At 44.5% G+C, this 57671-nt stretch carries 48 protein-coding genes and 3 pseudogenes (1 of these 51 running past the window's edge); 20 read left to right on the plus strand and 31 right to left on the minus strand.

The window, feature by feature from the left end:
* Window positions 1–274: 274 nt before the first annotated feature.
* Window positions 275–1102, minus strand: a complete 828-nt coding sequence (locus ACED46_RS08300; RefSeq protein WP_371721236.1) for a MalM family protein — start codon at window positions 1100–1102, stop codon at window positions 275–277.
* Window positions 1103–1267: 165 nt separating this feature from the next.
* The gene (gene lamB / locus ACED46_RS08305) at window positions 1268–2488 is read right to left on the minus strand and encodes a maltoporin LamB (protein WP_017058853.1); all 1221 of its coding nucleotides are present in this window, start codon (window positions 2486–2488) and stop codon (window positions 1268–1270) included.
* Window positions 2489–2921: 433 nt separating this feature from the next.
* On the opposite strand from lamB, the gene glgX reads away from it, so the two are divergent.
* From glgX to ACED46_RS08320, 3 genes are all read left to right on the plus strand, one after another.
* Window positions 2922–4907, plus strand: a complete 1986-nt coding sequence (glgX, locus tag ACED46_RS08310; RefSeq protein ID WP_104216189.1) for a glycogen debranching protein GlgX — start codon at window positions 2922–2924, stop codon at window positions 4905–4907.
* A gap of 240 nt (window positions 4908–5147) precedes the next feature.
* Entirely contained in the window at window positions 5148–6890 is a 1743-nt protein-coding gene (locus ACED46_RS08315; protein ID WP_371721237.1) for a diguanylate cyclase domain-containing protein, read from the plus strand.
* 151 nt (window positions 6891–7041) lie between these two features.
* Window positions 7042–7770: a tRNA (adenine(22)-N(1))-methyltransferase TrmK gene (locus ACED46_RS08320; protein ID WP_371721238.1), complete on the plus strand. Its 729-nt coding sequence runs from the start codon at window positions 7042–7044 to the stop codon at window positions 7768–7770.
* Between the two features lie 105 nt (window positions 7771–7875).
* On the opposite strand, the gene ACED46_RS08325 is transcribed toward ACED46_RS08320, so the two are convergent.
* Window positions 7876–8820 (minus strand): acyltransferase, encoded by a 945-nt coding sequence (locus ACED46_RS08325; protein WP_017063993.1) that lies wholly within the window; start codon window positions 8818–8820, stop codon window positions 7876–7878.
* Window positions 8821–9151: 331 nt separating this feature from the next.
* On the opposite strand from ACED46_RS08325, the pseudogene ACED46_RS08330 reads away from it, so the two are divergent.
* Both ACED46_RS08330 and ACED46_RS08335 read left to right on the plus strand, forming a co-directional pair.
* Window positions 9152–9951: pseudogene (locus ACED46_RS08330) on the plus strand (ferredoxin--NADP reductase).
* A 347-nt stretch (window positions 9952–10298) separates the two neighbouring features.
* The gene (locus ACED46_RS08335; RefSeq protein WP_065583768.1) at window positions 10299–11291 is read left to right on the plus strand and encodes a 2-hydroxyacid dehydrogenase; all 993 of its coding nucleotides are present in this window, start codon (window positions 10299–10301) and stop codon (window positions 11289–11291) included.
* Window positions 11292–11411: 120 nt separating this feature from the next.
* Here ACED46_RS08335 and ACED46_RS08340 read toward each other — a convergent pair whose 3' ends face one another.
* The 8 genes and pseudogenes from ACED46_RS08340 to ltnD form a co-directional block, all read right to left on the minus strand.
* Window positions 11412–12284, minus strand: coding sequence for a patatin family protein (locus ACED46_RS08340; RefSeq protein WP_065583767.1), 873 nt, complete (start codon window positions 12282–12284; stop codon window positions 11412–11414).
* Between the two features lie 217 nt (window positions 12285–12501).
* Complete coding sequence (locus ACED46_RS08345) at window positions 12502–13953, minus strand: catalase (protein ID WP_371721239.1); 1452 nt, start codon at window positions 13951–13953, stop codon at window positions 12502–12504.
* A gap of 199 nt (window positions 13954–14152) precedes the next feature.
* Window positions 14153–15333, minus strand: a pseudogene (locus tag ACED46_RS08350) (glycerate kinase).
* 113 nt (window positions 15334–15446) lie between these two features.
* On the minus strand, window positions 15447–16901 hold the full coding sequence (locus ACED46_RS08355; RefSeq protein WP_371721240.1) for a GntP family permease: 1455 nt from the start codon (window positions 16899–16901) through the stop codon (window positions 15447–15449).
* 178 nt (window positions 16902–17079) lie between these two features.
* Complete coding sequence (gene otnI / locus ACED46_RS08360; protein WP_371721241.1) at window positions 17080–17856, minus strand: 2-oxo-tetronate isomerase; 777 nt, start codon at window positions 17854–17856, stop codon at window positions 17080–17082.
* The gene (locus ACED46_RS08365) at window positions 17856–18503 is read right to left on the minus strand and encodes an aldolase (RefSeq protein ID WP_171349682.1); all 648 of its coding nucleotides are present in this window, start codon (window positions 18501–18503) and stop codon (window positions 17856–17858) included. Before ACED46_RS08365 ends, otnI begins: the two co-directional genes overlap by 1 nt.
* 11 nt (window positions 18504–18514) lie before the next feature.
* On the minus strand, window positions 18515–19771 hold the full coding sequence (gene otnK / locus ACED46_RS08370) for a 3-oxo-tetronate kinase (protein ID WP_136977419.1): 1257 nt from the start codon (window positions 19769–19771) through the stop codon (window positions 18515–18517).
* A gap of 2 nt (window positions 19772–19773) precedes the next feature.
* Window positions 19774–20687, minus strand: a pseudogene (gene ltnD / locus ACED46_RS08375) (L-threonate dehydrogenase).
* A gap of 280 nt (window positions 20688–20967) precedes the next feature.
* On the opposite strand from ltnD, the gene ACED46_RS08380 reads away from it, so the two are divergent.
* Window positions 20968–21726 (plus strand): DeoR/GlpR family DNA-binding transcription regulator, encoded by a 759-nt coding sequence (locus ACED46_RS08380; protein ID WP_017072299.1) that lies wholly within the window; start codon window positions 20968–20970, stop codon window positions 21724–21726.
* A gap of 180 nt (window positions 21727–21906) precedes the next feature.
* Complete coding sequence (locus ACED46_RS08385) at window positions 21907–22368, plus strand: hypothetical protein (protein ID WP_017064007.1); 462 nt, start codon at window positions 21907–21909, stop codon at window positions 22366–22368.
* A gap of 43 nt (window positions 22369–22411) precedes the next feature.
* On the opposite strand, the gene ACED46_RS08390 is transcribed toward ACED46_RS08385, so the two are convergent.
* The 4 genes from ACED46_RS08390 to ACED46_RS08405 all read right to left on the minus strand — a co-directional run bounded on the left by ACED46_RS08390 (window position 22412) and on the right by ACED46_RS08405 (window position 26912).
* Window positions 22412–24643, minus strand: coding sequence for a hypothetical protein (locus ACED46_RS08390; RefSeq protein ID WP_371721242.1), 2232 nt, complete (start codon window positions 24641–24643; stop codon window positions 22412–22414).
* A 431-nt stretch (window positions 24644–25074) separates the two neighbouring features.
* Complete coding sequence (locus ACED46_RS08395) at window positions 25075–25413, minus strand: hypothetical protein (RefSeq protein WP_017060926.1); 339 nt, start codon at window positions 25411–25413, stop codon at window positions 25075–25077.
* A 197-nt stretch (window positions 25414–25610) separates the two neighbouring features.
* The gene (locus ACED46_RS08400; RefSeq protein ID WP_371721243.1) at window positions 25611–26585 is read right to left on the minus strand and encodes a Gfo/Idh/MocA family protein; all 975 of its coding nucleotides are present in this window, start codon (window positions 26583–26585) and stop codon (window positions 25611–25613) included.
* Between the two features lie 3 nt (window positions 26586–26588).
* Complete coding sequence (locus tag ACED46_RS08405) at window positions 26589–26912, minus strand: putative quinol monooxygenase (RefSeq protein WP_371721244.1); 324 nt, start codon at window positions 26910–26912, stop codon at window positions 26589–26591.
* 106 nt (window positions 26913–27018) lie between these two features.
* Here ACED46_RS08405 and ACED46_RS08410 point away from each other — a divergent pair, with 106 nt between their 5' ends.
* Window positions 27019–27876, plus strand: coding sequence for a LysR substrate-binding domain-containing protein (locus ACED46_RS08410; RefSeq protein WP_371721245.1), 858 nt, complete (start codon window positions 27019–27021; stop codon window positions 27874–27876).
* Between the two features lie 28 nt (window positions 27877–27904).
* Here the strand turns inward: ACED46_RS08410 and ACED46_RS08415 are convergent, their stop codons facing one another.
* From ACED46_RS08415 to ACED46_RS08425, 3 genes are all read right to left on the minus strand, one after another.
* Window positions 27905–29098 carry a winged helix-turn-helix domain-containing protein gene (locus ACED46_RS08415; RefSeq protein ID WP_208775691.1) on the minus strand — a complete coding sequence of 398 codons (1194 nt, stop codon included), beginning with the start codon at window positions 29096–29098 and terminating at the stop codon, window positions 27905–27907.
* Window positions 29099–29132: 34 nt separating this feature from the next.
* Entirely contained in the window at window positions 29133–29780 is a 648-nt protein-coding gene (locus tag ACED46_RS08420) for a DsbA family oxidoreductase (RefSeq protein WP_371721246.1), read from the minus strand.
* 180 nt (window positions 29781–29960) lie between these two features.
* Window positions 29961–30758 (minus strand): Cof-type HAD-IIB family hydrolase, encoded by a 798-nt coding sequence (locus ACED46_RS08425; RefSeq protein ID WP_371721247.1) that lies wholly within the window; start codon window positions 30756–30758, stop codon window positions 29961–29963.
* 262 nt (window positions 30759–31020) lie between these two features.
* Here ACED46_RS08425 and ACED46_RS08430 point away from each other — a divergent pair, with 262 nt between their 5' ends.
* The 5 genes from ACED46_RS08430 (at window position 31021) to arsB (ending at window position 34981) form a co-directional block, all read left to right on the plus strand.
* Window positions 31021–32184 carry a glycosyltransferase family 2 protein gene (locus tag ACED46_RS08430; RefSeq protein WP_371721248.1) on the plus strand — a complete coding sequence of 388 codons (1164 nt, stop codon included), beginning with the start codon at window positions 31021–31023 and terminating at the stop codon, window positions 32182–32184.
* A complete protein-coding gene (locus ACED46_RS08435; RefSeq protein WP_371721249.1) occupies window positions 32181–32843 on the plus strand; it encodes an START domain-containing protein in 663 nt (220 codons plus the stop codon). Before ACED46_RS08430 ends, ACED46_RS08435 begins: the two co-directional genes overlap by 4 nt.
* Window positions 32844–32874: 31 nt before the next feature.
* Window positions 32875–33282 carry a glycine zipper family protein gene (locus ACED46_RS08440; RefSeq protein ID WP_029235181.1) on the plus strand — a complete coding sequence of 136 codons (408 nt, stop codon included), beginning with the start codon at window positions 32875–32877 and terminating at the stop codon, window positions 33280–33282.
* Between the two features lie 192 nt (window positions 33283–33474).
* Entirely contained in the window at window positions 33475–33816 is a 342-nt protein-coding gene (locus ACED46_RS08445; RefSeq protein ID WP_017064015.1) for a helix-turn-helix transcriptional regulator, read from the plus strand.
* A 109-nt stretch (window positions 33817–33925) separates the two neighbouring features.
* Window positions 33926–34981 (plus strand): ACR3 family arsenite efflux transporter, encoded by a 1056-nt coding sequence (gene arsB / locus ACED46_RS08450; RefSeq protein ID WP_102320692.1) that lies wholly within the window; start codon window positions 33926–33928, stop codon window positions 34979–34981.
* 89 nt (window positions 34982–35070) lie between these two features.
* Here the strand turns inward: arsB and ACED46_RS08455 are convergent, their stop codons facing one another.
* Window positions 35071–35961, minus strand: coding sequence for a LysR family transcriptional regulator (locus ACED46_RS08455; RefSeq protein WP_371721250.1), 891 nt, complete (start codon window positions 35959–35961; stop codon window positions 35071–35073).
* 118 nt (window positions 35962–36079) lie between these two features.
* Between ACED46_RS08455 and ACED46_RS08460 the strand changes: the two genes are divergently transcribed.
* From ACED46_RS08460 to glpD, 5 genes are all read left to right on the plus strand, one after another.
* Window positions 36080–36502, plus strand: coding sequence for a PACE efflux transporter (locus ACED46_RS08460; protein WP_371721251.1), 423 nt, complete (start codon window positions 36080–36082; stop codon window positions 36500–36502).
* Window positions 36503–36950: 448 nt separating this feature from the next.
* Entirely contained in the window at window positions 36951–37805 is an 855-nt protein-coding gene (locus ACED46_RS08465; protein WP_371721252.1) for an MIP/aquaporin family protein, read from the plus strand.
* 59 nt (window positions 37806–37864) lie between these two features.
* Entirely contained in the window at window positions 37865–39385 is a 1521-nt protein-coding gene (gene glpK / locus ACED46_RS08470) for a glycerol kinase GlpK (protein ID WP_017064019.1), read from the plus strand.
* 260 nt (window positions 39386–39645) lie between these two features.
* Window positions 39646–40440 carry a DeoR/GlpR family transcriptional regulator gene (locus ACED46_RS08475; RefSeq protein WP_004740378.1) on the plus strand — a complete coding sequence of 265 codons (795 nt, stop codon included), beginning with the start codon at window positions 39646–39648 and terminating at the stop codon, window positions 40438–40440.
* A 287-nt stretch (window positions 40441–40727) separates the two neighbouring features.
* A complete protein-coding gene (gene glpD / locus ACED46_RS08480) occupies window positions 40728–42287 on the plus strand; it encodes a glycerol-3-phosphate dehydrogenase (RefSeq protein ID WP_371721253.1) in 1560 nt (519 codons plus the stop codon).
* A gap of 253 nt (window positions 42288–42540) precedes the next feature.
* On the opposite strand, the gene ACED46_RS08485 is transcribed toward glpD, so the two are convergent.
* The 7 genes from ACED46_RS08485 to ACED46_RS08515 all read right to left on the minus strand — a co-directional run bounded on the left by ACED46_RS08485 (window position 42541) and on the right by ACED46_RS08515 (window position 48907).
* On the minus strand, window positions 42541–43437 hold the full coding sequence (locus tag ACED46_RS08485; protein WP_371721254.1) for a LysR family transcriptional regulator: 897 nt from the start codon (window positions 43435–43437) through the stop codon (window positions 42541–42543).
* Window positions 43438–43630: 193 nt separating this feature from the next.
* Entirely contained in the window at window positions 43631–43867 is a 237-nt protein-coding gene (locus tag ACED46_RS08490) for a YdcH family protein (RefSeq protein WP_017067743.1), read from the minus strand.
* A gap of 267 nt (window positions 43868–44134) precedes the next feature.
* Window positions 44135–45007 (minus strand): radical SAM protein, encoded by an 873-nt coding sequence (locus ACED46_RS08495; protein WP_371721255.1) that lies wholly within the window; start codon window positions 45005–45007, stop codon window positions 44135–44137.
* Window positions 45008–45206: 199 nt separating this feature from the next.
* Window positions 45207–45329, minus strand: coding sequence for a hypothetical protein (locus ACED46_RS08500; protein ID WP_258182976.1), 123 nt, complete (start codon window positions 45327–45329; stop codon window positions 45207–45209).
* 223 nt (window positions 45330–45552) lie between these two features.
* Window positions 45553–46248 carry an aspartate/glutamate racemase family protein gene (locus ACED46_RS08505; RefSeq protein WP_065583757.1) on the minus strand — a complete coding sequence of 232 codons (696 nt, stop codon included), beginning with the start codon at window positions 46246–46248 and terminating at the stop codon, window positions 45553–45555.
* 194 nt (window positions 46249–46442) lie between these two features.
* Window positions 46443–47426: an HAD family phosphatase gene (locus ACED46_RS08510; protein WP_029235499.1), complete on the minus strand. Its 984-nt coding sequence runs from the start codon at window positions 47424–47426 to the stop codon at window positions 46443–46445.
* 236 nt (window positions 47427–47662) lie between these two features.
* Entirely contained in the window at window positions 47663–48907 is a 1245-nt protein-coding gene (locus ACED46_RS08515; protein WP_371721256.1) for an NADH:flavin oxidoreductase/NADH oxidase family protein, read from the minus strand.
* 279 nt (window positions 48908–49186) lie between these two features.
* On the opposite strand from ACED46_RS08515, the gene nfsA reads away from it, so the two are divergent.
* Window positions 49187–49909, plus strand: a complete 723-nt coding sequence (gene nfsA, locus ACED46_RS08520; protein ID WP_017060948.1) for an oxygen-insensitive NADPH nitroreductase — start codon at window positions 49187–49189, stop codon at window positions 49907–49909.
* 128 nt (window positions 49910–50037) lie between these two features.
* Here the strand turns inward: nfsA and ACED46_RS08525 are convergent, their stop codons facing one another.
* Together ACED46_RS08525 and ACED46_RS08530 are read right to left on the minus strand one after the other, a co-directional pair.
* The gene (locus ACED46_RS08525; RefSeq protein ID WP_371721257.1) at window positions 50038–51570 is read right to left on the minus strand and encodes a phospholipase D family protein; all 1533 of its coding nucleotides are present in this window, start codon (window positions 51568–51570) and stop codon (window positions 50038–50040) included.
* Between the two features lie 445 nt (window positions 51571–52015).
* Complete coding sequence (locus tag ACED46_RS08530; RefSeq protein WP_065583754.1) at window positions 52016–52897, minus strand: LysR family transcriptional regulator; 882 nt, start codon at window positions 52895–52897, stop codon at window positions 52016–52018.
* Window positions 52898–53178: 281 nt separating this feature from the next.
* On the opposite strand from ACED46_RS08530, the gene ACED46_RS08535 reads away from it, so the two are divergent.
* Complete coding sequence (locus ACED46_RS08535; RefSeq protein WP_017062388.1) at window positions 53179–54366, plus strand: MFS transporter; 1188 nt, start codon at window positions 53179–53181, stop codon at window positions 54364–54366.
* A gap of 71 nt (window positions 54367–54437) precedes the next feature.
* On the opposite strand, the gene ACED46_RS08540 is transcribed toward ACED46_RS08535, so the two are convergent.
* The 3 genes from ACED46_RS08540 to ACED46_RS08550 all read right to left on the minus strand — a co-directional run.
* Window positions 54438–55001: a sugar O-acetyltransferase gene (locus ACED46_RS08540; RefSeq protein WP_371721258.1), complete on the minus strand. Its 564-nt coding sequence runs from the start codon at window positions 54999–55001 to the stop codon at window positions 54438–54440.
* A 202-nt stretch (window positions 55002–55203) separates the two neighbouring features.
* A complete protein-coding gene (locus ACED46_RS08545; RefSeq protein WP_017059467.1) occupies window positions 55204–56202 on the minus strand; it encodes a LacI family DNA-binding transcriptional regulator in 999 nt (332 codons plus the stop codon).
* A 99-nt stretch (window positions 56203–56301) separates the two neighbouring features.
* On the minus strand, window positions 56302–57671 hold the 3' portion of the coding sequence (locus ACED46_RS08550; protein ID WP_371721259.1) for a 6-phospho-beta-glucosidase. It continues 70 nt past the right edge of the window; only the last 1370 of its 1440 coding nucleotides appear in the window; its start codon lies off the right edge, out of view; its stop codon occupies window positions 56302–56304.

Raw genomic sequence — 57671 nt, forward strand, 5'->3', positions numbered from 1 at the left:
ACGATTAGTCAAATATGGCGTCGTTGAACCTCAAGCTGATTTGATCAACAACGCCGTTAGTCAATCAAAACCATAAACGACCAATAACGTCTATTTATATTAGCCATTAATTATTATGTGTAAGCCAGTGGTTATTTAAAACCCAAGTATTCAGTGAATATAAATGTTCCTTTTCACTTATCTCTTATCTCTTATCTCTTATCGCAAACAATAAAAAAGGCCCCTAACTAGGAGCCCTTATTTTCATATCATTCAGTATATACAAACCGTTTGATTACTTTTTATTGACAGCTTTTACAAAGGCTTCTTGTGCACCTTCAATACCAAGGGCTTTTGCTTCATCTAATAAGCTAAGTGCTTTGGGAATATTGTCTGCGTCTACTGCTGCTTGAATGGCATTATGGTAGTAAGTTTGTGTTTCTGGTTGAATAGTCTCAACCTTAGCTGCTGCCGCTGGTTTAGCGTTAGATTCACTGCTAGAGCCAAATGAGAAGAAGCCCACTCTATCAATAGTCACTTCAATCTTACCGACATTCGCGTTTGGAACGGGGATGTCTTCTACTTCTGGCAGGTAGTTACCGCGGCCTTCCGCATCTAAACGTGCAGGGTGAATGACATTAGTAAAACCACCAAGATCTTCTTGCTCTGTATAGATAACTAAGTAAACAGATTCAGCAGTTGTCGGTGGGTAAAAATCATTTTCTGCAACAAGACGGTTGCCCAAATGCAACCTAGGCTTCGCGTATTCGAAGCTCTCTTTGCCATAACGCTCTAACTCGCGACCGTTTTTATCGTAAATCACGGCATTCGGCACAAATGCTGTATCACCGATCATGCTGGTGATCTTAATAGAGTATTCACCGCGATCCGCTGGTAGCTCGATCGCTACTACAGGGCTGTTTATACCCTGATAGTTTAAAATTTGACTGTCTGGTGTTACATCGAAAATTGCCGAGCTTGGAAGCTTCATCGGGGCAAATTGAAGACCAGCAATAGAGTTAACTTGTTCAGCCTGTGCCACTTGCACTTGCTCGACTACTTGTGCAGATTGACAACCGGCCAACGCAACACAACCACTCAACATTAGAGCTTTAAAATACATAACCCTTCCTTCTTGTTATTTTTTTAAGAAATTTACTAACTTTAATTACCACAAAGAGAACTATTCACCTAGGGAACGATCAACTTAATCGTACATTCCTTAAAAAAATAGCCGACGCGAGCCGGCTATGAATTAGGACAGTTTAGGATTTGTTAAGCTAAGTGTTTACCACCAAGCTTCAGCTTGGATACCGAACACGTACTCAGTATCGTCGCCGTTGAATGCATCTTTGTTTTCAGTATCTAGGATGTAAGAACCGTAAACACGAATTTCAGGACGAGCCCAGAAGCTGTCACCCATAGCCCAAGCTTGAGCTACTGTGAACTTAGCGTTACCGAAATCTTCTTTAGCTAAACCGCTGTCTGAAATTTTCTCACCAGCATTGTAACCTGCTTCGAAGATAGTACGCATAGTGTCGTTCCACTTGAACATTGGACGAGCAACTACAGAGTACTGGTCGATATCAAAGTTTTTGTTTGTGTAAACGCCTGCAGCTTGACCACCGATGTCGCTACCAGATAGGTATGCTAGTTGGTGACCCATTTCCCAAGATTCGCCTAGGTTCATTACACCCCAGTTGATCAAACGGAAACCAGATGCATCGTTGAATGCTTCAGTACCACGAGCGTAGTATGTACCTGAACCCCAGAAGTTAGCCGCCTGAACACCGTAACCGTTAGTACCGTATTGAAGGATAGTTTGGTGGAAACCGTTATCCATACCTTGGTGAATGATCGCAGAAGCTAGTAGGCCATCATCCGCTTCTTCACTCTTATCATCAGAGTCAGTTGCAAAGTTGTACGCTAATGCTAGCTCTAGAGATGCATCTTGCCATAGGCCAATGTTCGCTAGACGAGCATCAAAAATGTAACCTGTAGACTCGTCGTGGTCACCGTCTTGAATCAGCGCAACAGAAAGCTTCTGGTCACCAATAGATAAGTTTTCAATACCACCACCGGTACCTGACGTGTTTAGGAAGTAAAAGTCAGTGATGTGGATATCTTTACGTTGGTAGTATGTTTTACCAGCCCAAAGCGTTGCTTCTTTGTCTGAAGCGATCACGCCTTTAGCTTTAACAGCAAATTGTGCAACGTTGAAATCACCGTCTTCCCAACCATTAGAACCGTTGTTGCCTTGAGCAATCATAGATTCTACGCGCCACGTTTGCTCGCCAGTTTTTAGTTCTTCAGCTAGACCAAACTCGTAGTAGTTGTCATTTTCGTTACCTAGACGACCAATACCGTTTTTATTTACTGATACGTCGCCGTTACCGTTACCGCTAATACCAGTACCAGCACGCATGTAGCCATTAAAATCTACAGCGAACGCAGAGCCAGCAGCTAATGTAGTTGCCACTGCAACAGCAATCAAACTTACTTTTTTCATTCTTAACTCCATTAAGGACGATTTATTTTAGGTTTTTATATTTTTGCTCTCTTGCGGCAACCAAAGGCAGTAATGGTAGTCGTAAGATAGAGAGGTTTAGGGTTTCCCCTGATTCGTTTCAACGGGGTCAATATTAAGAGGGGATGACAAGTTTGACTTCCTCCACCCCCAACTAAATTAAGGGGGACTAGAGGGGAGTAGAAAATATACAGAATGGTATTTTAAAGAGGTAGATCACTTAATCTAGGAGGAGTAGACAGCACGAAGATCTAATTATTCAACATAAGTGAGATCTAGCTCAAATATATAATTTGAACTTCATCGGTGAATTATTTTTTTACCGTAATTAATCTGTGAAGTTGCTTGACCTTACTGTGACAAAGCCTTTTACTAATAGTTCACTGATGTTGATAAACGAACAAGAAATCAAGCAATGACTAGAACGCTCGCTCGCCCTTATCCGCTAGGCGCAACGCTAGGTAACACTGGCTGCAACTTCTCTATTTATTCTCCTGACTGTAAATCTCTTTCACTCGCTCTTTTTGACGAGAACGACGAATTCACCACTTATAAATTGGAAAATGAATACGCTGATATCAGATATGTCTTTATTGATGGTATTAAAGCGGGGCAAAAATACGGCTTCATTGCCGAAACGGACAATGGCCCTATCCTGCTTTCAGACCCGTATGCCAAAGCAATAAGCGAACCGCTCGATTACGTCACGCCATATACCAATGAAAAAAGCTTTGCTATGGCGAAATGTGTCGTTGTTGATGACACCTTCGATTGGCAAGATGTAGAAAAGCCACGCATTAGCCGCGAAGATACCGTTCTTTTTGAAACGCATGTAAAAGGTCTATCTCAACTGCACCCAGAAGTGGCTGCCAATACTAAAGGACGCTACTTAGGGTTAGTGAGCCCTGAAATGCTTGCGTTCTACAAACAGCAAAATATCAACTCTCTACAGCTTTTGCCCATTGCCGCATGCATGCATGAACCACACCTATTAGACATGGGTAAAGTGAACTATTGGGGTTACAACCCATACTTGTTTATGGTGCCTGACCCTCGCTACGCAGAGAAAGATGCCGTAAACGAGTTAAAGACTGCGATTCGCGAACTGCACCGCAATGGCATCGAAGTCATTCTAGACGTGGTGTACAACCACACAGCAGAAGGTGGGGAAGGCGGAACCACCTTCAACCTAAAAGCACTCGATAGCCGCTACTACATTAAACATGGCTGCCATTACGCGAACTTCACTGGCTGTGGAAACACCGTCGACCTTACCCACCAGCCAGCACTCAACTTAGTAATGGATACGCTTCGTTACTGGGTAAGCGAATTCCAAGTCGACGGCTTCCGTTTTGACTTGGCAGCGACACTGGGGCGCGAAGGTGACAACTACAACCCTGAGGCTGCTTTCTTTAAAGCCGTAGCTCAAGACCCTGTACTTAAAGAAACTAAGTTAATCGCAGAGCCGTGGGATATTGGTCCTAATGGTTATCAAGTGGGTAATTTCCCGCTTGGTTGGAATGAATGCAATGACAAGCTGAGAGACATCACACGTAGCTTCTGGCGCGGTGATCAGGGTTACCTAAAAGAGTTTGCTACACGCCTAATGGGCTCTCGTGATATCTACAGTGCAGCGCACTGGCCTTACAAACTCACCGTCAACTACATCACTTACCATGATGGCTTCACCATGCAGGACCTTGTCTCGTACAAGCACAAGCACAATGAAGAAAATGGTGAGAATAACCGCGATGGGCATGGTGATAACCGTTCTGAAAACTACGGTGTTGAAGGTGAAACCGAAAACCTGTTAGTTATCGCAACACGTGAAAAGCAGAAACGCAACTTCATGGCGAGCCTGCTGTTTGCTTTTGGTATTCCTCATATTTTGACGGCCGATGTGTTATCTCATACTCAAAAAGGTAACAACAACGCTTACTGCCAAGATGGCGTGACCAGCTGGCTTAACTGGGAAGATTCAGAGCGCAAGACTTACTTCAAGACTTGGTTATCTGAAATGATCTCTGCTCGTCAGCAATACATGGTGCCGTTTATTAAGGCATTCAGTGGCGAAAAGCGTAACTCTAACCGCATCTTCTGGAGCCGTGTCGATGGCACACTTATGGAGCATGACGACTGGAACCGCTTAAGCTCAGTCGCTTTGCATTTAGGTATTGGTAAAGATGGCGACGAGTTAATTTATCTTATCAACCAAACCAATGCGCCAGCACGTTTCTCGTTACCGAATGACCGTGAACAAAACTGGGTAACCATCTGTGATACCAACTCGCGAAACGTTAAACCCGGTCATGCAGAAGGTGAAATGTTGTTGTCGCCAACTTCGATGGCAATTTTGCACTATTCGCCAGATCAGGCTGATTTGATTAAAGCAAAAGCTTAGTCAGCTTAATAAAACACCGAAAACCATAGAAGCCAGTTATATTTACAGCTGGCTTTTTTGTTAGCTGAATATCACAAAAATCATTCATCCATATGGAATCATTTGCATTGATGTGGTTAATGAAACTGTTTAGTATTGCCGTACTATAAAAATGAATCTATAACGTCTTTGGATATCATGGCTTTACCTAAAACATTAATTCGGCTTTTTAAACCATACATTATTTTATTAACTGGAGGGATGCTCTATCTTGCTATGACTCAGCTTGAAAAAGTAGAAACAGCAGCAACAGAACAATCATCATCAAACATTCGTATCGCAAGCTCTACCATTCGTTCCAACATCGAAGCCACATTCGGCAAACTCTATTTTTTAGAAACCAGTCTAGGCTTGCCTAAAACGGCTCCAATCGGTGATAAAAAATTCAGAGAATTGAGTGATAATATTCTAAGAAGAACACCAAATTTCTCCGATATCGTTCGATACCAACCTAACTCCCAACATTATGTCTCCACTCGTGGCCTTCCTCTTTCCAATGAACAAATCGCCACAATACAATGGCATTCAATAGACGGTGTTGTAGAAGATTTTTACATCTCTTCCGTTTACCAAAAAGCCGATGGACGATGGGTTTTCGCCGTTAAACACACTGCAGAAAAGCTCAACGAAGAAATCTGGATTGAGTTTGATTTAATGCATACCACGCAAGGTTTAAGAGATTTAAAAACGCTTAATAATGGCTATGTATTTGTTGTAGACAGAGCAACAGAGCGACTGGTATTCCACCCGGATCCACAGCGTATCGGTTCTAAATCCATCAGCTTCCATGCAGGGATCAGCCACCAACTATCTCAAGGTGAATTGGCGGGTAAACATGAATACTACTATCAAGATAACTTCAAAATATCGGTATTTGACGCAGACAACAGCTTAAATTGGGTGTTCATTGCGGGCACTGACCGCCATGACATCTTAACCAGCTCACATCAATTTACGTTGACGGGCTTATTACTGGGCTCACTCCTGCTATTGTGGATTGGTGCCAACTATCTGGCTTATCGTTTGAACGTGTCCTTGTCGCAACTGAATAAAGTCGATGACCTTGTAAGCTTTAAGCGAGAGTTAAAATCCATACTGGATAGTTTCACCTACCAAAAAGGCATTCAATTCTGTCTCTATCAGCTTGAGAACCACGCATTCAGTACCATCGACTATCACGGAAACAAATCCACGGTACATTGTGACAAAGCCCTTGCAGAGCGATTTACACCGGACACTATGGCTTACCGAAGTGGTAAGTACGCCGATCCACTGGCGTGTAAACTCAAAATACACCAACGCCATTACTGTATTCCTTTGCACTCTCGCAAGCAGTTGATCGCAGTGTTGTACGTAAACGCAAACTTACCGATCAGCCAGAGTATTCTGCGTATGATCCGTGATTACACTGAAGTCTCACTGTCCAACTTACTGCTTCAGCACCAGTTGAGTAGCAAGGACTTGATGACGCAATTAGACAACAAAAGTAGCTTTAATATTGCACTGGAAAACTACGCCAACCAGCCTGAAACCTATATAGCTCTACTGGATATCGATAATTTTGACCACGTGAACCGTGCTTATGGTGAAGCTGTGGGTGACAAGATGATCAAGCTGACAGCAGAAGCACTACGCTCGTACTTTCCGAAGCCTAAAGGACTATGCCTTGCTCGTATTGGAGGCAAAGAGTTCGCAGTATTATTTAAAGCAAACGACGGCAACGACGCCAAGTTCCAACTAGACCAGTGCCGAATTGGCGTAGCAGAGAAAACTATTGTGACGCCAGACATCAGCCTCTCTTTAGGTGTGAGTGTCGGTTTTTCACAAATAGAGGGAGAGCCAGATACAGCTCTAGCACTGGCGGAGCAAGCAAAGTTGATTGCTCAACAGCTTGGAAAAAATCGAGTTGAAGGCCACATCAGGGCTGTTGCAAAGGCTTCATAGGTTGTCCTAACAAGCTCACTTTATCCTTTACTTGGATACCGATGAAAACAAAGCACCTAGGATTCATACCCTAGGTGCTTTTGTTTTTATGGAAAGTCATTACAATGCGCGTTCAACACGACAATACCCCTTTTCTAACGACACGAGCCTTATGAAGCTAAGTAACCGACTGCAAACTCTCCATTCCCTTGTCAGCAATGACTACCAACATATTTGGGACTGTTGTTGTGATCACGGCTTCTTGGGTGTTCAACTGTTGTCGGATAATAAAGCGCCTCAGATTCATTTTGTCGATATTGTCCCGTCTCTGATGAATGGACTAGAAGACAAACTAACTCGTTACTTTCCGCAAGATAATTCAGACCAACAAACGGTTACCAGCCAATGGCAAGTTTACTGCATGGATGTCGCCGCTATTCCGCTCCAGAAACATACTGGTAAACACCTGGTTATTATTGCGGGCGTCGGTGGCGATCTCACTCAGAAGCTCGTCGACGACATTCATCGCCAACATCCAGACAAAGATATCGATTTTTTGCTTTGCCCAGTCCATCAGCAGTTCGAGCTAAGAAACCATTTAAAAGCGCTCAAGTTCGGTCTTATTGATGAAGTTCTGATCGAAGAAAACCGTCGTTATTACGAAATTTTATTGGTCAGCAATAACCAAGGCGAAGCTGAAAAGAGCCAAAACGTTAACGATATATCAAGCGTCGGTGACAAGATCTGGACACCAAGTTGTGATGAACAAGTGAAGGTATCACAGCAATACAAAGCCAAAACATTGCAGCACTACTTACGTATCTATCAAGGACAAGAGAAGCAAGGCAAACCTAGCCAAGTAAAGCATATTATTGATGCTTACCAGGCGGTTAAGCCATAGTAAGTACTAACTTAATGGTTTGAATATTAAGAAAGTCAAATTAATAAAAAAGCCGATAGTTCAATGAGCTATCGGCTTTATTAATGCTATCGATTCAGTTTTAGCTTACTGTTCTTGTTTCTTATAAGCCACATCAGGCTCGTCAACTGTCTCTACCTCAGAAGGCTTATCAACCCCATAAACCGTATCAAGGTAGACGTCTTTCTCTTTCCACGTGCTGTTCAACCAATTGTGGAAGCGACGTTTAAAAGCCTTATCTTCAAAGTAATTACCGTTCACGTTCTCATCCATTGGATGCAATTTAATACGCACAACGACCTTAGTCATTTTGCCCTTCAGCATATCTTCAAACGGAGAGGTTTGGTTTTCAGGGTAAGCTAAGGTCACATCCACGATGCCATCCAAAATTGGGCCCATTGCAGATAAAGCAAATGCCACGCCCCCAGTTTTCGGCTTCAATAAGTGGCGATAAGGGGTCTTTGCTGACGCCAGTTTCTCGTGGTTTGCACGAGTCCCTTCAACAAAATTAACCAATGTTGTCGGTGCTAATTTGAACTTAGTACACGCTTTATTGATTGCATTAAAATCATCATTACGGCGTTCTGGGTTGCGTAATAGGAACTCACGAGAGTGGCGTCTCATGAATGGCATATCTAAGCCCCAGCAGGCCAAGCCAACAAATGGCACGTACAACAATTCATGTTTCAAGAAGTACTTCGTCATCGGCATTTTGTCTTTTAGGATTGAAGACAAAATCACAATATCTGCCCAGCTTAGGTGGTTAGACATCATCAAATACCACTGCTTGGTCGAAATATCTTCCCCCCCTTCCACTTGCCATTCGATATCGTTATTGGCGTTCAACATCCATAAATTAAGAGAAGCCCAACACCAGAATGTGAAGTTAGCTAAGCGAGTGCATGATTTTTGAACGACAGAAATTGGCAAAATAAGTTTGATTAGGGCAAACAGGCTCACAGCCAATGCGGTGAATGCAGTATTAATGGTCACGAACAATACGTTCAAGGCCATACGAAGATTATCAAGCATAAAACACAGTTATATTGAGAACGAAAGCCGCCATTATACGCATCTATAAATTATTCTCTTCAGTAATTGATTGAATATCCTAGGGGTCAAACCACTCAACCTATGTTAACTATGTTCAACCAGCTAAAGTCTATTAAAACGAAATCAAAACACATGCACGAGTCATTTGGACTCAAATAGTATATTGTCTTTTTGACAACATTCGACCCAATAATTAACCTTTAATCAGTATTGATAAGCATTCTCATTATTGTCGTGGTACATGCAACTCTAAAGTGTAAATAGTTGAGTATCCTTAATGAGATAACTTCTCTTCTTAAAGGTGGATGATATGACAGATATTCCTCATGGTTAGTTACAGGCAAAGTCCTAAACAAAACAGAATGGACAGATCAATTGTTCTCACTCCAGGTTAGTGCACCTGTCTCTTCTTATCAGGCAGGTCAGTTCACGAAACTTGGCTTACTTAACAGTGAGGATGAGTTCGTAAGACGCGCCTATTCGATGGTGAACGCGCCAGAGCACGAACAAGGTCATCAACATCTGGAATTTTTGATTATTAAGGATCAGAACGGTCAGCTTTCACCTCAACTTCATGAGTTGAAGATGGGCGATGACATCTTTGTCGGCAAAGACCCAAGTGGCTTTATGACCTTAGATGAGATCCCAGAGATCGCCGACGATCTATGGATGCTTTCAACCGGAACCGCGGTAGGCCCATTTATCTCAATACTTGAGAGCATGCAGATACAGCAAAATGAGTTGGCTTCAGACAAAGCCTCTTCATTCAAGAATCTGGTTCTAGTGCATGCTGTAAGAACAGAGCAAGACCTGACTTATCGAGATCGTATCACTCAACTCGTTAATCACTTTCAAGGGAGACTTAAATATGTGCCAATTATTTCTAGAGAATCAGTTACCGGAACTTTGCGCGGACGAATCCCAAATTTGTTACTTGGAGGCGACCTCGAGCAAGCCGCGTCTGTCGCTTTCAATCAAACCCGCAGTTTTTTCTACCTTTGCGGCAATCCGCAAATGGTTCGTGACACAAGCGAAGCGCTAACTAGCTTAGGTTTCGAAAAGCACTTACGCAGAAAACCCGGTCAATTCAGCAGTGAGAACTACTGGTAAATAACAACCACCACTCGTTAGACAGAAGCACAACTTTCAAAGAACAGTTAGAGAAGAGGTTTTATATGAGTCATTTACGTATTCCGTCACACTGGAAAATTCAACGTTCCACACCCGAAAGTAAGATTCATTCAATATTGATGAACTTATAAGCAAGCAACCTCGTAATGTGATTTTTAATGTTCAATAAGTGAAGACAAAAGATCAAATAACCATAGCAATTACAATGACTAATGGTGATAGACAAGAGAAAAAAACTCTAGCACACTGAACAGAGTTATTAGTTTTAATCCCGTCTCAGAGAATGAATTAGTGGGTTATTTATATTTTAGGTAAGAGAGGAAGCCATGCTCAACATTGCTTTTTTTAGCTCAAAATCATACGACGAAAAATCATTCGAACTGGCAAAAGGCGAACTCAACGCTGAGTTTCATTTTCACGATTTTCGACTCACCACAACAACAGCAAAAATGGCGCACGACAACGAAGTGGTTTGTGCGTTTGTAAACGATGACCTATCGCGAGATGTGTTAGAGATTCTTGCTCAAGGCGGCACCAAGTTAATCGCGATGCGCTGTGCGGGCTTTGACAAGGTCGACCTAGACGCAGCCAAAGAGTTTGGTCTGCAAGTGGTTCGCGTTCCGGCTTACTCACCAGAATCGGTAGCAGAACACACGGTTGGCATGATGATGTGTTTGAACCGTAAACTACACAAGGCATACCAACGCACTCGTGATGCGAACTTCTCTCTTGAGGGGTTAGTTGGCTTTAACTTCCACGGTAAAACGGTCGGTATGATTGGCTCGGGTAAGATTGGCCTAGCGACGATGCGAATTCTGAAGGGTTTAGGCATGAATATCCTATGCTATGACCCATATCCAAACCCGTTAGCTGTTGAGTTAGGCGCTAAATACGTTGAACTCGACGAACTTTACCAAGAGTCTGATGTGATTTCTCTACACTGCCCAATGAGTAAAGAGAACTACCACCTATTAGATGCGACTGCGTTTGAGAAGATGAAAGACGGCGTGATGATTGTCAACACCAGCCGTGGTGAACTACTGGATTCCACAGCTGCTATCGAAGCGCTTAAACAGAGTAAGATTGGCGCACTTGGTCTTGATGTGTATGACAACGAGAAAGAGCTGTTCTTCCAAGACAAATCAAATGACGTGATTGTCGATGATGTGTTCCGCCGTCTATCTGCTTGTCACAACGTGCTGTTCACAGGTCACCAAGCTTTCTTAACCAAAGATGCTCTGTTCAATATCGCGAACACAACACTCACCAGTGTTGATGCTTTCTTTGCTGGCAACACCAGCGGCAACGAACTCGTTTAATAACAGATTGAGTTAACAGCAGGCTGAGTTAAAAACAAACTAGGTCTACAGATACAAAGCCACGCTATTCTGAAGTGAACAGCGTGGCTTCGTCGTTTATTCAGTATTCTAAAACCGTTCCTAGACGCAGAAATGACAATCTTCAGTGTCTAAACCATAAACGCCTTTTCTAATAGCAAGGTGCTCTTCACCGGCTTTGACGCCCATCTCGTAACCTGTATTAAGAGTACTTTGATCCATAGTTAAACGCTTAACCGCGAAGGCTTCAGGTGGCGCTATCACTTTAATAGTCGCATCTTTGGGTGGGTTACGAATGAACTCCAGAGACTGGTTGTAGTTTTCAGCACGTACCGCCATCGACTCAGCAATATTCGGGAATTTCTTTAATAGTTTCTTCAGCATCCATTGGTGCTTTTGAGGCTTCATTCGGTAGCTCAATGGGTGAGACAGAATCACGGTAATATCGCGTGCGCCACGGCGATATGCTTCACGAACCGGAATCGAATCGGCTACACCGCCATCGGTATAACAGCCACCAGAGAAACACGGAGTTTCACGGTAAGCGATAGGTAAAGCCGTTGTTGCTTCAACAACATTAGAAAGGTTTTCTGGCTTAATATGGTAGTAGTCTGCACTGCCCGTATCGACATTTGTGACAGCAGCAATAAGTGGGATACTTGAAAACAACTCACCACAATCGAGCGGATAACGTTGATTGGATTCGTTCCATAACCATTTAACATCTACCAAGTTACCGCCTTTGGCAAAGCGAGCAGGATTAAAGAAAGTTTTATCCGTCGCCATCGTGGTGATCACATCATAACTGCGTTTTGGTGCATGAGATAAGTAGCCAACCAGATTCGACACACCTGCAGATACGCCGATGGCAAAATCATAAGGACGGAAATCGTCTTGCATGAAGGCGTCTAAAACTCCAGCAGCAAAAATACCTCTCATTGCTCCACCTTCAACGATTAATGCGCTCTTATTCATCTCAAACTCTTCTACTTTATAAACTGATAGTCGTAGAATAATCCCATCACTCTTACAAAGATAATGGGATAGATTTATCAATTCGATAGGTAAAAACTATCAATGTGGATTATTAAATTTTTCAATGATTTAGGGTTGCTTAATAAACAGCGAGATCAAAAAAGGCCGTTGAGTGATTCACTCAACGGCCTTTCAATTAACGAATCAAGATGATTGATTACGACTTAAATTCGCTCACGTCGATTTCAAGCAGTTTACCAATGCCTTCACCGTATGCAGGGTCAGCTTTGTAACAGTGTCTTAGGTGACGCAATTGAATCTCTTTTGGCACGCCGCCTAGGTTGCGAGCAGTGTTATCAAAAAGAATCGCTTGCTTCTCTGGTGTCATTAGGCGGAACAAGTCACCCGGTTGCGAGAAGTAATCTTCATCTTCGCGGTGATCCCAGTGTGCTGCTGCGCCATCTAGGTTCAGTGCTGGTTCAGCGAAATCTGGTTGCTCAGCCCATTGACCTTCGTTGTTTGGCTCATAACCTAATGTGCCACCGAAGTTACCATCGACACGCATCGCGCCATCACGGTGGTAGCTGTGTACTGGGCAACGAGGCGCATTCACTGGAATGTGCTGATGGTTTACACCCAAACGGTAACGTTGTGCATCACCGTAAGCAAACAGACGACCTTGCAGCATCTTGTCTGGCGAGAAGCTGATACCTGGAACTACGTTCGCTGGGTTGAATGCTGACTGCTCTACTTCTGCGAAGAAGTTTTGCGGGTTACGATTTAGCTCAAATTCGCCCACTTCGATCAACGGGTAATCTGCATGAGGCCAGATCTTAGTCAAATCGAACGGGTTGTATGGAACCTTCGCTGCATCCGCTTCTGGCATCACTTGTACTTTCAACGTCCATTTCGGGAAATCTTGGTTATCGATGCTGCCTAGCAAATCACGTTGGTGGCTTTCGCGATCATCACCGATCACTTGTGCCGCTTCTGCATCAGAAAGGTTCTTAATACCTTGCTGAGATTTGAAGTGGAATTTCACCCAGAAACGTTCGTTATCAGCGTTGATGAAGCTGAACGTGTGGCTACCAAAGCCGTGCATGTGACGGTAAGTCGCAGGGATACCACGGTCACTCATTACGATAGTAATTTGGTGCAGAGCTTCCGGCAAAGAAGTCCAGAAATCCCAGTTGTTTTTCGCGCTACGCATGTTGGTGCGTGGGTCACGTTTCACCGCGTGGTTTAAGTCAGGGAACTTAAGAGGATCACGAAGGAAGAATACTGGCGTGTTGTTGCCCACCATATCCCAGTTGCCTTCTTCAGTATAAAACTTCAATGCAAAGCCACGAATATCACGTTCAGCATCGGCAGCACCGCGCTCACCCGCAACTGTTGTGAAACGTGCAAACAAGTCGGTTTTTTTACCTATTTCAGAGAACAATTTTGCCTTGGTGTATTTTGTGATGTCGTGTGTAACGGTAAATGTGCCGTAAGCACCTGAGCCTTTCGCGTGCATACGACGCTCTGGAATCACTTCACGATCAAAATGGGCCAATTTCTCCAAAAACCAAACGTCTTGAAGAAGTTGTGGACCACGTTTGCCCGCCGTTTGAACATTCTGGTTATGAGCGACAGGACAACCCGCAGCTGTGGTCAGTTTTTTACTCATGGTCTATTCCTTAAGGTTAAAGATATCGCATCGTTGCCACATCTTAGATTTAAGTGGATTCAATACTTTAAAAACCACTAAAACAATATGGATAAAGAATAGACCTGAGTTGGCAGAAAATATAATCGTTTATATTTATCGTTGTTATCTATGAAACCTATTGAACTTCACTGCGAATAAGCCTATGTATAACTTCGGTTTATTTAAAAATGGCATGGCCTAACCTCAGAGTTGAGGCAATGTTCCTCGCCGTTCTGGTTAGGTTCAATTCAGCTTCTCGCAGTACTTGCTCGAGTGACTGAGGAGAGCGCACTGTACCAAACAAGCTGTTCATTTCACCATATAAGGCTTCGACTTCTGTACCTAAAGAACCTGCAATCCCTATGGTCGGAATGCCTTGTAAGCTCGCACGTTTGGCAATGCCATAAGGCGTCTTTCCTTGCAGAGTTTGATTGTCCATTTGCCCTTCACCGGTAATCACAAAATCTGCGCCTTTCAATACTTCATCGGCTTGCAAAACATCAAGCACCATCTCAATACCCGGTTTAATCTGCATGTTAAACAACAAACCAAGCCCCATTGGAGCACCACCAGCCGCGCCATAACCAGTACGCTTGTGAACGGGATCATCCCCACGAACACAACCTTGCGATTCAACTACTTGAGTTGAGCAAAATTCTCAAGCGCCTTATCAAGCATCACAACTTGTTCTGGGCTTGCGCCTTTTTGTGGGCCGAATATATGGCTAGCACCGTTATCACCACACAACGGATTATCGACATCGCACGCCACAATTAACTCGATATCAGCATAGCGTGAATCTAAACCAGTAAGATCAATCGATGATAAATCAGCTAGTGCAACGCCACCTCGGTTAAGCTCTTGCCCTGCATTATCTAACAGTGTCCCACCTAATGCTTGAACAATACCTGCACCGCCATCATTAGTTGCACTGCCACCCACACCCAATCCAAGAATAATCGTTTGAGCGCCCTGCTCTATCGCCTCCAAAATCAATTGCCCCGTTCCGAATGAAGAAGCAATCAATGGATCACGCTGCTCTGGTTTCAACAAGTCCAAACCCGATGTAGCAGCTATTTCAATCAATGCCGTTTTGTTCGGGTTGCTATCGGATGGCTCAAGCATCGCCCATTCAACATTAACCAATGCGCCCAACGGCCCTTCAACTCGATGTGTTCGCTTCTGCCCCACTAAACCTTGCAGCAACACATCAACCGTACCTTCACCTCCATCGGCTAAAGGCAAGGTCACGTATTCAGCGTCTGGGAAGATTTCACGAAAGCCCTTTTCAATACACGCCGCCACAGATACAGCCGATAAAGATTCTTTAAACGAGTCTGGTGCAATAACAATTTTCATACTGAGAGATCCAAAAGATTAGTAATTTTGATGAGTGCCCGATCCAAAAATGCCCCTATTGAAGATCAGCAAGCTAATCACTTAATAGGGGCAGTATATAAAGGTAAGTAGTATTAGTTAGTAACGGCTGTCTTTACTTGTGATTTCTCTTTGCTTTTTAGCCACACGAATACAGCACCTAGAACCGCAATTGGAATCAGTGGGTCGATCAACGTACCGCCTTTACCAAACACTAAGTTTAGAATCATGATGATGCTTGCACCAATCGCCCATGCGATAGTTGAAGACACAGACCAGATCTTAATTTGGTCAGCAAGTTCAGTAATACCTAACGTACGGTTAATGATGTGGAAGTATGAATCGTTCAAATGAGAGAAGCCAACCGAACCTACCGCACATGCAAGTGCTACGAATACTGGGTCTAGACCTAACGTTTCAACCAATGGCAGCGTCATCGTTGCTGCAACCATCATTGATGCCGTTGCTGAACCTTGGATTAGACGAAGCATTGAAGCAATTGCTAGTGGTACAAGTAGAGGTGGAATACCGCTGCTCGCGATAGCTTCGGCTACTTGAGGGCCAGCACCTGATGCTTTAAGTACTGCACCCATTGCGCCACCACAGCCAGTTACCACAAGAATTAGACCTGTAGTAGACAGAGCATCATCCATAGAGCTAACCATGTCTTTGCGCTCAATATGACGAGTAAGACCGTATAGCGCCATAAGAACACCGATACCAACAGCAACCACTGGGTTACCAATCAACGAAATAACGTTGTGCATTGCAGTGTCACCTTGACCAACAAGCGTGTTGATTAGGATGAATGCGATTGGCAGCAGAATTGGACCGAATGATAAAAAGTTACTTGGTAGCTCTCTGTCATCTGTTTCTTTTACTTTCTCAAGGTTTGCCCAATCAGCTTGGTTAGTAATCCATGTCTCACCGTTTGGTACGCGGTAGTACTCGTTACCTACTCGGCGAATATAAATCATAGAAAGAAGCATCATAGGGATAGAAACCATCAAACCCCATAACATGTATTCACCTAGATCTACACCCAGAATTCCAGCCACAGCAACTGGACCCGGTGTTGGTGGCACAAGCGCATGAGTGATCAGTAGGCCAAGCGCCAGAGTCACACCTAAGCCAACCGCTGATTTACCTGTGTCACGTGAAATTGCGCGAACAAGTGAGTGTAAAATAATGTACGCAGAGTCACAGAAAACTGGGATAGCGACAAGTACACCTGTAAAACCTAGTGCTAAGTCTTCACGACCTTTACCACACAGCTTTACAAACGTTTTTGCCATTCTAACAGCCGCACCAGAACGCTCGAAACACGCGCCCATGATAACGCCGAACGCGATAATCAAACCAATACCACCAAGCACGCCACCAAAGCCGGCTTTAATTGCGTTGATCAGCTCTGTTGGTGCCATACCAGCGAATAGCCCCATGATGATACTTGCAATAATCATCGCAAGCGCCACTGGGATTCTTGTTTTAATGATTATGCCCATCATGGCTAAAATGCCAATTACGATGCCTATCAGTGCTCCATCCATTTTTATATTCCTTTTGTCTCTTTCTTCATTTTTAGAAAATTTGTAGGGTGGTGCATATGGGTGATACCGGGTCACCCATTGCACTTTATCGTTATGTGTTGGCTTACCTGTAAGCCGTGTTATCTAAATCAGTTTTTACTTTTATGATTCGTTACATATAAACGCCATTCACACCGCGCTATAAATAACTTTTTACCCAGCTAAGCCCCTCTTCTGTCGTGCTTCTTGGGTTATATTCACAGCCAATCCAACCTTGGTAACCTGAATCATCCAAAACACTAGATAAATGTGGGTAGTTCAGTTCGCCTTCCGATGGTTCATGCCTCTCTGGTACAGAAGCAATTTGGATATGACCGGTATAAGCAGCAACTTCACGAATCAAAGTACTTAAATCACCATCCATGATTTGCGCGTGATAAAGGTCGAGTTGAAGTTTCACATTTGGTCTATCGACCAACTTAATCAGTTCGACAGCTTCACGTTGATGCGCCACAAAATAGTTCGGAACATCACGGCTATTAAGAGGTTCAATCATCAATTCGATGCCTTGCTCAGCAAACTTATCAGCCGCAAAACGAATGTTTGAGATGAAGGTTTCAACGTGTTGTTGCTTAGTAAAGTTCTCATTCAATATGCCTGACATTGCATGGACTTTTTTACAGCCCAGAGCAGTCGCGTACATAAGCGCCGTATCAACACTAGCTTTAAATTCCTCTTCACGATCTGGAATAGCGGCAAAACCACGCTCACCCGCATCCCAATTACCTGGAGGCATGTTAAAAAGCGCCTGCTCAAAACCAAATCTCTGCATTTTTGCTGCAAGCTCTTCGGCCTCAAATGCATAAGGGAATAGGTATTCAACAGCTTTGAAACCGGCTTGGTGTGCTTTTTCAAAACGCTCTAGAAATGGTACTTCTGTGAATAACATCGTTAAGTTTGCTGCGAACTTAGCCATTATTTGCCTCTCCCTTTTAAATCCATCACTTCTTCGTCCGTTAGGTAACGGATATCATTCCCTTTCAATAAGAATGCTAATTTGGCGGTCTCTTCTAGCTCTTCAGCGTTATCAACGGCATCAACAAAGTCAGTGCCTGTTACTACTGGGCCGTGGTTTGCTAACAAAAATGCTCGATAATCACCTGCTCGTTTTGCCAACTCTTCAGCGATTTGTGGGTCACCCGGACGTAGGTAAGGAATCACTGGTAACTCACCAATTCGCATCACGAAATACGGTGTGAAAGCCTTAATCGCGTTATTACGATCCAACCCTTCAAGGCAAGACAACGCGGTAAGGTAAGTAGAATGCAAATGAACAATCGCATTGCATTCTGCATTATTTCTATAAATCGCTAAGTGGAATGCCGCTTCTTTAGAAGGCTTCTTACCTGAGATGTGGTTGCCATCGATATCAACAACCGACAATTCCTCAGCGACAAGGCGACCAAATGAAGAGCCTGTTGGTGTTGCTAGAAAATGCCCATTAGGTAATTTGATAGACAGGTTACCTGCACCACCAGTGGCGTAACCTCGTTCGAACATTGAACGAGCGAGCGTGACCATTTGCTCTCTTAACTGCTGCTCGTTCATCAAAACTTTACTCATTTGAATCTCGCTTATGAAAAGAATGATTGAGCTTTAGCGAAGAAGTTTTTATCACCAAAATTGCCCGATTTTAGCGCTAGTGATAGCTCACCTTCGACCGATTTAACCCAAGGCACACCTGGTGCGATTTGAGGGCCAATATGAAAACCTTTCACGGCTAGACTTTGCGTCACTACGCCTGATGTTTCACCACCAGCAACAATGAAGTTTTTCACACCATGTTGGTGCAGTTTGATAGCGAGTTGACTAAAAAACTGTTCAACGACGTGGCTTGAAGCTTGTGCGCCGTATTCTTCTTGAATGGCTTTCAGTGCGGCGGCATCTGCGGTTGCATAAACCAAAGGAGCAAACTCGCCTTGGTTATTGGTCATCACCCAATCGAACACATCATTGGCGTATTGATCATTGGTTAAGCAAGCCTTCACATCGATAGCAAAGTGAGGAGCAAGCTGCTTGTATACCGCAACTTGTTGGTTAGTCATCACTGAACAAGAACCAGAGAACACAACGGTTGGTGCTTTGACTGGGCTGCCGGCATGTTTTGCATCACTTTGGTCAGCAAGATGTCCTGTCCAATTTTTAGCGATACCAGCAGCTAGGCCTGAGCCACCTGTGATTAGTTTCAGAGATTTAGCCGCTTGACCTAACGTCACCAAGTGCTCTGCATTAAATGCGTCTACCACGGCGTAGCGACTACCTTGAGCTTTGAGTTCGTTAAAACGAGCGGTAACCGCATCAGCGCCCTGTTCAATCGTTTGAAAGTTAACTAAACCGGAAACACCTTCTGATTGTGCGTCCATCATTCGAACCACACTTGAATCCGTCATTGGTGTAACAGGGTGATTACGCATACCTGAATCACTGAGCAACTCACCAAAAACAAACAAGTGACCGTTGTAAACCGTGCGACCATTTACTGGCAATGCAGGGCAAACCATAGTGAAAGATTCTCCAAGTTCCGCCAAAAGTGCATCTGTTACGGGACCAATATTGCCCTCAGCGGTACTGTCGAACGTTGAGCAGTATTTAAAGTAAAACTGTTGGCAACCTTGAGATTGAAGCCATTTAAGCGCAGTAACCGAATCCGTCACCGCTTGGTCAACTGGGCAAGAGCGAGATTTAAGGCTGATCACCACAGCATCTGCTGATGTGTCAAACTCTCCCGTTGGAATCCCATTCAGTTGAACAGTGCGCATACCGTTTTCAACCAAGAAACCAGCAATGTCTGTTGCACCTGTAAAGTCGTCTGCAATAACACCTAATAACATGATTATTTCTCCGCCTTTGACGTGTTTACACCCGGCAGGTCAATACCTTGGAAGACTTTTATCACTGCACTGTCGTCTTCTTGACCAAATCCAGCATTACTCGCGCTAACGAACATGTTCAGTGCAGCACTTGATAATGGGAGTGGGAATTTCAGGTTTTGAGCGGTATCTGATACCAAGTTCAAATCCTTCACAAAGATATCAACCATAGATTTTGGAGAGTAATCACCATCGACTACGTGCTTCATGCGGTTCTCGAACATCCAAGAGTTGCCCGCTGCATTCGTAACAACGTCGTACATCAAATCAAGCGGAATGTTTGCGCGTGCGGCTAGTGCCATCGCTTCAGCGCCCGCAGCAATATGAACACCTGCTAGTAACTGGTGGATAATCTTAACGGTCGCACCAAGGCCAATGGTCTCGCCGATGTTGTAGACTTTAGCTGCAGTTGCATCAAGTACCGGAGCCAGTGCTTCAAATGTGGTCACCGCACCTGAAGCCATAATCGTCATTTCACCCGCTTCTGCTTTTACTGCACCGCCGGACACTGGCGCATCCAGCATCACAAGATCATGTTCAGCAAGCTGAGCTTCGATTTTTTCGCGTCTTCTGCTGAGATCGTTGCCGAGACCATAACTGGCGTGTTAGGTCTCAGTGCCGCCGCAAGACCAGTCTTAAACAGTACCGTGTTAACTTGAGCTGCATTCACAACCAATACCAAAACTGAATCAAGTTTGTCGGCAAACTCAACCGCGCTTGTAGAGACCGCTTTTGCGCCATATTCACCCAAGTTTTCAATCGCTTGCGGATTCAAATCGAAACCATATACATCAAGGCCTGCACGCACGCATGACTTCGCTGCGCCCATGCCCATAGAACCTAAACCGATAACACCAACAGATTGAACTTCTTTCATAGCAAGATGCCTTTCACGTAATTATTGAATTCTAGATTTGTTAATTCTTGTTTATGTTTGTGATTATATGTGAAGCAATCGAATGCGACTTAGTGACAAGTCACACATTTAACAAAAATTAACATTAATGAGTAATTTAACCCTTTAGAGGCATTAGATAAGGGTAATTTCGGCAGCAATCACAGTTCTAATTGCTATTTCACAACAGATATTCACAGATATTCACAAAACAACCAAAGATTGATAGGATGATGAAAAATAAGAACATAGAAGAAGAATCATGATTCCAGCGGAACGTCAGAGAACCATTTTGTCACTATTATCACACCAAGAAGTGATCAGTATTTCTGAGCTTGTTGAGCACTTAGAGGTGTCTCATATGACTATTCGTCGAGATATCGTAAAGCTAGAGACATCAGGGAAAGTGATTTCAGTTTCGGGTGGCGTTCAGCTGACTAAAGCACTTCACAGCGAATTGTCACACGACATCAAGGTAGAACAGCAAGCAAGCGAAAAAGCTCAAATAGGTCAACTAGCTGCTCAATTGGTTCCTGAGTATTCGACTATCTACTTAGACGCTGGAACAACCTCTTTGGAGATCGCTCACCAACTTGCAGGGCGAGATGATCTGCTTATCATCACCAATGACTTCGCGATTGCCGCATACCTAATGAACAGCACACAATCTGAGATTTACCATACTGGTGGCAAGATTGACCGTGAAAATCAATCGAGTATTGGGGGAAAAGTAGCTGAGTTCTTGGCAGGGATGAATATTGATATTGCGTTTATCTCTTCTTCATCTTGGAATCTAAAAGGGCTCTCGACACCTTGTGAAAATAAGGTATTAGTCAAACAAGCCATTGTTCAAGCAGCTCATTCAAACTATCTGATTTCAGACTCAACCAAATACGGACGTATCGCTACTTTCCACGCCTTAGATTTAAGTGCGCTTGATGGCGTGATCACCGACATTGATCTTTCGAGTAGTGTGATTGATGAGCTTCAAGACAAAGGCATCAAGGTCATTAATTCGTAACGGATCCCTCATCAAATTTCAGGCTCACCAACCAAACATTCAGAACCTGAATACCACCACTCCAAAATCATCTGTTTATCTACTCGATAAAAATAATTCTTACAATTAAGCGTTTATATTCATTAATAATATTGGCGGCGGGCGGCATAATAGCCGCGAATCCTTCTAACGAGTTTGGTTATGTTCTACAAGCGTCTTTTGGTATTGGCTTTACCGCTTACTTTTGTGTTTCCCATCCATGCTGAAACGTTTGGTGAGCGAATGGCGCGTATCGAACAAGAGAATGTACTGGCGAAAACCATGAGTGAAGAACAAGTTGAGTTGATACAAAAAGTCGTACAGACCAACCACTGCGCTAAAGTGGCGTTAACCCATCACCAACGCATTTTAGGCCAATATAAGGTTGAGACGTCTTCTTCGGAGTTATTCGTAAAATGGCGTCAACTCGGTAAGCAGTTAGACGCTCAATACGAGATGGATTACCCCGGCTACCCTAAGCACGCTTTTCAAGAATATCCTGCGGCTTCAGGCAAAGTCGATGGCTACCTTTTTGCTCTAATCGACAATGGTTTAAACGAGCAATCGTGGATCGCCAAAGAATTTAAGCAGTGTAAAAAGAATAAGCTCATATCCCGAACCTAAGCTCTAGTCTGCTCTGGTTCGAGAGTGCTCACTCGCATTAGTTCTAATAAAGTAAGAACAGCCCTTCATAACCGCCAATTTCTATTTCACTCACATAGTCACCAACGTTACCGTTAGCATCAACAGGTTTCATTGGAACATCCAGCGCGATGGTGAGTTTTGCCGCGTCATAAAAGCTCGGATTCTTACCGTGGAAATCCGCGCGATACAACACACGACCATTGCTGAACTCTCTCGCTAACACCATGTCCTCAGGGCCACCAGCAACCACCTGATTTTCAGATTGATACATAAAGTACGTGAACGTCGGTAGAACGTGAGTGATACCATTGGGCAGATCAGCATGCACCATTTCGTTCATCGAGGAATCGCCAACGATGGTGTAGTCAGCAGGCTGAGGTGTCGTTGTCGAAAGCATCAAAGGAATCGGCGCAAAGCCATGTGGGATTTGATGACTCGGCTCTCCCAAGTCAACGGCCAATAACGAACTGGGTTGGTAGGCGATGTTTTTAGGGACACCACTTTGCCAGAAAGTGTCAGCCGTCGTATTGCCACTTCCATAGACGTAACCATTGTTCCACTGATTAAAGTAGCTATGTTGAGCGTGTCGATTGAGGTGGTAGATCGCTAGGGTCGAGTATTGGTCTTGCTTCCAATTATCTTCACTATTTCCAAGATACTGAACTCGCCCATAACGCGTTGTCGCCTGAAAAATAACACTTTGCCCATTGTAGGCGAGCGCAGAATTATCCCAGAATTTTGAGATCCCCGAGTAACCACTAAACCCAGTAGACGGAAAAATGTAGTGCTCGCGTAAATACAGAGAGCCCGCCTCGCTAAGATGAGACTGTCCATTTCGACCCAGTAAGTTCGCGGTTCCGATATTCAACCCAATCGACGCATCACTTTCTAAAGCAGAAAGATTTTTGAGAAACGCTGAAAATTGTTGCTTGTAGAGATCATCCGCTTGATTCGAACCCGCAACAGCTCCTAACTCTTGAACATGCCCGCCAGAGTGAACATAGAACTGGTTCGAGCCAATGAGTTTATTTGTGTCGTCGTTGTACGCACCATTCAAACCTTGTCTTGCCCAGCTTTGCTTGTAGTAGCGATGAATAGCAGATAGATAATCCGCGTTTGCGACGTTCGTTAGCGACCAAGATGAGTTAGCGCTCCACATTCGACCAAATGGCACCACTCTTGATTCCCAACGAAAACGTGCTGTCGCGTTCTTATTGGTTCGATTTCGATACTCGCTTGGCGACAAGTAGTTATCACCATCTAGATCTGCAGACACATCAAAACCACGGATTTTTCGCCATTGGCTGATAGCATTGCCGTCCGGGGTTGAAGTCGGAGCATCGGTTAACTTGACGGTTGGAAAACTGTTTTTGAGTTTTACTTCTTTTAAACGCGGCCTGTCGTCGGCATTCTCACTTTGCCAACGAACTCTCACAACGTATAAGCGCCCACCATCTCTCAAAAAGGTTGAACCAAAATACTGGCCGCCGCCATAACTCGCACCGCTCCCATCATGAGTTGTAGCTCTTAACCAGTTATCCGGAAGGTTCCAAATCACCGATTGGTTTTTGGTCATATTGAGCGTTTTGTCTTTCTTTACATCAAGCCTTTCCCATTGTGAAACCCTACCCTGAGAATCAATAGCAGTTGGGTATTCAATCCAAAATTCACCGCTGCCAGCAAACTGTGAGAACTTAAAGGTCAGCCGTTCGAACTGTTCAGCATGATAGACATACAAAGCCCCACCCTGTTCGAAATTCTCAAACACATCGGCATCCCACGGAGGCTCTTGATACAACCAAAAACCAGCATGGTCTTCACTGGCTGTATAACTCAAGATCATAGGTTTTCGGTTTAAAAGGGTCTTTTCGCCATGAGTTTTATCAACTTCGGCAATGACAGTATCTTCAGAAAAGTGCAGGAAATAGTCTTCGAAATTGAGGCCTTCTAACTCAGCTTGGTTACGGAGATCGTTCTCCAACCAACCCGAGTTCATCGCCATGACTTGGTTGTACATATAACCAATTGTCGTGGCCCGCTCATTGTCGGCTTTGTCGGCATAAGCTCCGAACACAATATCACTGTTGGAAATTTCCCAATCAATGACGGCATTCGTAGATAGTGGGGAGCCCAAAAGATCAACACCAACTTCATGTTGCCCTGGCAGCACAACCGCTGTACCAACAGCAAAAGCGTAACCAGCGATTAAACATGACGGTATGAGTGCGAGCAGCCCAGAAATGTAGGTTTTCATGATTCAAATTTCCTAATCGATACTGTCATGCCTTAAATCACAAAACGAAAAGTCAGCCAACTTACGTGTCAATTTAGGAATCAAAATACGAAAAAAGTATCGACTACATGGCTCTATTGTTCAAGTGCTCGTCTGTCTTGTTTCATCGGTGGCAAGTAAAACGAGCAAATGCCGATTCAAAATCAATGCATTAAGGAAAATATAAGTTTTTGTGATTTTAATTTTATTTGGAAACCAAGTATCTCCGGCTAACGAGAAATCAGCTCAGATTTTCTCAAAATGAGAATAATACGGTTTGGAAGATGAGAAGTTATCAGAGCCTAGAACTCAGAATAGGACTTGGATTTGCTGTATCGAATCTCAGTTTGAGCGCCACACTATTGAAACTCAATTTGGATAGGCTGTCTAAACAAGAACGATGACAACGCTCCTTAAAGCCTCTTGTTCCACTTCCCTTGATGGTCGCGATCGCAATTTTCTTGCGTATCGTAGCTAACATGCTTATCGATATTCTTCAGTTGAATTCCAACTTGATTGAACGCTTGTTGAATAGCCCCTGAGACACTCTGTTGACCTTCGCCACTTAAGAAGTTCGTTCTATCCTGATTGGTATCGAATACACAGACAATTTTCAAACTTTGCGGAAAAGAGGAAAAGTTGACCGAGTGAGTCACCCACAAAAAACCATCGAAGCCTTTCAGCGTGTCTTCACAAACGTCAGTTAACACGTCTCTGATTTGATTCTCGATTTTCTTATCTGATTTACGCATGCGGTAAAGGTCCTATTTAACACCTTAAAAATAAGGTTTTTTGGTCAGTTTTGTACTACCTGACATTGGACACTGTGGCGGTTTCAAATGCAAAGTATTTATTGGGAGAGACGACTAGAAGATATAGAGGAAACGTCTCATGCTTGATCGCTTACTAGGCGATCAAACATGAGGCGAATATAGAATTTACGAAGATCTTAGCTCGCCGCTTGTTCCCAATCAACCAGTAACTTCATGATTACGCGAGAGTCTTGATGAGTTGCCATTGGCGCAGCAAGTTGTGTGTCACCTCGCTCAACCGCTTGGCGAATATTACGCACTTGATAATGGAAGCCATCGCCTTGCGCTTCGACTTTCACTTCACGTTTCGACGTTTCATAGATCTCTACCGTACACGTATTTTCTTCGGTCGGTAGCCATGGGTTGGTGTCGAGTGTGATGCAGCCTTTGCTACCTAGAATCGTAAAACCATGCTTTAAGCCGTGGTCTTCTGCGGTGTGGATTTGCGCGGTAAAACGCTCGTTGAAACGCATCATTGCCGATGATTCACAGATATTGCCATCTTGGCCTCGTCGGCTGATTGCTGAGATCTGCACATCATCGAACACGCTCTCGCCAAATTGCTGCTGCGCAACAGAATGAACCAGCGACATTGGATAACAACCTAGGTTGTACAACGCGCCTTTGCTTGCTGGGTTCACGAACTGATCAATCGCCGCAACGTAGGAACCTTGAATTGAGCGCACTTCGCCGATCTCACCAGTTGCCAGTTCTTGATGAAGCTTGGTGATAAGTGGATGGTTTAAATACATCAAACCTTCAGCAAAGAATACGCCCGCTTCTTTCACGGCTAGTAAAGCTTGCTCGGTTTTTTCCATATCTACCGACAAAGACTTCTCACACAAGATCGCTTTGCCTTTTTGAGCCGCTTTAATCACATACTCATGATGAACGTGGTTTGGTAGAGCAATGTAGATAATGTCGACCGACTCATCTTCAAGCAAGGCTTCATAGTTGTTGAAGGTTCGTGTTGGCTGGTATTGGGCAGCAAACTCATTGAGTGTTTTCTCTGTGCGTCCAGCAACAGCATACAGCTCACTTTGAGCATCGCCTTTAATCGCATCCGCCATTACGCCTGAGATAAAGCTGGCTCCTAGGATTCCCCATTTCATGTCTTAGATCTCCTGCTCTTGTGCTTTGATAGGCCCACGTTGCGTTTCGAATGCTTGAACCAACTCGGTAATATCACGCTCAATAAACGCTTGGGTATGAGGCATCACAAAGTGCTGATTGATCGCCTCGCGGTTTACGTATTGCTCAAGCAAGATCACACGATCGCTTTGGCTTTGATCATAGGTTGCAATTGCTTGTAGGCAGCCCGGTTCGCTTTGCATGTCTAAACAAAACTGTTCGATGGCTTCGATCGCAGCAGCTCGCTCTATGTTAGTTTTGATCTTCAGTTCGGCAGTGACAAAGATGGTTTCATTCATTTGAGGCATTTCACGCTCTTATTTTAGTTAATTATCGGTTTGCCATTAATATAATTAACCCCTAATAATTGATAAACTCACCTTTTGTTTATTGTTTATCAACCAAGAGTGTTCAATGGATAAGTTAACCAGCATGAAAGTCTTCGTCTACGTAGTGGAACAGGGCAGCTTTCGTAGCGCCGCAAACCACTTCAACCTGTCGGCGACCATGATCAGTAAGCATGTCCATTCCTTAGAAACCAGTTTGAACTCTCAGCTGATCCACCGCACCACGCGTAAGCAATCGTTAACCGATTCAGGGCAGCTTTATTATCGAGAATGTAAGCGAATTCTCGAAGACATCAGCAATGCTGAAAACCTCATTCAAACCTTGGAAAATCAACCGCAAGGCACCGTAAAAATAAACTGCCCTGTCACCTATGGGAACAAAGTACTCGCTCCAATCGTAGCTAAGTTTCTCGCACATCACCCAACCATTAACGTTGATTTGATGTTGAATAATGACCTTGTTGATCCTTACTCTTCAGATATTGATTTGATTGTGCGTATTGGTGACCTGTCCGATTCAAGTTTGGTCGCAAGGTATTTAGGGGATTATGAGATGTGTTATTGCGCCGCGCCCGCTTACCTAAACAAACATGCTGAAATCAGAGTACTAGAAGACTTGGCGCAGCACCCATCGCTTGGATTCAGTTACAGCAGCCAAGCCCCTCACGCCACACCGAATAAAGAGCGTGTGCGCTTGATGTCGAATAATGGTGATGTGTTGCGATATGCCGCCCTACAAGGTGTGGGCGTGTTGTTGCAACCGACAATCTTAGTCGCCGAAGAGATTAAACGTGGAGCGCTGTTGGAGATCTTGCCCGGCATGGCGCCGTTACCAAAGCCGATTCACTTGCTCTACAAAACTAAGCAACTTTCTTTAAAGAACCGAACTTTTGTCGAATTTTTATTAGCCGCTCTTTCTGAGTAACTAACCGCTTTCTAAACAACAAAGACCGCTAGACTGTTTGCCAATGGCTCATCAAGCGCTTGCCAAGATCAGAAGGCGTGGTGTTGTGAACGATCATCTCATCACATTGATTGAACACCATGAAGTGTTTAAGTTCTTCGCATAAAGCGTAAATCAATGACTCATGGGTTTTAACTCTGTCTTCAACAACCAAGTTACGAATATTGAGTAAACGGGTCTTCCTGTCGACCTTGCAATTCATTCGCGCCACCAGCTTACCTTGCCACAGAATCGGCAAACTAAAGTAACCAAACTGACGCTTGGCCTCTGGAACATAGCATTCAAGGAGGTAGTCAAAGTTGAACAATGATTGCATTCGCTTTCGTTGAATCAGCAGGTTATCAAACGGAGACAGTATCTTAAGCTTGGTTCTGGAAAGAGGTTGATTCAGCAGTTCAAAAGCACCTGGCAGGACATAGTAATCAGAGCCTTGAATATCTACTTTCAGAACCTGCTTATCTTCAAGCATCTGTTGGAGTGCTCTCTGAATCAAAGGCTTTGTGTTCTTGAGTAGGTAGCTCATTTCCGACGCTATTCCAACTCCGTTAGCCTCTAAATAACGTGTTATCAGATGCTCGATGTACTCTTGTTCTGTCGGCTCAGAGGTATCAATTCCACTCGGTAGAACTCGCTCGGTTAGGTCATACACCTTATGAAAGTTCACTCGGCTCGGCACCATTAAGTCACCTTGCATAAACAAAGTTTCTAGCGCCTGTTTGGCAGGTTTACCGCCCCATCCGCCGGGGTTTGGTCTATCCCCTTCAAAGTCTTTCGCCATCAACGGCCCTTCATTCTCAATACGTTTGAGAACATGAGCCATCAATGCATCATCCTTTTTATACCAATGCTTGAGCTTGCCGCTCGCAAACCCATTCTTTCGATGTAGGCTGAAGCGGTAATCTCGAATGGGTAAATACGCGGCGGCATGCGACCAATACTCAAACACTTCTCGACGCTCTAACAGCTTATCAAGATGGTTCAGTTGGTAGTCTTGATTTCGATTCCACAACGTATGATGGTGGGCTCGCTGAATCACGGAAATGGTATCAATTTGCACATAGCCAAGGTTTTCAATCGCAGACAGCGTATTCGCCAAGGCGCCGCCATTACGTTGCTTTTTAGGCGGTAACTTTTGCGAAAGCAGTACAATTTTTTGCGCTTGAGCGAGTGAAAGTGATTCCATGAAATTCAGACTCTAATTGATACCAATGACTGGCTTATGATTCAGCAATAAGCTCTTGAAGGATTTGCTTATACGTTTCTACCGTCTGCGCGCCTGTCACTGCACTCTTGCGGTTGAATACCACGGTAGGAACCGCTGAGATGCCCATGCGTTGCCATTCAAACTCTTGCGCTTCAATTTGCTTTAAGTTGTCGATGTTCTTCAAGCGTTTCAGCGCTTTCGTTGAATCTAAGCCAACCGCTTCAAGTTCTTGTGCAATGACTTCAAGGTCAGACAGGTCTTTTTGCTCTGTGAAGTGAGCGGTAAAGAAGCGTAGCTTTAACTCAGTCTGTTTACCGTGCGCTAGTGCAAAATCGAGCAGCACATGCAGATGACGGGAATTAACCATTCTCATGCTGTCATAGAAATTGAAATCGAAACCAACCGCTTGGCCGCGAGCCGAAAGCTGTTCTCGTGAACGTTGGCTCTCTTCTGCGCTAGAACCGTATTTTCTCATGATATGGGCACGCAGGTTTTCGCCCTCTTGCGGCATGTCAGGGTTAAGCTCAAACGGCTGCCATTCAAGTTCAATCTGGTCTTCTAAACCAAGTTCCGCAACGGCTAGCTCTAAGTTTTTGTAACCGACTACGCACCACGGGCACATTACGTCAGAAATAATATCAAGTTGAAGTTTCTTGCTCATAATCATTCCAAATATCGTTACTAAGGCGTATCCAATTCAAAGTGAATACCCATCTTTCTGGTTAGACTACAACAAGCTGAACACTCGTTCAAATTTAACTCAATACAACAGCAGCCAACAAAAAAGCCAACTCATTTTCACGAGTTGGCTTTGATAAAAATCGAATCTAGCTTAAGAGCGTTACGCTAGCAACTTCTCAAGTACTTGGAACACACCCGCGTCAACGTTACTTGGCGCGCCAAAACGCGCGATCTCTTTTAACTTTGGATGCGCGTTTTCCATCGCGTAAGAGTGGTAGCTCTCTTTAAGCATTTCCAAGTCATTTAGGTAATCACCAAAGCTCATGGTCTGCTCGTAAGTGAAACCTAATGTGTTCTGTAGATGTTTAATCGCCGCACCTTTTGACGCTTCAGCGTTCATCACATCTAACCAAATTTTTGCGCTTACAACCACTTGGTAGTTCTCACCGAATTTGGCATCAATAGTTGGGTTCACTTTCTCTTGTGAACCGTCGAAGTGACAGATAGCCACCTTGATGAAATCGTCTTCTACCGCCAGTAAGTCTTCTACTTGCTCACGGCGATGGTAGTACTTAGAGATCTCCGCCAGAGCACGCTCATCTTTGGTTTCGATGTATGCCGATTTCTTACCGCATAGCACCACATGCGCGTCTTCAATAGCTCGAGCTTCTTTAATGATCTCTTTAATGGCATCGGTATCAAGCAAGCAGCTGTAAAGTTCTTGGCCTTTGTGCATCACTAATGTGCCGTTTTCAGCAATAAACATCATGCGATCTTTAAGCGGGGAAAATGTTTCTAGCAAGCTGTAATACTGGCGGCCAGACGCGGCAGCAAAAATAATATCTTGCGCTTCTAAGCGCTCATAAAGATTGAAAAACTCAGGGTCGAGCTTTCCATGCTCATCGAGTAAGGTGCCATCCATATCAGTCGCGATAAATTTGATATTTTGTTGGGGCATGTCGGGCGTACCTATTATTGGATTATGATCATTCGTTATCTTGAGTAACGGTTCTGGGTTCGATTATATCGCTAGAGTCGCTGGTGAATACAATGCTTATTTTACCGCCTGTCAGTCACTGTTTCACATCTTTCCAAGGCAAACGCTAACAGAAGCGCATTCCAGTTTGAAGGGTTAAGTCCTACATACAAGATGTGCGTTAGGTCACACTCCACTATATTCTTTCCTGTCTCTCCATCACTTTATTCCGACCACAGTCATTATGATTTTAGCTATTATTACGACCTTGCTTTGCATCGTTACCGTCAAGTTTCTAATCACACTTGCGAACTTAGAGCGCCATCGTATTCACATTGAACCTAAAATATCGTTCAAAAGAACTGAGTGGCCGACTGTTTCCGTCATTATTCCTGCGCGAAATGAAGAAGACAATATTGAAATCAGCCTTGGCTCTCTATTGAAGCAGAACTACCCAAAAGACAAGTTTGAAGTCATTGTTGTTGATGACTTTTCTACTGACTCAACCCGTGCAAAAGTAGAAGCATTGATCAGTAAGTTCGACGTTAACGCGCGCTGTATTTCAGGTAGAACGTTACCGACCGGATGGCTTGGTAAGAGCAATGCATGTATGGCTGGCGCACTCAACGCGAGCGGTGAATATGTGTATTTCATTGATGCAGATACCGATTCAGCACCCGCGATGCTACAGAGCGTTATCGACTTTGCTATCCAACAAAAAACTGATCTCTTATCGTTTAATCCAAAACAAACTTTTGCGTCTGTGGCAGAAAAAGCGACCTTGCCGGGCATCTTTCTATCGATCGCATCTTATATGAACTTTAAAAACTCGAACGACATGACTAAGGAAGAAGCGATTGCTAACGGTCAGGCGATGTTGTTTACCCGAAAATCCTACGACGCAGTCGGTGGACACGCCGCAGTAGCAAACGCGATATCGGAAGACATCGCCTTTGCAAAAGTCATGAAGGTCAATGGATTTAAGATTTTCTGGGCATTTGCAGACAAACTAATGAGTACGCACATGTATTCAGACTTCAACTCAATCTGGGCTGGCTTTTCCAAAAACATGAATCTTATTGTGAATTGTCAATCACAAGCACAAGCTTTAAAAGTCTTCATCAAAGCCAACATCATCGCATGGGCGGGACCGCTTTTGATGCTGGCATCGGCGAACGCCTTCATCAGTGACATGTCTGCCATTCATGCTTATTCGTTCATTGTCAGCTCTGTGATGCTCTTGGTGTCGATCGTCACCTACTTCATTTTGGTTAAGGAACTGTTTGTTCCCGCAAAATTTGCGTTAACCGTACCCTTCGGTATTTGTGTTCAAAGCCTACTCGTGCTGAACAGTTACCGCTTATCTAAAACCAATAAAATCAGCTGGAAAGGGCGCTCATTAACATGATGAATAAGATTATTACTTTGCTTCTTCTTGCTTGTTCAGTTTCGGTGTTTGCATCAGACACCGATGGCTGGTCACTGGCACGCGATAAAAAAGGCATCGAGGTTTATAACCGTAAAATTGAAGGCAGTCACTTTAAAGAATTTCGAGCAGAAGGCGACATCAACGCGCCCCTCACTTCTATTATCGCACTCTTTATCGATACCTCTGTTGGCACGCAATGGGTAGAAAACATCGATGACATGGAAGAAATAGAGCATTTTAGTGCGGCGCACACGATCACCAAAACCTATACCAAGGCACCTTGGCCAGTTGCCGATCGTGAAGCTATCGTAGAGAACGTCATCACTCAAGATCCAGAGACGATGGTTGTCACCATTGATCAGCATGGTAGGCCTGATTACCTACCAAACAATAATAAAAAAATCATCAGAGTGGCTGAATTAGAGGCGAGTTGGATCCTGACACCAATCGACGAAAACACCACCCATATCTCTTATCGAGTATTGAGTGATCCAGGTGGCGATATTCCGTATTGGCTCATTAACATGGTGGCCGTTTCTCAGCCTTACAACACGCTTCGCGGGTTATCTAAGATGTTGGATTCTGGTGAGTACACCGATCGTCGCCTTGATTTCATCGAGAACTACACGTCACTTTAACAATGCAATGAATACTCTAGAGGTCTATATTGTGAAATTTCCATTCTCTCCAATCGCAGCGATATTGCTTGTAGCATCAAGTTCAGTATTTGCTAATCAAATCATTGTCGATACTAAAGGTGTTGATGAAACACAGTATCACGCCGATCTGTATGAATGTGAGCAATACGCTCAACAAGTGAAGCCTGAAGAGGTCGATTCTCTTGGCAGCGATATTGTCGGTTCAACCGCTAAGGGTGCAGCGCTGGGTGCGGTTGGTGGAGCCGTCTCTGGCGGGAGTGGTCATGATGGTGCAAAAATTGGTGCTGGCATCGGTATTATCAGCGGCGCTTTAAAGCACGGTGCTCAAAAAAGACAATCCGCCGAGCTATCTGAGCAGCAGAAGTTTCAAGTGAATCGTAACTGTATGATCAACCGAGGCTATACCGTTCTTAACTAGCGGATAACCGAGCAAAATGGCGTTTAATCGATGTTCACGCCATTTTGCGTAGCTGAGTCAAAGCAGAGTTCAACCATAGTCCCTGAATCGCCACCTTAAAGTTCGTTCAAATAGACAGTGAGCATTGACCCCTATTTAAAATAGGCTTATCATTAATCGTCTTTTAACGATTAATGAAAGTGAGACGTCAATATGAACTCAACTTGCTCGACATCTGGTGGCTGTTCTCTGCCCATCGAACACGGTGATGCTAAAGCAGAAAAGCAAATGGCCGCACTGGCGAAAGCACTCGCTCACCCAGCAAGAATACGTATATTGAGTATCCTTTCCACGTTAGAAAAATCGGGCGGCTGCTTGAACAGTGATCTGGTGAGTGAATTGGGTTTAGCTCAATCAACGGTATCAGAGCACTTAAGAATATTGAAAGCCTCAGGTTTTATTACGGCTGAGTCGATTCCGCCGAAGATGTGTTACCGCATCGACCGCGACAATATTCAACGCTTCGAATCGATATTTAACAGCATTTTAAAATAGAAGTTCACGCTTGAATGATCGGCTTTGATAGCCTTTACTTTTAAGCGTGTTTTTTTGCCACAACCAATCGTTTTTCGACGATTTACGATATCAACTAAGAGAGATTATCATGAAACCAAAGTTAGGTTTTCTAGATCGCTACTTAACACTGTGGATTTTTATTGCCATGGGCCTTGGTGTACTACTCGGCACCCTATTCCCACAGATCGAACAGTGGAACGATTCAATGTCTGTTGGCACCACTAACATTCCGCTTGCGGTTGGCCTTATCTTAATGATGTACCCACCTCTGGCTAAGGTTAACTACAACCTGCTAGGCACTGTGGTAAAAGATAAGAAAGCCATTAAGCTCTCTTTGATCATGAACTGGATCGTTGGTCCAATTCTGATGTTTGTATTGGCACTAACTTTCTTGGGAGACCACCCAGGTTACATGGTTGGGGTGATTCTGATTGGTCTTGCTCGTTGTGTGGCGATGGTTCTGGTTTGGAACGACATCGGCGGCGGTAACAAAGAGTACGGCGCGGCATTGGTTGCTCTAAACAGTGCATTCCAAGTGGTGAGCTACAGCTTTATGGCGTGGTTGTTCATCAGCGTTCTTCCACCAGTATTTGGTTACGAAGGCATGTTGGTTGATATCTCGATGATCGACATTGCACACAGTGTACTTATCTACCTAGGTATCCCATTCCTAGCGGGCTTCCTAAGCCGTAAGATCCTTGTGTCGATGAAAGGCGAGCAGTGGTACAACGACGTATTTATTCCACGCATCTCTCCAATCACACTGATTGCACTACTGGCGACTATCGTTCTGATGTTCAGCCTGAAAGGTGAAATGATTGTTGAACTGCCAATGGACGTTCTATTAATTGCGGTTCCACTGACTATCTACTTCACTGCGATGTTCTTCATCAGTTTCTTCATCGGTAAAAAGATGGGCATCGAGTACGACAAGAACGCATCAATTGCATTTACAGCAACAGGTAACAACTTCGAGCTAGCGATTGCCGTGGCTATCTCAGTATTCGGTATCAACTCAGACCAAGCGTTTGCAGGCGTTATCGGTCCACTGATTGAAGTCCCTGTGCTGATTTACCTTGTGAACGTGGCGCTTAAGATGAAAGACAAGTACTACAACGGTCAGACGGTTAAACCTAGCGTATAGCATCTACGTCTACACCTAGAACTAGAACTAACAAAAAGCAGCATCACTTTGAACAGAAAGGCTCACACGTTAAACGGTGAGCCTTTTCTTTATTCAGTTTCGTCTAATAGGCCTTTCAATGCTTGTTCAAGCCAAAGTAATGCAGGACCTTTTGAGCGTGTTTTAGACAGAACAAGATCAACCGGAGGCGACCAAGTTTTATGGTCAAATGACACATTCACCTCTACCAAGCGCTGTTTAATAAGCTCTTCTTCAACAAGGTGTTTCGGTAAGTATGCCCAACCGATATCGCTACCAAGAATCATCTCTTTAATGACGATAAAGCTGTTTGACCACCATACCTTTCCGGCAATCAGCGGAAACTGGTCCATCACCTTGCCTTTGTCTCCCCTCAACATTAACTGACGATGCGGGAGTAAGTCAGTGAGTTTCGCCACACCTGTTTTTGCGAGCGCATGACTTGGATGACACACAGCAATAAACGGTAAGTGACCGATAAAGCAAGGCTCAGAACCGACATCAAAAGCCAAGTTGGTAAACATCAATCCAATGTCGGCCCTCTCTTCGATAATTAACGGATTGACCTCTGTCGTGGTACACGCAACCAGTTCCACTTCAGTCGCAGGGAATTGTTGACTGAACTGACTAAGGATCTTAGATAGATTCGGGACCAATAGTGAATCATCTAATGCAATTTTGATGAGCCCCTCTTCACCACTGCCCATCGCACTAACCGTCACATTCAGATCTTCAACCTGAAGCACGATCGCTTTCACCTGTTTAAATAACTGCTCGCCCGCTTTGGTTAGTGAAGGCTTTCGAGTCGAACGATCAAAAAGCTCAACATTAAAATCTATTTCAAGATTACTGATGCCTTGGCTCACCGCCGACTGCACCTTCCCCAAATGACGAGCACTGGCAGAAAATGACCCTAATTCAACGGCATACACAAACATTTTCAGTTGTTCAATGTTGTACATTCGGTGTCTCCCAAAACTTACTATCACTATATGTGATGCTAACTATCTTTATATTATCACTTAAGTAGATATTATTTAGCCCATCGGCGGCTATTTAATCGTAAAGAGAGTTAGAAAAATGTCACATAAAGAACGCATGTTGCACATGGTGCTATTTGAATTGGTTTTGATGGCAGGGCTTGCAACCTATATTACAGGAAACGGCGCAGGTGAAATGGCAGGCTTAGCGCTCGCAATATCATTGATAGCGATGGCTTGGAACTACGTTTACAACTATGGCTACGACAAAATTTACGGAGCAGACCGAAGCAAAAGAACCACGAAAACACGTATCCTGCACGGATTAGGTTTTGAGCTTGGCTTAATGACAGTGACTCTACCTGTCTTGATGTGGGTTCTACAACTCGACTTCCTAACCGTACTGATCATGGACATCGGCCTAGTTATTTTCTTCGTACTTTACGCGATTGCGTTCAACTGGGCGTATGACTCGGTTCGATATCAATTGGTTGCGAAAGGAAAAGTGGCAGCTCTGGTTTAGAGCGGTAAGTTCGTCTCGTATAACAAGAACATACACCCAAATGAAAACTGCCAAACTACAACATAGTTGGCAGTTTATTCATTTATGCATATAAGCTCATTTGTTAACTCCCTTGTTACATAGCAAAAACATCACACAGCCCTCCCTAATTAAGTCTAATAATCCGCCACTCACGAAGTAGTATCACAAATCCAAACATAAACTCCTCGTACCAGTTGCGCATTCATTTACATATAGGTAGTTTGAGCGGCTTCGCAACCTATCAATTCGAGCAATGACGTTCATGCGAGCATCTTTTCCGAGCGAAAGTGTTCGGATTAACATTTCAAGTGACTTTAATTAACAATTTTATGCTCAAACGCTCACTTTTAATGTTCGTTTATTTTCGAGCTCGCAAATATATGCACAATACACGTGCTAGATAAGCAAAACTAAAAAGGACTCGAACATGACAACAAACAAACACCCTTCTTTATTTGGGCAATGCTTGGCTGAATTTATCGGTACAGGATTACTCATATTCTTTGGCGTTGGCTGTGTGGCCGCTCTGGTATTAACTGGTGCGACATTCGGACAATGGGAAATCAGCATCATCTGGGGCTTCGGTGTTGCGATTGCAATTTACTGTACTGCCGGCGTTTCAGGCGCACACATCAACCCAGCCGTAACGATTGCACTGGCCATGTTCCATGGCTTTGATAAAGCAAAAGTGGTGCCTTACATCATTTCGCAACTGCTTGGCGCTTTCTGCTCTGCAGCATTGGTTTACAGCCTGTACAGCAACCTATTTACTGACTACGAAATCGCACATAACTTCGTTCGTAGCAGCCAAGACGCACTATCAACTGCTGGTATCTTCTCGACTTACCCACATGCTTCACTTTCTTTCTTCGGCGCTTTTGCTGTGGAATTCGTGATTACTGCAGTGTTGATGTTTGCCATTTTAGCGTTAGGTGATGAGAACAACGGCGCATCTCACGGTACAATGAACCCTCTACTGATCGGTATTCTTATCGCGGTTATCGGTGGTTCTTTAGGTCCACTGACTGGCTTTGCAATGAACCCTGCTCGTGACTTCGGACCAAAACTGTTCGCTTACTTTGCAGGTTGGGATTTCGCACTAAGCGGTGCTCGTGATATTCCTTACTTCATCGTTCCAATTCTTGCTCCAATTGCTGGTGCGTGTTTTGGTGGTTGGTTGTACCCACGTGTTATCGGTGCTTACCTACCAGTAGAAGGCCAAGGCTGCACAATTCCAAACCAATGTGAAACAGAAGAAGAAGCTGAACAAGCTCAAGCTTAATTCCTAAGCGACCCTACATTTACTAAAATATAAATAACAAAAGAAAAAGGACTCTTACCATGACCGAGCAAAAATACATTGTTGCCCTAGACCAAGGAACAACAAGTTCACGCGCCGTAATTCTCGACCATGATGCAAATATCGTCAGTTCTTCTCAGCGAGAGTTTACCCAGATTTATCCTAAAGCTGGCTGGGTTGAGCATGATCCAATGGAAATTTGGGCGACTCAAAGCTCTACATTGGTTGAAGCTTTGGCTAAAGCAGGCATTCGCAGCGATGAGCTAGCCGGCATTGGTATCACCAACCAACGTGAAACTACTATTGTATGGAACAAAGAGACAGGCAAACCGGTTTACAACGCAATCGTATGGCAGTGTCGCCGAACTGCCGACATCTGTGAAGACCTTAAAGCGCGTGGCCTAGAAGACTACGTACGTGACAATACTGGCTTAGTCCTTGACCCGTATTTCTCAGGTACCAAAGTAAAATGGATTCTAGACAACGTTGAAGGCGCTCGCGAAGACGCTGAAGCTGGCAAACTACTGTTCGGTACGGTTGATACTTGGTTGGTTTGGAAGATGACTCAAGGACGTGTTCACGTTACGGATTACACTAACGCGTCACGTACTATGTTGTTCAACATCAACGACCTATGCTGGGATCAAAAGCTACTTGATGAAATGGGGATCCCGTCATCAATGATGCCAGAAGTGAAGCGTTCTTCTGAAGTTTACGGTCAAACGAACCTTGGTGGTAAAGGCGGTACTCGTATTCCAATCGCGGGTATTGCGGGTGACCAACAAGCTGCACTTTACGGTCAAATGTGTGTAGAAGCAGGCCAAGCTAAGAACACTTATGGTACTGGTTGTTTCCTTCTAATGAACACAGGCCAAGAGAAAGTCACATCGAAAAACGGCCTTCTAACCACACTGGCATGTGGCCCTAAAGGCGAACCTGCATACGCACTGGAAGGTGCAGTATTCATGGGCGGCGCATCAATCCAATGGCTACGTGATGAAATGAAACTACTGGCTGGCGCAGAAGACTCTGAGTACTTCGCAACCAAAGTAGATTCTTCAAACGGCGTTTACGTAGTCCCTGCGTTTACTGGTTTAGGCGCACCATACTGGGATGCTTACGCTCGCGGTACGATTGTTGGCCTGACTCGTGGTGTTAACTCTAACCACATCATCCGTGCAACCTTGGAAGGTATTGCTTACCAAACGCGTGACGTACTAGACGCGATGCAAGCGGACTCTGGCATCAAGCTAGCAAACCTACGTGTTGATGGCGGCGCAGTAGCGAACAACTTCCTAATGCAATTCCAATCAGACGTGCTTGATACTGAGGTTCACCGCCCTGAAGTAACGGAAGTAACGGCTCTTGGTGCCGCTTACCTTGCTGGCCTAGCGGTTGGTTTCTGGGACAGCATTGACGAGCTTCAAGACAAAGCCGTTCTTAACCGCACCTTCATGCCGCACCACGACGAAGAGAAACGTAACCGCCGTTACAAAGGTTGGAAGCGTGCTATCAAATGTGCACAAGTTTGGTCTGAGCTGCACGATGACGACGAAGAGTAAAATCGAGCGTTCGAATAATCACTCTCTTATCGATTGAATTGTTCGTTCCTCAGTAAACGAAACTAAAAAGAGCACTATTTTGTGCTCTTTTTTGCGTTTGGAGCCAATTTTTCATGTTTTGATCAACGTTTTTGCGGTTTGGACATAATTCCTTACTATCATTACTTCTCTCTCCTCATCAATTCGAGCACAATAGCGCGAGTTAATATTTTCGATTGTGACGCGCTAGAGCCCATAGCGTGCAGGGAGTGGTAAGTTAAGTGAAGCAGATACCAAGACACCAGCAGATTGTAGACCTGGTAAAAACACAAGGATATGTGAGCACCGAAGAGCTCGTAGAGAAGTTCGATGTTAGCCCACAAACCATCAGACGAGACCTCAATGAGCTGGCTGATAGCAACAAAATCCGTCGTTATCACGGTGGTGCAACCATTCCTCTTAGCTCAGAAAACACCTCTTACAACACGCGTAAAGCGCTTAACTTCAATGAAAAAGATGTGATTGCCGACGAGCTGGTTAAACACATTCCAGATGGTGCAACCTTGTTCGTTGATATCGGCACCACACCAGAATCCGTGGCACGCGCGCTGAACAAAAACCACAAACAACTCAGAGTCGTGACTAACAACATCAACGTTGCCAGTATCCTGCTACCAAACCCAGAGATAAAGGTTATCTTGGCAGGTGGCGAAGTGAGAAACCGTGATGGCGGTATCGTGGGTGAAGCAACACTCGATTTCGTGAAGCAGTTCCGCCTCGATTTCGGCATTCTAGGGATCAGCGGCATCGACTTTGACGGCTCACTGCTTGATTTTGACTACCATGAAGTTCGAGTGAAGCAAGCTATCATCGAAAACAGCCGCAGCATCTTCCTGGCAGTCGACCACAGTAAGTTTGGTCGCAACGCAATGGTTAAGCTGGGTAACATCTCTCAAGCACACATGGTGTTCACCAATAAACAGCCACCAGAAGAGATCCTGAACATCCTCAAGGATTCATCGATCCCATTGGAAGTGATCGAGACCGCGTCTCAACCACTAGCGTCGGACGAATAAAAAAACGCTCAGAAATCATGTTCATTAAAAGAGCCCATTATTGATAGATCACTTTATCGATAATGGGCTTTTTTGTTACTTGGAAAGTCGCACTTGAACATGATTAATATCACTTCTATGCTCGAATGAGAGTTATTTGGAACCTTCGCTGTCATAAGCGAAGGTTTTTTATGCGCAAATCACATAAAACGCGCATAAACGAAAATAATAAATGACCGCAAACGAAAGTTAATATACGATTCAATTATGTTCTAAAATGCTCGTTCGCTCAGAAAGAGGTCAAAACCATGAGTGCTCAACAAACTAATTCAAACAATAGTACATCTTCAACTCTAGACTTAATCGTTATTGGCGGCGGCATCAATGGTGCGGGTATCGCGGCAGACGCTGCTGGTCGTGGTCTAAACGTTGGTTTATACGAAGCAAATGATTTCGCCTCTGCGACGTCTTCTGCAAGTTCAAAGCTAATCCACGGTGGCTTACGTTACCTTGAACATTATGAGTTTCGTTTAGTTTCAGAAGCACTTGCAGAGCGTGAAGTGTTGCTGAGAAAAGCACCTCACGTTGCACAACCAATGCGTTTCCGTTTACCGCACCGACCATTTTTACGCCCGGCTTGGATGATCCGCTGTGGCCTATTCCTTTACGATAACTTAGGTAAACGTACGACGCTTCCTGGAAGTAAAACGGTGAACTTGGCTCAATCAGGTTTGCTTAAACCAGAAATGAAAACAGGTTTCGAATACTCAGACTGCTGGGTAGATGATGCGCGTATGGTATTGCTGAACGTGTTGGCGGCGAAAGAAAACAACGCAGAAGTACGCAACTACTGCCGAGTTGAAAAAGCGCACCGCGAAGGCTACATTTGGCATGTAACGATTCTTGATGTGATGACAAACCAACGTTTTGAACGTAAAGCGAAAGCGCTGGTTAACGCGGCTGGCCCTTGGGTTAAGCAGTTCTTTGATGATGGATTAGAGCAGGCTTCGCCTCGTAATATTCGTCTGATCAAAGGCTCGCACATTGTTGTGCCACGCATTCACGACGAACCACAAGCGTACATTCTGCAAAACAAAGACAATCGTATTGTGTTCATGATCCCTTACCTAGATAAGTTCTCGATCATCGGCACCACCGACCTTGAATACAAAGGCGATCCTCGCGAAGTGGCTATCGATGATGTGGAAGTTGATTACTTAATTGATATCGTTAACCAGCATTTTGTTAAGCAACTAGAGCGTGACGATGTGGTCTGGACATACAGTGGCGTAAGACCGCTTTGTGACGATGAATCTGACTCACCACAAGCGATCACTCGTGACTACACATTGGAATTGGACGCAGAGCTAGATCAAGCACCACTGCTTTCGATCTTCGGTGGCAAGTTGACCACTTATCGTAAACTCGGCGAAGCGGCACTGAACAAGCTAGAACCTTACCTGAAACACATGGGCGCACCTTGGACAGCTAACGACACACTACCGGGTGGTAACTTCAGCTGCAGCAGAGAACAGCTCGCTAAGATGATCCACACCAAGTACCCTTGGATATCAGAAGCACTGTTACTACGTTATGTGACTCAATTTGGTACTTACACATGGGACCTGCTTGAAGGCGCTACATGTGAGGCGGACCTTGGCATCCAGTTCTCAAGCGAAGCACACGGTGTTTACCAAGCTGAGATTGATTACTTGATCAACCAAGAGATGGCAATGACAGACGAAGACATCTTATGGCGCAGAACCAAGCTTGGCCTGTACTTAAGTGAAACAGAGCAGCATGCAGTTTCTAGCTACTTAAAAGAGAATCTTGAAAGCACTGTGGTGAACTTTTCTCAAGTCGGTTAGTTCTTCTAGCAAAACCATCCGCTCCTGAATATAAATAATGACAAAGCTTAGCGCTCCCCACGCTAAGCTTTTTTATTGTCTGCTATTCCGCTCAGCCTGAGACTTTATTCACACCTCTATTTTCAACAAAAACTAAATAGTGTTTTATTAATCCGGTTGATTATCAACTTCACAAAAGGTTGCTATTCTTTATCTCAACGAAACAACACATTTAAAAACGCTCACCATGTCAGCGCTTTAATAACGTTTGTCTCTATGTTTTCTCCCAATACGGCGGGTTACCGTAGTAGTCCGAGAAGTAATCAATAAACGCTCTTACTTTGGGAGCAAGCAGCCTAGTACTTGGATACACCGCCCAGATCGCAGGTTCTGAGGTGAGTGGGTAATCTTCCAACACTTGAATCAGCTGACCACTTTTCAGTTGCTCATATGCACACCAATTCGACGTCACTGTAATACCAAGCCCACCGACTGCAGCGTCACGCAGTGCTTCCCCGTTATCTGCCCTGAACGACCCAGATGCCTTAATCGTCTTAGGCCCGCTTTCAGCATTGAAGGTCCAGTTTTCTAAACCAATTAAGCTAATACATTGATGATCGTTAAGATCTCGAGGTGTGGCTGGCTTACCATATTTGATTAAGTAATCAGGCGATGCACACACAATACGCTTGTCTGTCGCAAGTTTTCGGGCAATCAGAGTCGAGTCTTTCAGCTCCGAGATACGAATCGCGATATCAAAGCCACCCTCAACAACATCCACCATCGAATCTGATAGCCTGAGATCGACTTTTAACCCAGAGTAGCGCTCTAAGAATCCAGGTAAGGCAGGAACAAGATGCAAACGTCCAAAAGACGCAGATGCGGTAACTCGCAACGTTCCGGTTGGAGAATCACAACCCACACCGACCGCCGATTTGGCAGCATCCACGCTCGATAACACTTCTTCAGCATGAGGTAAGAATGCTTCCCCCTCTTCGGTTAAAGAGACCTTACGAGTGGTTCGGTGGACCAAGCGAACGCCTAAATTGTCTTCCAGTTTACTGATGTGCGAGCTTGCAACAGCAGGAGACAAACCAAGCTCTTGCCCAGCCATGCTGATGTTATGTGTGGAAGCTAAACGAACAAACAATTTGAGGTGTTCAATATTCATGAGATTACCAATAAAATCTTAAAAATCGTGTACCAGTAACCCTCATTATGCGTCATTCACATAACAATACAACGTATTAACTCAGTTGAATTGTGAAGATGTTATTGTGCCAAAACGAAAAAAACTCCCGAAGGAGTTTTTTTGTCTAAGTCTGCAATTCGCCATTTAGCTAATCAGCAAAATTACTAGCTCACTAGCCAGTTAAACGTGCATGCAGTGCATCTTTCAGTACAGAACGATCATGTTTCAGTTGGTGCATCGAGCCGTCATCAATGGGTGAATCTTTCAGCTCAAGCTTACGAATCTCTTTATCAAGGTTGTCGTACGTCTTCATGTCTGCTGCAAAGCCATCGTCAGTTTTAACAAGCTCAGCAATTTTATCTTTCATTTCAGGAAATTCGTGAACAAGAGAATGATTTTCACCTAGCATAGAAACCTCTTAAGTTGAGTAAAGTGATTGGTATTACGCATTCATTATTAACCTTAGCAAGGGAGTCAAATAACAAATGAGATCCAGTACACAGCATAGAATATAGACAATTCAGATTCACAAATTTACAACATCCACCAAGAAAATGGCTTTGCTGATTTTGAATTGTCTCAGTAACGGAAGTAGGTTTATGGCGATTATCCCGCCTCGAAAACAATACTTCTTTCGATTTTTACTTAGCCTGCAAGTATCGTTTTTAACTAAACGCTACCAAGCAAACGTCTGAATAACACTGTCTTTAGCCATTGGGTTTGATGCTATCGCATGGTTCACCTTAGCCAAAAATTGCTCTCTTGAATCAAGCAGGAAACCTTTCTGAGTCACGATGTTATTACCATGGTCGCCCCAATAGAAAGTGTCGATGTTTAGATTCTCAAGCAGATACTTTTCTTCTTCTAAGATCTGAAGTTGCGTCGGCATAACGAACTTGCCATCTTTTACTTCTTGTTCCATCACGGTTCCTGGCTGAATCGCTAACGCCATTGGCGCTATCTGCTCAAGCTTCATGATATTCAGTAATCTTGTGGTCTCGACAATATGTTCACGTGATCGATCACGACCGCCAAGGCCGAAGATAAACGAAAGTAAGGTTTCAATGCCGGCTTCTTTGGCTAATTCCATGCCTTCGATCGCTTGTTCTGGTGTCATGCGCTTTTTGATGTTGTCGAGTACAACCGCATCGCCTGACTCCAACCCCGCATAAGCCATAGTGAGACCGGCACTTTTAAGCTCTTTAAGTTCGCTCAAGCTTTTACGACGGAAATCGTTCAAACCACTATAGAGCGATACTTTTCTGCTTTCTGGAAAGGTATGACGAAGCTTATCCAAAATCTTAAGGAGATAATCCGTGCGGGCGGCCATCACGTTGCCATCGATAAGGAAAATTGATTCAACATAAGGATAAATCAGGCGAGCTTCTTCGATATCTTTAAACACATCCTCAATATCACAAACCTTGAATCGTTTATCGCTGAACATATTACAGAACGTGCACGTGTTGATACTGCAACCTAAAGTGGTTTGAATCAGAATGCTCTTCGCCTCTGTCCATGGACGATATACTTTTCCCTCGTAATTCATATTGGTTTCTCCGGTCTATAAGCACGAGAGCGTGCTTTAATAAAACAGAGTTTATCAACACCAGTATTCATTGATAATTCGCGATATAGTCGAATCATTTTTTAGATTTTGTATAAAATAAAAGCCTTGTGACAACACAAGGCTTTGTAGGGGTAACTCTCTACCGGAGCAGCTGAAAATGTGTTTCCACAAAAGAAGATTAGCTGCTGCACCCTTGGGTATGAACTCGATTCATGTCGTCACCGACTTGTGCTTCTTGAGACCCCGTCGATTGGCATCCTGCCACGAATAACAGCGTTACAGATAAGATAAGCCATTTCATAATAAATCCTCTTTCGGTCATGACTAAAGCATAGTGCTTAAAAGCGCGGATACCTCAGTCATTAACTAAAACCTTACCTACCGATAAGGCCTTGGTTAATGAACAAAGCATCGCTTCTTTAACTAACGACCTGCTTTTGTACAAAAAACTTTCACTTCAACGAATGAAAATCGTACAAGAGCGAAAATAGGACAGCTATGGAACTAAGAATAAGAACTAGAAGTTAGTCACTCGTCGCCAAACGTACAGCCGCTTCTGCATGAATGGCTGTGGTATCAAACAAGGGAACATCAGTGTGTTGCTGCTGAATCAGGAGGGCGATTTCAGTACAGCCCAGAATAACGGCTTCTGCACCTTGTTGGCCTAGCTTCTCAATGATTTGACGGTATACATCTCGAGATTCTTCTTTTACTTGGCCTCGACACAGCTCTTGATAAATGATGTTGTGGACTTTCTCTCGGTCACTCTCATCAGGAATCACCACATCGATACCGAATTTGTTAGTCAGGCGGCCTTTATAGAAATCTTGTTCCATCGTGAAAGCCGTGCCGAGTAATCCGACTTTCTTCACTCCTTGTTCCAGCAGTTTCTGCGCTGTGGTATCAGCGATGTGCAAGATAGGAATCGTGATCTTCTCTTCGATCTCAGGAACGACCTTATGCATGGTATTGGTACAGATCAGGATGAAGTCCGCTCCGGCTTTCTCTACCGATAAAGCCGCGTCCGATAAGATATCCGCCGTCTCAGCCCAGCGACCTTGATGTTGAAGCTTTTCTATCTCATCGAAGTTCACGCTGTACATACAAACCTTTGCAGAATTGAGCCCGCCGAGTGTGGCTTTAACGCCCTCGTTGATGGATTTGTAGTAGCTCACTGTCGACTCCCAACTCATACCGCCGAGCAAACCGATCGTTTTCATTTTGCTATTCCTTTAATTTCCGACTAACTCGATTAAACCGTCATGCATTGAAAATTTATAGTACGTTCTTGCTTAAAGCGAACCCATAACACCTTATTCCTTTCAAACCATTCATTCCAAAAACCTCCGCTTACAAAAAAGGCTCGAATTTAAAATCCGAGCCTTTGAAGTTTTGACCAAGGGTATACTTGGCGTTAGTACACCTCACACCAATCTGATTTCATGTCGATCAGTGTCCAATCCTCTCTGGAATTCGCCTCATCTAGCGCTTTATCAAGCTTGCCAACGTGAGACTCACGATCGTACTGCCACTCGCGCTCAGCATCAGTGTGATGAACAATCATCGCCATTGAATTGGGTTGGCTCGTTGCCCATTGCATCATCGCTTGGTCACCGTCTGAGTTGCCGACCGCTAGAATAGGTTTCTTGCCGATAATATGCTGAATGTTAGTGACCTTTCCGGCTTTGTCATCAATGGTCAAAATCAACGAATCTTTGGTCACCGTTGGTTTGCCATCGTTGTAGCTGTAGTTGTATTTAAGCGCACTACCGATGATTTGCTCTGTAGGAATATTATAAGCTTGTGGAGCCCACGCTCTCATGAAATCAACGCCTCCGCCCGACACAATATAAGTCTTAAAGTCATGCTCTTGCAGGTAAGTCAGCATCTCTTTCATTGGCTGATAAGTAAGGTCTGTGTAGGCTTTGTTGAAACGTTTATCTTTTGCTACCGTCAGCCATTGCTCAACGTCTTGCTGGTATTGCTCAACAGTCATACCAGAATGTGTCGCCATGATGATTTTCAATAGCCCTTCTTCACCGCTGCCCAGAACGCTCTCAATATCATCTTCGAGTACAAACTTAAACGGTGCTTCGGTTTTCCATTCAGGGTGATCAGGCGCCATCTCTTTTACACGATCTAGTGCAAAGGCTAATTGGAAGTAATAAGGCTTTTCCGACCAAAGCGTACCGTCGTTATCGAACACGGCAATGCGATCTTCAATTGCCACGAACGTATCAGACTCAGCTTTAGTGGCTTGCCCAACAAAGTCGACGATAGCGGATTTGCTCTCGCTGTCCTTCCAAGAAGGCAGCAAGTTGGGATCACAATCTTTAGCAAAAGATGAGAAAGAGAGACTGGATAAGATCGCGACAGATAAGAGGGTTATTTTCTTCATAGCAACTACCATGTTGTTGAATTAATTGTAGGGTTTAATTCAATTCATCCTAGTTGGTCTACTCTGATTTGCCACTTATGAACACTATAACCAATGCTCATGTTGGTATTAGATTAGTGCCACAGCTAAGCTGGCTGAGGGTGCTCTGCGATGTATTTATCGAGAACTTAAAAGGAGACAAACAAAAAAGCAGAACTTCAATTCCTCAAAGTTCTGCTTTATCAATCCATGACTGCTTACACTCTGCGCTTTTTGAAAGCGTGCCAGCCAGCGCTGAGAATTGTTTTTACCACCACGCTTAATGCGCTAAGTTTAGGGTCAGCATTCTTGCCAGAGGCAATGCGCCACATTTGATGTTCATACCAAACCAGCCCGACCATCGCCATCTTGTCTAATGCGGGCTTTCCTGTGGTTGGCACCGTTAGTGGCATGCCGTGGCTAGGGTCTTCAATTAACTTGTTAGGGAAATCAGGATCAACCGCCATTGTGCGTGCAATACCAATAAAATCGGTCGCCGAGGTGTTTAATGCTTCATTCATTGCTTGCGCGGTTCGAAAACCACCCGTGACCACCAGCGGTGTGCTGACGAGTTTTCTCGCCTTCACCATGTAATCCATAAAATACGCTTCACGTTTTACCGTGCTGGCCTTGATTGGTTCAGCTTTGCTCTTTGAACCCATCATTGATGGACTTTCATAGGTGCCGCCGGAGATCTCAATCAGGTCGATACCGTTATCACTCAGTGTTTGAACAACCTGCATCGACTCTTCTTCAGTGAAGCCACCTTTCATAAAGTCAGCGCTGTTGAGCTTAATTCCGACAGGGAAATCTTCACCGACCTCTTTTCGAATCGCGCGATAAGCCTCAAGCACGAAACGAAGTCTGTTTTCGAGTGAGCCACCCCATTTGTCTTGGCGTTGATTGTGTCTCGAAGACAAAAACTGACTCACGAGATAACCATGAGCACCGTGAATCTGCACGCCAGTAAAGCCTGCTTGTTTTGCAAGCTTTGCACTCAGCGAAAATTTATCAATGATTGCGATTATTTCTTTTTCAGCCAGAGCTCGTGGTGTATTGAAGCCTTTCTCTAATCCACGCTCTAAAGAGATAGCCGAAGGCGCAACCGGGCTATCACATAAGAATTTAGGGATTTGTTTACCTGGGTGGTTCAATTGCATCCATATCTGCGAACCATTTTGTGTTCCAGCCTTCGCCCACTCACGAAATACGCTTAAGTCACTTTGCTCATCCAACACAACGTTTTTAGGTTCACCAAGCGCACCTCTATCGACCATCACGTTGCCCGTCATGGATAGGCCAATTCCTCCTTGAGCCCAACGCTGGTAAAGCGTGACTAAACCTTGCTTAGGGTTATGATGTTTATCACCTAGCTGTTCACTCATTGCCGATTTGAACAGGCGATTTTTGATCACTTGGCCATTAGGAAGAGAAAAAGGGTCGTTGAGGCAGATCGGATTCATGCGCGTGGTTACTTTCTTGGGTTTATATATTGAGTCCAGTATGCCCTATTTTATCCGACAGTTTTTATCATTTAGTGCCTATTTCGAAGCAAGTTTCGCTCAATAATAAAATGCCAGCGGCATAGCAGCTGGCATTAATCGATTATAAATAGAATCTCAAAAACTGGGCTGACGCTGCTGAAATATGTCAACCAGAAAGGCTCGAACACCCTTTACGCTCATGGTAATTGTCGTTATTGTGATTCTCTACGCCATCATCACAAGGACTGTCTGAGAGTTATGAACAGCACGATTGAAACTATTCTGGGGCACCGCTCCATTCGTCAATATACAAATCAACCGATTGAAAAAGCACAACTTGATGTGATTATTCAGGCTGGTCTCGCGGCTTCATCATCGAGCTTACTGCAGGCTGTTTCTATCGTGAGAGTGACAGACACAGAGAAGCGCAAGTTGCTAGCTGAATACGCAGGCAATCAAGCTTACGTGGAGAACGCGGCTGAGTTTTTGGTGTTCTGTATCGACTATCAACGCCACGCTCAAATTAACCCTGAAGTGAAAACCGACTTTACTGAACTGACCCTGATTGGCGCGGTCGATTCTGGCATCATGGCGCAAAACTGCATGCTGGCTGCTGAGTCTCTAGGTTTGGGTGGCGTTTACATTGGCGGGTTGCGTAACAGCGCACAACAAGTCGATGAACTGTTAGAACTGCCACAGCACACCGCCGTGTTGTTCGGGATGTGCTTAGGTCACCCGGCACAACAACCAGAGGTGAAACCTCGCCTCCCTGCTCACGTAGTAATGCACGAAAACCAATACCAACCGCTGAGCCTAGATGAAATTGCCAGCTACGATGATTCAATGCAAAGCTACTACGCAAGCCGTTCAAGCAACCAAAAGCAGAGCAGTTGGTCACAGCAGATCACTCAAAAGCTGTCTGGCGAATCTCGCCCGCATATCCTGCCTTACTTAAACAGCAAGCAGCTGACCAAGCGTTAAGCCGTTAAGCCGTTAAGCCGTTAAGCCGTTAAGCCGTTAAGCGATTAGAGCTAGCAGCAAACAGCAGTACAAACAAAAATGTCAGCGTAATATACGCTGACATTTTTATTTATCCGGAGGCGGCTAGCTTACAGATATTTCTCAATCGGTAACAATTGTAGGAAGCCAGACTGCATTCGTTCCCATTGACCAGTGTCAGGTTCGCTGTCCCAACGTTGATCACCTGAATACCAATACACATCGCCGTCTTCCAGTTCCAAGCGCCAGCTATTATCTTCACTCATCGCTTGCTCAATGGTGTCAGCTAACATTTCAGCAATCTCTTTGTTCTCGATGATCAAAACCGATTCCGTATTGAGGTAGGTAGAACGCAAGTTGAAGTTAAATGAGCCAATGCTTGCGATGCTGCGGTCGAATACAACTGATTTAGCGTGCAAACCATAGGCCGTCTCAGGCGCACATTTAGACACGTCTTGAGTCGATGCTTCACACAGCTTAGATTCTGGTTTTAGCTCAAACAGATCGATGCCATGCTCCAACATGTCGTAACGTCTGCCTGCATAAGCAGAATGATTAGTCACCAGATCATTAGACGCCATAGAGTTAGTTAGCGCTTTTATCTCAACGCCCTTGTTGTTCAATACCTGCCACTCTTCAAGCTGACCATCATCGAATACAAGGTAAGCGGATTCCAGCAAGATCTCTTGTTTCGATTCGCTCGCTAATTTCCCTAGAAGAATCGCGGTCGCTTTCGGTTCATCGGTATTGTCTGAATCATCAGGGACGGGTTGATCGTAAACAAAACGAGCATTCACCCATGTCATCTCACCAATCACCTCTTTCAGCAAACTATCAGCAGCCTCACGGTCTAATGGTAATTCAGGGTAATTTTGATAGTGCGGAACGACAATATTATCTATCTTTGAGAGATCAGGTTGTTCGTCATCCCCCAGCATATCGACAGGGTAAGACCAACGACTGTTCCAGTATTCAACAAAACTGGTTTGGATGGTGTTAACTACCGAGCCCATGACTAATACATCGCGGTCTCGGAAATTGATTTCATCAGAAAGGTCAAAGTATTCATCACCAATATTACGCCCGCCAACCACAGACAAAGTACCATCTACGGTAAACGACTTATTGTGCATACGGCGATTTAAGCGAGAAAAGTCACCGACAAAGCTCAGCCATTTACTGAAGCCACGGCGTGTTGGTGTTGGATTGAAGATACGAATCTCGACGTTCGGGTGCGCATCCAGTGCCGACAGCAAACCTTCACGTTCGTTGAGGTTGATATCATCCAGCATTACGCGAACCTTCACTCCGCGCTCAGCCGCGGCTAACAAACGGCTGGCTAGGTAGCTGCCCGATTCATCAGAGTTCCAGATGTAGTATTGAATGTCGATGGTGTGCTCAGCACTTTCGACTAGTGCTAATCGCTGTGCCAAGGCATCCCAACCAGACTCTTGCAGACGAACCGCAGTGGTGCCTTGCTCTAAAGCTTCTGGCTGAAATTCATTGGTTAGAACCGATAAAGAACTAGGTGCAGGAGAGGTTGGCGGTTCTGTTGGATGATCGATGCCTTCAGGAAGTGAAGAACACCCACCTAAAACGGCGATTAAGATTAACGTTAAACTGATGCGTTGGAGCACAGGCATGTATCTGACTTCCTTTTCACGATGGCGTCTTTAGAAACTTTCCGTACAGCTTTTCAATGAACAAGCTATTCCGATCTATTCATTGATTATTACTGCTAAAGCCTGAAATTTATAGGTAATTATCCAGTATAAATTTAAAGGTCGGTAAATTGGCCCACAAATCACTTAAGTTGGGTGAGTGCCAAACAGTATAAACTCAGCGGCTTTTCGACCATGTCAATGGTGAGCTCTATTCGGTCTGGGTGATGCTTCACCATTGTTTGGAGATCTAGTTTCACCGCTTGATTTCACACTAACAGGCGTGTCGACTTACTTATATGAGATTGTGCAAACGCATTACTTACGTAAGCGCTAAAGCTGTTGTTCATCTAAGGGGCATGTAAGGATCAACACCGAAAACATTGTTCACGCTACATAACGTTTATCGTCCCTACACAAGCCTTCCCTACAAGCTCAAACGGGGCAGAATAAAGTCAATAAACGCCGAGATACGTTTAGAGACAGAGGACGACTTGTAGTAAACCGCATTCACTCGCTCTCGGTCTGTGTTGGCAAGTTTGTCTTGTTCCAGAATAGGGATTAGGCGACCCGCTGCCATATCTTCCTGCACCATAAACCCCGACAGACAAGCTATCCCATTTCCAGCTAAGACTAATTGGCGCACGGTTTCACCATTACTGGCTGTCACAGTAGGCGCGACATCACTTTGGTTTGGTAAAGGCCAATGGTTAAGCACTTTGTTACCCGCAAATCCCACAATTTGATGCGAACTCAAATCTTCAGGTTTGGTGGGTAGCCCACGCTTAGCGAGATAATCAGGTGACGCCACAATATGGAGTAAGCTTTTACCTAACGGACGAGCGTGCAGTGTTGAATCGGACAGCTTACCGATTCGAATCGCAACATCAGTTCTCTTTTCGAGAAGATCAACGAAGCCTTCGTTGGAAGTGAGTTCCAACTCAATGTCTGGGTAAGCCTCTTTGAATGACTGCACCAACGGCACTAGCTGATGGAATACGAATGGACTGGCGGCATCGACTCTTAAACGACCTTTTGGCAACTCTCCGCGCGACACGATTTCTTCTTCCGCGCTCTGAATCATCTGTAATCCCACCCTGACTGAATCGACAAACTGCCGCCCTTCCTCCGTCAATTCCACGCGTCTCGTTGTTCGGTTGAATATTGAGACACCGAGTTGCGACTCAACCTTACTCACCGAACGAGATACCTTGGCGACCTGCACATCCAGCGCCTCTGCCGCCGCAGAAAAACCACCAGCATCGACAACGGTGAGTACCATTTCTAAATCATCTGAACGGGTTAACATAAGGCTCCTTCGCTATCTTCATTTTGTTTAATGTCATCTCGCTTGTGCTCATCACAGCTCAAATCATCTGTGTCTTTTCGATCTCATCAGCTTAATCCAATGATCGGTTAACTCTCCAATTATTGCAAATAACACAAAGGTTATTTGTTAATAGCGTCATTTATCACAAATATATATTGCTAGATAATCCTCGCCATCAAACGAAGCGCTCCTATTGCAGTCACAAGCTGCCCCATTTTATTGCGCTCGGTATTTAACAAAGAACAGTAAGAGAGATGATTATGCCATTAGCATTACTTGCATTGACGCTCAGCGCCTTTGCCATCGGAACCACAGAATTTGTCATCGTAGGCTTGATTCCTACCATGGCGAGCGACTTGAATGTATCTCTGCCATCGGCAGGCCTATTAGTCAGTTTATACGCGCTTGGCGTTGCTATTGGCGCACCAGTATTAACGGCATTAACCGGAAAGTGGAATCGTAAAGCGGTATTGCTAACCGTGATGGCATTGTTTGTCATTGGTAACTTATTGGCGTGGCAAGCTCCAGGCTATAACACGCTGATCGCCGCACGAATTTTGACTGGCCTTGCCCATGGTGTGTTCTTCTCGATCGGATCGACCATCGCGACAGGTTTGGTTTCAAAAGATAAAGCAGCCAGTGCCATTGCGATCATGTTTACGGGTTTAACGGTTGCATTGGTAACTGGAGTACCACTGGGCACTTATATCGGCCAAACCTTTGGATGGCAAGCGACCTTCTTGATCGTTGCTCTGCTTGGCCTTATTGCTCTTATCGGTAGTGCTATCTTGGTTCCAAGCAACCTTAAGCAACCACCTGCGGCGAAGATTTCGGCACAACTAAAGGTTCTAACTCAACCACGCTTACTGTTGGTTTACGCTATCACAGCACTAGGTTATGGCGGCACATTCACAGCGTTTACGTTCCTTGCTCCAATACTGGAAAATGTATCAGGATTTGATTCGAGCTCAATCAGCTTAATCATGTTGGTTTACGGTGTGTCAGTGGCGGTCGGTAACATCTGGGGCGGAAAAATGGCCGACAAGATGGGCCCAATTAAAGCACTGACCGTTATCTTCTCTGGTTTAGCCGCAGTACTGGTGGTATTCAACTTTACCGCAGTAAACCCTTACGCAGCTGTTGCTACCATTTTGGTTTGGGGTGCATTCGCATTCGGTAACGTTCCAGGACTACAAGTGTATGTTGTGAAACTGGCTGAGAAATACACACCAGACGCCGTCGATGTCGCTTCTGGATTGAACATTGCAGCCTTCAACGTCGGTATTGCATTAGGCTCATGGGGCGGTGGTTTGATTGTCGCGAAATCTGGATTAATGAACACCCCTTGGGTAGGTGCTGTGATCGTTTTGATCGCTCTTGTTCTGACTCGATTCAGTGGTGCGTTAGATAAGAAGCAAGCACAACAAGCTGTTCCATCTAGCATCTAGCATCTAGCATCTAGCAAGGATAGAAAAAACAAAGCCCGAACCTAGGTTCGGGCTTCGTCATTTAAATCTGATTATTGTCCGTTATCGATCGATTTCAGCACTTTACATGGGTTACCGACTGCAACCACATTGGCTGGGATGTCTTTGGTTACGACACTGCCCGCGCCAATCACGCTGTTTTCGCCAATGGTGACACCGGGGCAGATAATTACACCACCGCCAAGCCAAACATTGTTGCCAACATTAATCGGTGTGCCAAACTCAACGCCTTCTTCTACACGGCCTTTCACATCGAGTGGGTGACCTGCAGTCAGGATTTGAACGTTCGGACCAAGCAGCACATTGTCGCCAATAGTCACTTCAGCCACATCCAAAATCACGCAGTTAAAGTTAGCGTAGAAGTTCTTGCCTAGCTTGATGTTCGAGCCGTAGTCACAACGAAATGGAGGTTCTAAATGCGCATTTTCACAGCCCGGAATCAGCTCTTGCGTTGCTGCTTCCCATTCGGGTGTGTCAGGAATACTGTTATTGAGTTTTTGAAGCACCTTACGACATTCGATACGAGCTGCATAAAGCTCTTTATCCCAAGCCTGATAAGGTTCACCTGCTAGCATTTTTTGTTTTTCTGTTTTCACGTTACTTACCTGTTCTCACATCAATTAGCTATTTTCATATTACTTATCTAGCTTCACATTACTTAACTAATGGTGGTCAATTCATCGACCAAAAACGCAATATCGCACATCTAAATAACAGTGAATAAGGAGTGTTTGAGCTTGGTTTAAGAGATGCGCAGCTCGTCACTTTTTGTAGGTAAAATATGAAATTCGAACAGTGCTAATTTAGCTTCGCTATCGAATCACGTAACACCAAACTACCAGTGGTATTGATGGTGGTCGCTTGCTCTGTTTCACCGACAATTTGCAGGATCGCCTTTTGCGTCATTTGCTCTAATGGCACACTCACAGACGTTAAGCTTGGCGTTAAAAACGCCCCCACTTTGCTGTTATCAAAGCCGACGATCGAAACATCTTGAGGCAATGAGTACCCAAGTTCGGTTAACGCCTTAATCGCACCAATCGCCATATCATCGTTTTCAGACAAGATAGCAGTGAATGTGGTTCTGCTTTTTGCCAAAGCTTGAGCCGCGTGATAACCGCTCTCCATCGTCCAATCACCTTGAACAACGTTGGACTCATCCAATGCAACACCATGTTTAGTTAACACATCTTGATAGGCTTGGTAACGCAGCTCATCGGTCGAAGAACCGGCTTTACCACGAATCACTGCAATGTCTGTATGGCCTTGCTCGATGATGTGTTCAACCATCAAACAAGCACTCTGATAATGATCGGTGGTGATCGCGTGATTGGGCTTCGACGGCATTTCACGGTTGAGTACCAGAATCGGAGTGTCGGTGCTGTCGATGATCTTTGCAATCTCACATTCGGTTAAGCATTGCGGATAGAGGATGATGCCCGCGCACTTCATATCCAGCAGGAAGTTGATCGCCTTTATTTCGTCTTCAGCGCTGTGTTTGCCATCGGTGATCACCAGTTGGTGATTCGACTTTTCGCTATAAGAAGCCGCGTGATACATCAAGGAAGAGAAGTAAGGGCCATTGAACAACTCATTGGTGATAACAAAGCCGATGAAGTTGGTCTTCTTGGTCGCCAATTGCTGAGCCAACAAGTTCGGTCGATAACCTGTTTCTTGAATCGCATCAAATACCTTTTTCACCACATCTGGGCGCACGATGTTCTTGCCATTTAAGACACGAGAAACGGTCGATTTAGATACGCCTGCGCGGTTTGCGACATCAAGCATGGTTACCATTCGCTTCTTTTCCTTTATAAAAAATTAGCCGACATAGGCCGACTAATTCATTGCAAAATGACAGCTCACAGTTCACATAACTGCGCTGGGGAATGCATTCTAAATAGTGGCACCGTTAGATGCAATCACACCTTTATACCACTCGAAAGACTTCTTGCGCTTGCGTTCTAGTGAGCCAGATTGATCGTTGTGCTTATCTACGTAAATGAATCCGTAGCGTTTTTTCATCTCGCCCGTGGTGAACGAAACTAAATCGATACAGCCCCAAGGGGTATAGCCCATCAAATCAACACCATCAATCGAAACGGCTTTTTTCATCTCTTTGATGTGGTCGCCAAGGTAAGCAATGCGGTAATCGTCATTAATGCTGCCATCTTCTTCAATGGTATCAACCGCGCCAAAACCGTTCTCAACGATGAACAATGGCACTTCATAACGTTCATACAGAGACGATAAACAGAAACGCAAACCCGTCGGATCAATTGGCCAGCCCCAATCGCTAGACTGGATGAACGGATTATCGACCGAATTTTCATGACCGCCGTCCATCGCTTCTTCTGTAGATTGGTGAGAAGAAGAATCCAAGGTATTCGACATGTAGTAGCTAAAGCCTAAGTAATCAGCCTTACCTTCTTTTAGGATCTGCTCATCTTCAGGCTGCATCTCAATGTTGAAGCCTTTGATTGCCCAGTCACGCGTAGCGTAATTTGGGTAATGACCGCGAACCATCACATCTGAGAAGAAGTAACGGTCACGCATCGCTTGTTGTGCCACCATAATGTCTTCCGGTTTAGAAGAACGAGGATAGAAAGGCACCATCGCACACATTGCGCCGATTTGAAGATCTGGATTGATCTCGTGACCTTTCTTAACCACCAAAGCACTTGCAACAAACTGATGGTGAACCGCTTGATACATCGCCTCTTGCGGCTTTTCGCATTGTGGAAACTTCACGCCTGAGCATAACCAACCGAAAATATCTGCCGAGGTGTTCATCTGGTTGTTGATCTCGTTAAACGTCATCCAGTATTTCACTTTGTGTTGGTATCGTTCCATCACTGCAGTTGAATACTTAACGAAGAAGTCGATCACTTTGCGGTTCATCCAGCCGCCATATTCCTTAGCTAGATGGTAAGGCATTTCAAAGTGGCTCAGTGTTACCACAGGCTGAATGTCGTATTTCAACAGCTCGTCAAACAGATCATCGTAAAACGCTAAACCCGCTTCACACGGTTCAGCTTCATCGCCATTTGGGAAGATACGCGTCCACGCGATACTGGTACGGAAACACTTAAAGCCCATCTCAGCGAATAACTTAATGTCTTCTTTGTAGCGATGGTAGAAATCCACTGCGACTTGGTTAGGATAGTTTTCGCCATCAATCACGCCATCGGTGATTCGACGTTGTACACCATGAGCGCCCGCTGTTAATACATCAACAACACTGACACCTTTACCATTCGCATCCC

The organism is Vibrio sp. 1S139 (assembly GCF_041439475.1).
GTDB lineage: Bacteria > Pseudomonadota > Gammaproteobacteria > Enterobacterales > Vibrionaceae > Vibrio > Vibrio crassostreae_C.

Coding starts and splice junctions, on each gene's coding strand:
- ACED46_RS08300 (WP_371721236.1), bottom strand. CDS start 1,102: ATGTATTTTAAAGCTCTAATGTTGAGTGGTTGTGTTGCGTTGGCCGGT.
- lamB (WP_017058853.1), bottom strand. CDS start 2,488: ATGAAAAAAGTAAGTTTGATTGCTGTTGCAGTGGCAACTACATTAGCT.
- glgX (WP_104216189.1), top strand. CDS start 2,922: ATGACTAGAACGCTCGCTCGCCCTTATCCGCTAGGCGCAACGCTAGGT.
- ACED46_RS08315 (WP_371721237.1), top strand. CDS start 5,148: ATGCTCTATCTTGCTATGACTCAGCTTGAAAAAGTAGAAACAGCAGCA.
- ACED46_RS08320 (WP_371721238.1), top strand. CDS start 7,042: ATGAAGCTAAGTAACCGACTGCAAACTCTCCATTCCCTTGTCAGCAAT.
- ACED46_RS08325 (WP_017063993.1), bottom strand. CDS start 8,820: ATGCTTGATAATCTTCGTATGGCCTTGAACGTATTGTTCGTGACCATT.
- ACED46_RS08335 (WP_065583768.1), top strand. CDS start 10,299: ATGCTCAACATTGCTTTTTTTAGCTCAAAATCATACGACGAAAAATCA.
- ACED46_RS08340 (WP_065583767.1), bottom strand. CDS start 12,284: ATGAATAAGAGCGCATTAATCGTTGAAGGTGGAGCAATGAGAGGTATT.
- ACED46_RS08345 (WP_371721239.1), bottom strand. CDS start 13,953: ATGAGTAAAAAACTGACCACAGCTGCGGGTTGTCCTGTCGCTCATAAC.
- ACED46_RS08355 (WP_371721240.1), bottom strand. CDS start 16,901: ATGGATGGAGCACTGATAGGCATCGTAATTGGCATTTTAGCCATGATG.
- otnI (WP_371721241.1), bottom strand. CDS start 17,856: ATGGCTAAGTTCGCAGCAAACTTAACGATGTTATTCACAGAAGTACCA.
- ACED46_RS08365 (WP_171349682.1), bottom strand. CDS start 18,503: ATGAGTAAAGTTTTGATGAACGAGCAGCAGTTAAGAGAGCAAATGGTC.
- otnK (WP_136977419.1), bottom strand. CDS start 19,771: ATGTTATTAGGTGTTATTGCAGACGACTTTACAGGTGCAACAGACATT.
- ACED46_RS08380 (WP_017072299.1), top strand. CDS start 20,968: ATGATTCCAGCGGAACGTCAGAGAACCATTTTGTCACTATTATCACAC.
- ACED46_RS08385 (WP_017064007.1), top strand. CDS start 21,907: ATGTTCTACAAGCGTCTTTTGGTATTGGCTTTACCGCTTACTTTTGTG.
- ACED46_RS08390 (WP_371721242.1), bottom strand. CDS start 24,643: ATGAAAACCTACATTTCTGGGCTGCTCGCACTCATACCGTCATGTTTA.
- ACED46_RS08395 (WP_017060926.1), bottom strand. CDS start 25,413: ATGCGTAAATCAGATAAGAAAATCGAGAATCAAATCAGAGACGTGTTA.
- ACED46_RS08400 (WP_371721243.1), bottom strand. CDS start 26,585: ATGAAATGGGGAATCCTAGGAGCCAGCTTTATCTCAGGCGTAATGGCG.
- ACED46_RS08405 (WP_371721244.1), bottom strand. CDS start 26,912: ATGCCTCAAATGAATGAAACCATCTTTGTCACTGCCGAACTGAAGATC.
- ACED46_RS08410 (WP_371721245.1), top strand. CDS start 27,019: ATGGATAAGTTAACCAGCATGAAAGTCTTCGTCTACGTAGTGGAACAG.
- ACED46_RS08415 (WP_208775691.1), bottom strand. CDS start 29,098: ATGGAATCACTTTCACTCGCTCAAGCGCAAAAAATTGTACTGCTTTCG.
- ACED46_RS08420 (WP_371721246.1), bottom strand. CDS start 29,780: ATGAGCAAGAAACTTCAACTTGATATTATTTCTGACGTAATGTGCCCG.
- ACED46_RS08425 (WP_371721247.1), bottom strand. CDS start 30,758: ATGCCCCAACAAAATATCAAATTTATCGCGACTGATATGGATGGCACC.
- ACED46_RS08430 (WP_371721248.1), top strand. CDS start 31,021: ATGATTTTAGCTATTATTACGACCTTGCTTTGCATCGTTACCGTCAAG.
- ACED46_RS08435 (WP_371721249.1), top strand. CDS start 32,181: ATGATGAATAAGATTATTACTTTGCTTCTTCTTGCTTGTTCAGTTTCG.
- ACED46_RS08445 (WP_017064015.1), top strand. CDS start 33,475: ATGAACTCAACTTGCTCGACATCTGGTGGCTGTTCTCTGCCCATCGAA.
- arsB (WP_102320692.1), top strand. CDS start 33,926: ATGAAACCAAAGTTAGGTTTTCTAGATCGCTACTTAACACTGTGGATT.
- ACED46_RS08455 (WP_371721250.1), bottom strand. CDS start 35,961: ATGTACAACATTGAACAACTGAAAATGTTTGTGTATGCCGTTGAATTA.
- ACED46_RS08460 (WP_371721251.1), top strand. CDS start 36,080: ATGTCACATAAAGAACGCATGTTGCACATGGTGCTATTTGAATTGGTT.
- ACED46_RS08465 (WP_371721252.1), top strand. CDS start 36,951: ATGACAACAAACAAACACCCTTCTTTATTTGGGCAATGCTTGGCTGAA.
- glpK (WP_017064019.1), top strand. CDS start 37,865: ATGACCGAGCAAAAATACATTGTTGCCCTAGACCAAGGAACAACAAGT.
- glpD (WP_371721253.1), top strand. CDS start 40,728: ATGAGTGCTCAACAAACTAATTCAAACAATAGTACATCTTCAACTCTA.
- ACED46_RS08485 (WP_371721254.1), bottom strand. CDS start 43,437: ATGAATATTGAACACCTCAAATTGTTTGTTCGTTTAGCTTCCACACAT.
- ACED46_RS08490 (WP_017067743.1), bottom strand. CDS start 43,867: ATGCTAGGTGAAAATCATTCTCTTGTTCACGAATTTCCTGAAATGAAA.
- ACED46_RS08495 (WP_371721255.1), bottom strand. CDS start 45,007: ATGAATTACGAGGGAAAAGTATATCGTCCATGGACAGAGGCGAAGAGC.
- ACED46_RS08500 (WP_258182976.1), bottom strand. CDS start 45,329: ATGAAATGGCTTATCTTATCTGTAACGCTGTTATTCGTGGCAGGATGC.
- ACED46_RS08505 (WP_065583757.1), bottom strand. CDS start 46,248: ATGAAAACGATCGGTTTGCTCGGCGGTATGAGTTGGGAGTCGACAGTG.
- ACED46_RS08510 (WP_029235499.1), bottom strand. CDS start 47,426: ATGAAGAAAATAACCCTCTTATCTGTCGCGATCTTATCCAGTCTCTCT.
- ACED46_RS08515 (WP_371721256.1), bottom strand. CDS start 48,907: ATGAATCCGATCTGCCTCAACGACCCTTTTTCTCTTCCTAATGGCCAA.
- nfsA (WP_017060948.1), top strand. CDS start 49,187: ATGAACAGCACGATTGAAACTATTCTGGGGCACCGCTCCATTCGTCAA.
- ACED46_RS08525 (WP_371721257.1), bottom strand. CDS start 51,570: ATGCCTGTGCTCCAACGCATCAGTTTAACGTTAATCTTAATCGCCGTT.
- ACED46_RS08530 (WP_065583754.1), bottom strand. CDS start 52,897: ATGTTAACCCGTTCAGATGATTTAGAAATGGTACTCACCGTTGTCGAT.
- ACED46_RS08535 (WP_017062388.1), top strand. CDS start 53,179: ATGCCATTAGCATTACTTGCATTGACGCTCAGCGCCTTTGCCATCGGA.
- ACED46_RS08545 (WP_017059467.1), bottom strand. CDS start 56,202: ATGGTAACCATGCTTGATGTCGCAAACCGCGCAGGCGTATCTAAATCG.